Genomic DNA, 55899 nt, shown 5'->3' with positions numbered 1-55899 from the left:
GGCTCGTCGACTACGAGCAGGCCACGCGCGACATGCTGGGCTGGGTGCGGGAACGTCAGGACGGCGTCGCGGGTGACCGGCTGTTCTTCCTCAGCCATCCGCCGGTGGTGACCTACGGGGCCCGGACATCTCCGGACGAGCTGCCGCCCGCGGCCGCCGCGCTGCCGTCGGTCCAGGTCGACCGCGGTGGGTTCGCGACCTACCACGGGCCGGGTCAGCTCGTCGGGTACCTGGTCATCGACGTCCGGTCGCGCGGCGTGGCCGACATCGTGCGCTGGCTGGAGGACGGTGTGATCGAGGCGCTGGCGAGCCTCGGGTTCGCCACGGTCCGCCGGGAAACCCCGAAGGGCGCGAGCAGCCTTGTCGGGGTGTGGACGCCCGATCACCGCAAGCTGGTGTCGATCGGGATGCGCATCCGCGGCGGGGTCACCAGCCACGGGTTCTCACTCAACATCGATCCCGACATGACCGCGTTCGACCAGTTCACCGTCTGCGGGCTGCAGGACGTCACCATGACGTCCCTGCGGGAAATGGCCGCGGAACAGGGAAAACCGGTGCCGTCCGACGCCGAGGTCCGGGACGCCGTCGCCGCCGTGTTCTGCTGATCTCAGCCCGCGAGGAACTCGATCACGGCGTCCCTTCCCGCGTGCCCGCGCTCGCGGTTCTGGATCGAGTGCGACTCGCCCTTCACCACGACGAGTTCGCCGCGCGGTGCGACGGCGGCCTCGTGCTCGGCCCATTCGAGCGGGGTCGACAGATCGCGATCCCCGTTCACCAGCAGGGTCGGGACGTCCGGCAGGTGACCGGCGGGATTCGACGTCGCGCGTTCCGCGGGCCAGGGCAGGCACAGCTGGACGAAGCCCTGCGTGACCGCGACCTGCGCGGTGTACGGCCAGGTCGCCCGCTCCGGCAGCCCGGCCTCGGTGCGGTCGAGCCGCGCCTGGCGCACCTCGACCGGGGTCGACGCCGAGCCCCAGGGAAAACGCAGGTCGGCGCACAACGTCCCGGCCTGGAGGCCGGAGCTGTACTCGGTCGGGTCGGCCTGGTTTCCGCGCGCCATCCTCGCCAGCAGCGCGTCCAGCCGCGCCGGGTCGCCCCCGCGCGCGGCGTGCACCGCGCCGACGATGTCCCCGCTGCCGGGCGGCATGCCGACCGGATTCGGGTTCCGGTAGGTCGGATCGACGAACTCGTAGGTGACCATGGCGTCGAAGATCCGGACGCCGTCCGCGACACCGCGTCGGCGCACGACCTGCGCGAGATCCTCGGCCGGGTCGAAACCGCAGGCCGGGGCTACCGAACAGGCGTCTCGCAGCACGCGGGCGTTCGCGCGCAGACCGGTCAGGTACAGCGAATCCGCCGCGGTCGCGTGGTGTGGCAGCACCGAATCCAGCACGAGCTTGCGGACGTGCCGCGGATGCGCGATCGAGTATCGCGCCGCGGTGAACGCCCCGTACGAGACGCCGTCGACCACCATCTTCGGCACACCGAGTGCCTGCCGCAGCAGGTCGAGGTCGGCCACCGTCTGGTCCGTCGAGTACAGCGGTGCCCGCTCGCCCAGCAGGTTCGCGCATTCGGCGACGGCTTCGCGGGTCGGCGTCGCGATGTTGGAGCTGCCCATCTGCGTCTGCAGGCCGGGACAGCGCAGCGCGCCGAACTCCCCGGTGCCGCGCTGGTCGAGCGTGACGAACCGGTAGTCCTTCGCGACCTCGGGCAGCCGCTGGTTCGCCAGCCGGTCGATCCACGCGACACCGCCCTGGCCGGGCCCGCCCACCAGGTAGAGCAGCACGCCCTTCGGCGCGGTGACGTTGTCCGCGGCCGCGACCTGGAGGTCGAGCGTGCCCGGCACCCGGCCGGTGTGATCGAGCGGCACGGTCAGCGTCGAGCAGGTGAACCCCGGCCTGCCGGGGCACGGGTGCGGGTTCGTCAGCCGCGGGCCCGCCTGTCCGGTGGCTGCGGCGGCGGAACCGCCGAGCGCGACGGTCAACACCAACGCGAATGCTGTGACCAGCGATGTCCTCCCCATACAGCCCAGTGTGCGAGACGGAGAAAGTGCGGACAACCGCTTTACGGTCATACTGGGGGCCATGGCGACAGCGCGGGTGCGGGCGTGGTGGGCCCATCGTCAGGGACTCGACGGCGGCCTGCGTGGCGTGGGGGCCGCCGAGGTGCTCGAACGCACCGGCTGGGCCCGCTCGGTCGGCGGCTCGGCGCCGTACCTGGGATTGTTCGCCCGCGCGCGGCTCGGCCGCGAGACCGTCGACGCCGAGGTCGCCCGGCTGGCGATCCACGAGCTCCCCGCGGCCCGCGGCTGTACGTACGTGCTGCCCTCGGCCGATTTCGCGGTCGGGCTGGCGGTCGGTTCGGGGGCACCGGAAGGCGAGCTGAAATCCGCCGAACGGCATCTCGGCGTCACGCGTGCCGAGGTCGAGCAGCTGTGCGCGGCGGTGATCGGGGCACTCGAGGCGGCGGACACGCCGCTGGACCCGGCGGCGCTCAAGACGGCGGCCGGGCCCGCGGTCCGCGACCTCGGCGAGGCCGGGCGCAAACGCGGAACGACGACGACGCTGCCGCTCGCGCTGGGACTCCTCCAGGCCAGGGGCGACATTCGCCGGGTGCCGGTCAACGGGCGGCTCGACCAGCAGCGCTACGGCTACGTCCGGTGGCACGCGGCGCCACTGTCCGATGTGGACATGGCGAGGGCGGAGCTCGCCCGCCGGTACTTCGCCTGGGCGGCGCCGGCCTCACTCAAACAGTTCCGCTGGTTTTCCGGGTTCACCGCGTCCGTCGCGAAGAAGGCCGTCGAGGCACTGGAACTCGTCCCGGTGGGCGACTCGGATCTACTGCTGCCCAAGGAACTCACGGACGAGTTTGCGGAGTTCACCGAGCCGGGCGAGCCACGGTACGCCCTGCTCGCCGGTATCGACGGCATCCACCTGCTGCACCGGGAAATGGGGCGGCTGCTCGAGCCGGCCGATGCCGCGCGAAGCGTGCCGGGCGGCCGGGGGACGCTCGGCGAGGAGGCGGATCCGCCGTGTCACCTGATCGTCGACCGCGGCCGGATCGCCGGGCTCTGGGAGTTCGATCCCGGCGCGGGCGAGATCGTCCACCAGTCGTTCGTCGGCGAGAACGACACGCTGCGGGAAGCCGTCGCGGAAACCGAGACGTTCGTCCGCGAAGAACTCGGTGACGCCAGGAGTTTCAGCCTCGACTCGGTGAAGAGCCGGGCGCCGCGGCTGGCGGCGCTGCGCGCCGGCTGAGCGTCACGGCCAGAGGCGTTCGCGCACCCACTCGTCGCCTTCGCGTCGGTACCGCAGCCGGACGTGCCGACGGTCGTGGCTGGCCTGCCAGAACTCGACCTCGTCCGGGGCGACCAGGTACCGCGTCCAGGTTTCCGGTGCGACGCCGGGGTTTTCCGCGACCCAGCGTTCCGCGTCACGGGCCGCGGCGGTCAGCTCCGCCGGATCAACCAGCACTTCCGACTGCCGTCCGATGAACGCTTCGACCCGCGAAGCGGGCGGGCGTGCGAGGAAGTCTTCGGCGGAAGCCTCCGGCGTCGCCGGGGTCACTGCGCCGCGCAGCCGGACCTGACGGCCCCGCCCCGGCCAGAAGAAGGTCAACGCCGCGTGCGGATGTTTGCGCAGCTGTAGGCCTTTCGGGCTCTCCGAACTGGTCGCGACCGCCCAGCCCTCGGCACCGACGTCCTTGAGGATCACCACCCGCGCGTCCGGCGTGCCGTCAGTGTCCACAGTGGACAACGTGACGGCGTGCGGTGCCAGCACGTGCTCGCCCGCCTCGTTCAGCCAGTCGACGAAGAGTTCGTGCGGGGCCGACGGCGCGGTTTCCGGGGCGAACACCGGGAGTTCGGCGGGAAAGGAAGCCCAGCCACGCAACGCGATCATGTCACTGACCGTACGGGCCGGGCGCCTGCGGCGGATATCCCGGTGCGGGGTAAGGGTAGTTCGGCGGCTGCGGTCCCTGCGGGCCCGCGGCGGGCGGCGGGCCGACCGGCGTCTGGTGCTGCCAGCCGGGCGGGGGCTGCTGCGGCACGGGCTGCTGCGGCACGGGCTGCTGCTGGACCGGCTGCTGCTGGGGTGCCTGCGCCTGCTGCCACTGCACCTGCTGGTACACCTCGGCGGGCTGGGGGAAGCAGAACGTCAGCTTCGCGTTGACCGAGCCCTGCACCGCGGCGCCCCAGAGCTTCCCGCCCACCCAGGCGTACATCTGGCCAGCGGACACGTCGACCGCGACCATCCGGGTCTCGCCGCCGAACTGGTTGCCCGACTTCGCCGAAGCGGCCTGCGCCGCGTCGGGGTACACCCGCTGGCCGATCAGCCCGGCGATCACCACCGACGCCGCCGTCCAGCCGACGGTGCCCATGACGTTCGCCCGCGCGTGCTGGGTGGCCCGGCCGGTGAAGTCGTACAACGCGGCCGCGGTGATCTCCGGGACCGCCGCGGCGACCACGGCGTAGTTCATCGTGGACAGCATGACCGACTCGGTGAACAGGCCGACGACGGCGGTCGCCGGCCCGATCTGCACCGAGTTCAGCCTGCCGCCGCTGCGTTGGATGCGCTCGGCCACCGCACCGAGGTACTGCTCAGGGGTGAGCACGACCGGACCTCCCTCACCGAGGACGCTGGGAAGGTCATCGTCCCACGCCGGGTGGCGGGGGTGTGCTCAGCTCGCGGTTTTCGACCCGCGCGGGGATCCGTGGTTCACTGAACGCGCCATGCGCCGATTCGTACTTCTCGCGCCCGCCCTGGCCGTGTTCGCCGGGTGCTCCGCGCCTGCCCAGCCCGCACCGTCCCCCAGCGGCCAGCCGTCCGCTCCGGCCAGCGCCGCCGCGCCCGCGCTGCCCCCGGATCCCGAGCCGGGGGAGACCGGGACCTGCCCGTACCTGAAGACCGACTTCGTCGCCGACGCCAACGGGCAGAAGGTGTCGAAGGTCCGGCTCTCCGCCGATGCGCCGCATCCGGCCTGCTTCTACTACGGCCTGGACGGGAAACTCCAGCTCACCGCCAGGGTGTACGTCGGGGAGCCCGCGGTGGCGACCGCGCTGGTGAACAAGGCGGCGCCGGTCGACACGTCCAATCCGGCGGACGAGCCCAGCGGCTGGAAGGGCGGCTACCAGCCCACCGGCGACGGTGGCGCGGTGTACGCGGTGGCCAAGGGAAACTCGGCGGTCATCGTGACCACCAACCAGAAACAGAGCGTGAAAGCGCGCACAGTGACGACGAAGGCTATCGCGACGCTGAAGCTCTGAGTAGTGGCCTCCACACGGGGGAGCGAAGTTGATCTTGTATTACCCTGTGCAGCAGCGCAGGCATTCGCCGAAACGCGCACCAGAGCACCGGGTACCTCCGCCCTTGGCGTGGTGTCCGGGCGGGGCATCATCCGCATCGCGACTCGACAAAAGGACAAGATTCATGGCTGACACCCTCAAGGAAATCCTGCTCGACTCCAGCCGTCGCCCGGCTGTCGTGACCGACTTCGAGACCCTCGTCGACAGCGAGGTCTCGGACAAGGGTGGCGTTTCGGGTGCCGTCGTGAAGACCGGTTTCGCGGCCGTCAAGAAGATCAAGCCGGGCATCGTTCCCTCCGCCGTCGACAGCCTGCTCGACGAGTTCGCCGACGCGCTGGAGCCGTTCTACGGCGACTTCAAGGCCAAGGGCGGGAACGACTTCGGCACCTACCTGGTCGGCCGCTCGGACGAGGCCTCCGACGCGCTGCTGAGCGTCACCGACGCGCGTGCGGAGCAGAGCAGCCGCGACGCGATCAAGAAGGTCTACGGCAAGCTGCGCCCGAACGGCAAGAAGAACGTCGAGGAGGCCCTTCCCCGCCTCGGCCAGCTGATCGACAAGCACGCTGCCACTGCCTGATCGGGGGCTGCCTGACCAAGGCAGTCGACACCGTTCGCAGTCACCACGAAGAGGCCCCCGGACGTGCCGGTCCGGGGGCCTCTCGCGTACCCAGTCAGTTCTTCTTCTCGGCGTTCGAGGGGCTCGGCGCCTTCCCGTTGGCCGACTGCGAGGACGGGGCCTTCGGGGCCGGAGTCGCGGGCTTCGCCTCGGCGGCGGGCTTCGGCGAGGCCGGCTTTTCGGCGGGCTTCGCGGGAGCTGGCGGCGTCACGCGCGGCGGCGCCGGAGCGACGGGCGGCTGCTGCTTCGAGCGCAGCGCGTACGCGGCGCCCGCGGCGACGACCCCCAGCCCGAGCACCCACGGCCACCGGCGGCGACGCCGGGTGCCCTTGAGACCCTCCGAAGCCTCGACCACGGCCGCCTTGAAGTCCTTCTTCGCGGCCTTGAAGTCCTTCTTGCCCTTGCGCTTCGACTCACCGGCGGACTTGGCGGCCTTGATCGCCGCCCGCTTGACCTTGCGGCCCGGCTTGCGCAGCTCCTTCAGCCTCGCCAGCGCTTCTTCGCGGGCTTCCTGGGCCTTCTTCTTGAGTTCCTTGCGCGAAAGTCCGGTCTCTTTCGCCAACTTCTTGCGTGCGCGGCGGCTCTGCTTCACGAGCTCGCGGGCGCCCTCAGTGACGACCTCCTTCACAGCAGGCTCACTCACCGCTTGTGCGGCCCGGGTCATGACCTTCACCTCATCAATCGTTCTGAATCTGCTTTGTTGCCCGTAACCTATCGTGCCCCTTTTTCCCGCATCGTGCCGCAGATGGCACGATGAAGCTCGTGACTGAAAGCAACGGATCCCTCGATGGTGGCGCGCTCAAGGCCACACTGCACACCAACCAGGGTGACATCCACCTGAACCTGCTGCCCGACCACGCGCCCAAGACGGTCGCGAACTTCGTCGGTCTCGCCGAGGGCACGAAGGACTACACCCAGCCCAACGCCAAGGGCGAGGCGTCCGGCCCCTTCTACGACGGCTCGATCTTCCACCGGGTCATCGACGGCTTCATGCTCCAGGGCGGCGACCCGACTGGCACCGGCCGCGGCGGCCCCGGCTACAAGTTCGGCGACGAGTTCCACCCGGAGCTGCAGTTCTCCAAGCCGTACCTGCTCGCGATGGCGAACGCCGGGCCGGGCACCAACGGCTCGCAGTTCTTCATCACCGTGGCCAACACGCCGCACCTGAACTTCAAGCACACGATCTTCGGCGAGGTGGCCGACCAGGCCTCGCGTGCCGTGGTCGACAAGATCGCGCACACCGCGACCGGGCCTGCGGACAAGCCGCTCGAAGACGTCGTGATCGAGCGGGTCAGCATCCAGCGCTGAGCTGAACCGGAGGGTTTTCGGTAGGTTGGTTCCTGTTGTGAACCAACCACCGAACCCAGCCGTCCAGCCACAGGCCGCGCTGCCCGGATGCTGGTGGCATCCGAATCGCCCCACCGGGCTGCGCTGCGTGCGCTGTGAACGTCCGGCCTGCCCCGACTGCCTGCGTGAGGCGGCGGTCGGCTTCCAGTGCACCGACTGCGTCCACACCGGTCGCCAGGAGCAACGCCGTCAGCACCGGGAGTACCAGGAGATCCAGCCCGGGACGCGCACGATCGCGGGCGCGCGCCTCGGCCGCACCTCGGTCGTCGTCCCGGTGCTCATCGCGGTCAACCTGCTGGTCTACCTGGTCACCGTGATGCAGGCGAAGAGCCTGACCGGCAACGGGGCGGCCGAGGTGTCCCAGGCCGGGGTGCTGTGGACACAGGCCACCCTCGGCGGCGGCGAGTGGTGGCGGATCTTCACCTCGGGATTCCTGCACGACGGGCCGCTGCACATCCTGGCGAACATGTTCTCGCTGTGGATGGTCGGCCGCACGCTCGAGCTGGTGTTCGGGAAGACCCGGTTCCTCGCGCTCTACTTCGTCTCGATGCTCGGCGGCTCCACCGCCGTGCTGCTCTTCGACGACGTCGACAAGGGCACTCTGGGCGCCTCGGGTGCCCTGTTCGGCCTGATCGGCGCCTACGCGGTCATCGTGGTCAAGCAGCGGCTGAACCCGACCTGGCTGCTCATCACGCTGGCGCTCAACGCCTACATCACCTTCGGCGTCGCGCACATTTCGATCCTCGGCCACGCCGGCGGCCTGGTCGTCGGCGCGCTCGTGACGGTGGCGATCCTGTACGCGCCGGAAACCAACCAGGCGCGGTGGCAGGCCGCCGGGATCGCGATCGTCGTGCTCGCGCTGCTCGGGCTCCTGGTGTACCGCGACACCCAGATCGCGTCCATGAGCTGCCACTTCGTCCAGATCGGCGGCCAGCCGCGCTACGCCTGCCTGCCGTTGAGCTAGTCCTGCGCGCGGAGGTCGTCGAGCGCTTCGGCGACGTCACGCGGGTCGGTGCCGAGGTCGAGCCTGCCCAGCACGTACAGCTCGTCCTCGTGCTCGATCTCCAGCGTGAGGCCGTCGCGTCCGAGCCGCCGCGTCGTCCGCAGCCGGTAGGTCGTCCCCTCCCACGGCAGCCGGTGAGTACCGCCGAAGGTGCGGACGCGCAGCCCCTCGGCGTCGGCGACCAGCCGGGGCCGGGCCACCGAGGAGTGCACGGCGTAGGCCCCGACCGCGATCGTGGCGAGCGCGAACAACAGCAGGCCCGAGCCGTCGCCGGTCAGCACGTTCACCACCGCGCCGACCACGAGCAGCGCGGTGACGAGCCAGGCCCCTACCACAAGACCGGACTGGGGAGCCCACGAGGTGGAGTAGTTATCCACAGGAGTTATCCACACTGGGGACTAGTCACACCGGTGTAATTCGGTGTCAAGCCGCCATCCGGGGCAACTGTCACCGCCAGCGCATCGTCATGAGCAGACCGGCGATCATCAGCACGAAGCCGATCGCGAAGTTGTAGTTGCCGAGGTCGCTCATGAAGGGGATCTTCGGCCCGGCGATGTAGTTCACGATCAGCCAGACCAGGCCGATCACCATCAGACCGAACATCACGATCTTGTAGAACAGGTTCGACGGACCCGCGGCCTTGACCTTCACCGGGGTACGGCGATCGGCGGGCGGGGTGTACGCCGTCTTCTTGCGGACCTTGGACTTCGGCATCGGTTCCTCGCGTGCTGTCGGGCTCTCCTGGTGGCGATGTCCCGCTCTTCGGGGTGCGCAACCAGCGCCACGTGCACACGTTAACGTAAACGACCGCATCTGAGCACCGGGCTGGAGCGGTCGGATTCCCGGACTGTGACAATAGCGTCACCGACCGGTACGACGCAGGGCAGGTTTCGGCGTACGCCGGAGAGGAGCTTGTGTGGCCACGCACGAGGGGCCGGGCGACCGGCGGCAGTACTCCGGCGATCCGTATCGGCCTCGTGCGCGCCCCGGCCAGGGCGGTGAGCGGCCCCGGCCGCCGATGTCGCGTCAGCAGCCCGGCGGCCAGCCCCCGCGCCGTCCCCGTCCCCCTGGCGACCGCCCCACCGGAGAGCGGCCGCGTCCGCCCGTCGACCGGCGTCGCTACACCGGCCCGGACCTCTCCAACGAGGAGACCGTCATCTTCGAGGCCGTCGGGAAAACGGGCACCGCGACGAAGAGCAAGGACAAACCACCCCTGCCGCCGCTGGGCAAGGGCGGCGTCGCGGTCCGGACCGTCGGCGAGCTGCTCATCACCGCGGGCCTGGTGGTGCTGCTGTTCATGGTCTACGAGCTGTACGTGACGGACCTGTTCTCCGCGGAGAAGCAGGCCGCGGCGTCCAACACGCTCGACGGTGACTGGGCCAAGGAACGCACCACGCACGCCGGGCCCGCCGACGGCGAGGCGTTCGCGCGCATCCACATCCCGACCTTCGGCGCCGACTTCAACTTCACCATCCAGGAGGGCACCAGCGACGCCGCCCTGGAGGTCGGGCCCGGGCACTACAAGGGCACCGCGATGCCGGGCGAGCGGGGCAACTTCGCCATCGCCGGGCACCGCGTCGGCAAGGGCGCGCCGTTCAACGACCTCGACAGCCTCACCTCGTGCGATCAGGTCGTCATCGAGACCCAGACCGACTTCTTCGTCTACAAGGTCCTCCCGTACGACGACGAAATGGCGAACTGGGAATCCGGCAAGGGTGCCGACCCGAAGTGCAAGGGCGTCTCGACGCTGCGCAAGCCGGGCGAACCCGGCGGCGGACCGTACAGCAAGACCTTCGGCCGCAAGGTCGTCCTGCCCAGCCAGGGCGACGCGGTCAACCCGGTGCCGTTCGTGCGCCCGGACAAGCTGCCGGACGCCTCGAACACCGTCCAGCTGCTCACGCTGACCACCTGCCATCCGCAGTTCTCCGCGCGCGAGCGGCTCATCATCACCTCGGTCCTCACCCAGCAGGTGCCGAAGACCCAGGTCAAGGACTACACCGACCTCATGAAGAAACTCGGGGGCCGCTGATGTACGGCTGGATCTGGCGGCATCTGCCCGGGCCGTTCGCGGTCAAGCTGACGATCGCGGTGGTGCTCCTGCTCGGGATCGTCGCGCTGCTCATGTTCGTCGTGTTCCCCTGGGTCGAACCGCGCCTGTGGTTCAACAACGTCTCGGTCCAGTAACCCCGCGGTTCGGCGTCTTCCTGGTCTCCGGGCGGTTTCCCGGCCAGGTGGACGGCGACGTGCTGCGGCGGTCGGTGGCGGCGGCGGAGGCCGCCGAGCGGGCAGGCTTCGACGACGTCTGGTTCGCCGAGCACCACTTCATGCCCTACGGCGTGTGCCCGTCGGCGCTCACGCTCGCGGCCCACGTGCTGGGCCGGACGTCGCGTGTCGAGGTCGGCACCGCGGTGAGCGTCCTGTCCACCACGCATCCGGTCGCGCTGGCCGAGCAGTGGGCGATGCTCGACGCGGTCTCCGGCGGGCGGCTGTGGCTCGGCGTCGGGCGCGGGGGGCCGTGGCAGGACCTGGAGGTCTTCGGGACCGGGCTCGACCGCTTCGAGACCGGGTTCGCCGAATCGCTCGACCTGCTGCTCGCCGCCGCGACCCGCGAGACCGTGCGCGCGGACGGCGCGCGGTTCGCGTTCCGGGAGGTGCCGATGACACCGCGGCCGGAGCGTCGCCCGAAGATCGTCGTGGCCTGTGGCGGCGCGGACTCCGCCGCTGTCCGGCTGGCCGGGGAACGCGGATTGCCGCTGCTGCTCGGCATGCACCACGGGGACGAGCAGAAGGCCGCGACGGTGGCGGCGTACGGAGGGGCCGAGGCCGGTCACGTGTCCACGGTGGTGTGCCAGGTGGGGGAGGACGCGCGAGAAGCCGTCCGTGCCGCGCTTCCCGGCTGGCTGAAGGACGGGTTCGCCGCGCACGTGCGCTTCGACGGGCAGCCGGCGAAGACCCGCGATCCGGACGAGTACACCGATCACCTGTGCGCGATTCACCCCGTCGGCGACGCCGCGTACTGCGTGGATCGGCTGCGGACGAGCCTCCGGCGCACCGGCGTCTCCCACGTGATCATGTTCGTGGAGGCGTCCGGTACGCCGGAGGGTACGTACGAGAACATCGCGCGGATCGGCGCCGAGGTGCTGCCCGCGTTACGCGCGGCGCACTAGCAGTCGCGCAGCTCCGGGCTCTGGTTGAGCAGCTGGCCGCGCGGCGAGACGAACGCGCGGTAGCGGTCACTGTCTACTTCGGACGTTTTGAACACGGCCACCCGGTGGCAGTTCTGGAACGCCAGCTTGACGCCGAAGTGCCGTTCCAGGCCGCCGCGGATGGCGTCCGAAGCCAGCGCGCGCAGCAGCTGACCGCGTTCGGCCTCGCTCGGCGGCGGGGTCTCGTTGTCGGCGAACCCGTCCACGGCGCCGTCGGCCTCGGCGATGACGCCGGTGATGACCTCCCAGGCGTACGGCAGGGAATCCCGGACACAGGCGACGAACTCGGCGTCGGTGACCTCCCCGCGTTCGGCCTTCTCGAGCAGCGTGGGCGACACATCCAGAGACATCGAACCTCCAAGGTGAACTGGGCCGTACTCCTGGCTACTCGCCCCCGGCCTCGGCCACAAGAGAAAACGATCATCATCACCACTTTGGCGGAGACCCCGGTCACTCCCAGCGAAACACCTTCACCGCCAGCGCGGTGCCGACGACGGCGAAGGCCGCCAGCACCGCCAGCTGTAGCGGCTGTACCCCGGTGCCGACCCACGCGTCCTGCAACGGCTGCGCGCCCGGCGGGATGTAGTCGCTGATCCGCTGGAGCACGCGCGGCAGCAGGGGGCGCGGCAGGTAGACGCCGCCGAAGAACATGATCGGGAAGAACGCGAGCAGCGCGATGACGTTGGCGCTTTTGCTGGTCCTGGCGATCGCCCCGGCGATCAGGCCGAGCGCGAACACCGAGACGATGCCGAGCAGCAGGGTGACCGCGAACGTGACGGGGTGGCGCGGCATCGGGACGTCGAACACCGCGCTCGACACCACCATCGTCACCGCGATGCCGGCGACCGCGACCGCGGCGTGCACCACCAGCTGCGCGCCGAGCAGGTTCGCCGGATGCGCCGGGGTGGTGGACAGGCGGCGCAGGACGCCCTGCTCACGATAGGTCGCGACGGCCGCCGGAATCGCTTGCAGGGCGAGCATCGCGATGCTCATGACGATGACCGAGGGTACCCAGAGTTCGATGAACCGGTGCCCGCCGGTGGCTTCGCTCGGTTTCGACATGCTGGGGATGAAGCCGACGCCGAGGAGGATCCCGGCGGGCAACAGCGTCCCGAACACCGCCCAGACCGGCGTGCGGAGGAAGAGTTTCGCCTCGGTGGCGGTGATCTTGGCGAAGGTGTGCATGACGTTCTCCTGCTCAGTCGCGCCCGGTGAGGGTCACGAACGCGTCGTCCAAAGTGGATTTACTCGTGGTGGCGCGGAGTTCGGACGGGGTGCCGGTGGCGACGACGCGTCCGGTGTCGAAGATCGCGACGCGGTCGCACAGCCGCTCGGCTTCGTCCATGAAGTGGGTGACGAGCAGGACGGTGACGCCGGCGTCGCGCACCCGCTCGACCAGCTGCCAGGTGTCGCGCCGCGCGTGCGGGTCCAGGCCGGTGGTCAGCTCGTCGAGGACCGCGACCTCGGGGTTGCCGATCAGCGCGAGCGCGATCGAGACCCGCTGTTTCTGGCCTCCGGAAAGCTTTCCGAAGTAGCTGTCCGCGTGTTCGGTGAGCGCGAGCCGGTCGAGCAGGACCTCGACGTCGGCGGGGCTCGGGTAGAAGGACGCGAACAGCTCCAGCGCTTCGCGGACCTTCAGTTTCGCGGGCAGGGTGCTTTCCTGGAGCTGCGAGCCGAGCCGTTGCCGTAGCGCGTCACGCTGTTTCACCGGGTCCAGCCCGAGCACGCGGATGGTGCCGGAGTCGGCGGTACGCAGCCCCTGGAGGCATTCGACGGTGGTGGTCTTCCCGGCGCCGTTGGTGCCGAGGATGCCGAAGATCTCGCCGCGGTCGACGGTGAACGAGACGCCGTCGACCGCGACCCGGGAGCCGTAGCGCTTGGTGAGGTCGGTGACTTCGATGAGTGGCATGCGGACCACGCTATTTTCGCGCGTCGGTTCGCAGAATGACGCTGAATCCCCAGCTCAGGTGGGGTTTTGCTGAACCGGGGGTGGGGCTGGGCCCACCCCGTCACGGGGCCTGCTCCCCCTGTGCGGCCGAGGTCCGATCGGCGAGACTGAGCGCATGGTCCAGTACCCGCGCTCGGTCGGCCGCGCCTTCGCGCTGGCTGGGTTCGGAGTGCTGAGCTGGGTCGACGTGCTGGCCGAGCTGCTCGCCTTCGGCCTGCTGTGCACGGGCCTGATCTTCTTCCTCGGTCCGGCGTTGCTCTGGGCTCGTCGGCGGTCGGCGAAGACCAGGGAACTGGTCGCGCGCTGGTGCGGCGCCGAAATCCCGTCGCCGTATCGGCCGGAGCCGCCGGAACCGGAGCCGGAACGCGACGGCTGGTACCGCGAGGGCAACCAGCTCTACAAACACGCGTGGTGGTTGCGCTGGATGCGCCGATTCCACTGGGCCACCGACGATCCGGCCACCCGGCGCGAACTCGGCTGGCAGCTGCTGAACCCGCTGGTCGCGCTCGCGCTTCCGGTGATGGTGCTGCTCTGCGGGCCGCGGGCGCTGCGCTGGTACGGCGAATGGACCCGGCACTGGCTCGGGCCGCGGGCGGCTGGGCCGCCGGACATCGGCGCCACGCGGCGTGTGCTGCGCTGGGTCAGCGGACGGCTCGAGTCGCTCGGGCACCAGATGGGGCTGCTGGTGCTGGCGGTCGTCCAGCTGGGGTTCACGGTCTGGCCGATCGTGCTGCTCATCGGCGCGTATCCGGTGGCGGCACCGATCGTGCTGCTGTCGCGGACCGTCACGAACACACTGCGCCGGGAGGCGGGGAACTGGACCGGCGTCCGGATCGACCGGCCCTACCTGCCCGCGCCGTCGCTCCCGGTGCCGCGGCCGGACGGGTTGTTCCAGGTCGGCAAGCAACTCTACGAAGAACCATGGGAGCCGGTCCGGCTCGCGCGGATGCGCTGGGTCACGCGTGACCGCGCGACCTGGCGCGACCTCGCGAGCGGCCTGCTGAATGTGCCGGTCTTCTTCCTGCTGATGATCCCATCGGTCTCGGTGACCTTCTGGGGTTTTCTCGGCCTCCAAGCGCTCTGGATCTGGCGGCCGATCGCGCAGGGCACGAACTCGGTGTGGAGCACGGACTGGTTCACCATGATCGGCCTGCCCTCGGCGACGACCACCCTCGACGCGCTGAAGCTGACCCCGGTCGCGCTGGCGTTCATGATCGGTGGCCTGATCCCGGCGACCTGGCTGGCACGGCAGCAGGCCCGCTTCGCCCGGCTGCTGCTCGCCCCGACCGAGGCTTCGCGGCTCGCCCTGCGCGTCGCGCGGCTGAAGGAGACTCGCACCGAAGCCTCGGTGGCGCAGGCGGCGGAGCTGCGCCGGATCGAACGGGACCTGCACGACGGTGTCCAGGCCAGGCTGGTCGCGATGGGGATGAAGCTCGGCGCGGTCGAGGCGTTGATCGACACCGACCCGGGGCAGGCGAAGAAGCTGGCGGCCGAGGTGCGGGCGGCTTCGTCGGAGACGCTGACCGAACTGCGGCTGCTCGTGCGCGGGATTCATCCTCCCGTGCTGTCCGAGCGGGGCCTGGTGGACGCGGTGCGCGCGCTCGCGCTGGACAGCCCGCTGGACACCGAGGTCACCGGCTCGTTGCCCGGGCGGCTGGAACAGCCCGAGGAGGCGTGCGCGTACTTCGCGGTGTCCGAACTGCTGGGCAACGCGGCGAAGCATGGCGAGGCAGCGACGGTGTCGATCGCGCTGGAGCACCTCGACGGCTTACTGCGGATCGTCGTCACCGATGACGGGAAGGGCGGCGCGGAGCCCGCCCGCGGGACGGGGATTCGCGGGATCGAGCGCAGGCTGGGCGCGTTCGACGGTAGGTTCTGCTTGACCAGTCCCATCGGCGGACCGACGAAGGCGACCGTGGAGATCCCGTGCCGGCTCGACCCAGAACCGTCGTAGCGGAGGACCAGTACCTGCTGCGTGACGGACTCACGCACCTGCTCGCGGCGCACGGATTCGACGTCGTCGCCGCGGTCGGCTCCGGGCCGGAGCTGGACGCGGCACTGCGTGCGCACCGGCCCGACGTGTCCATTGTGGACGTACGAATGCCGCCGACCAACACCGACGAGGGCCTCCAGGTCGCCCTCGCCGTCCGGCGCGATATCCCCGGACTGCCGATTCTCGTGCTCTCCCAGCACGTCGAGCAGCTGTACGCGCGTGAGCTGCTCGCCGACGGCGTCGGCGCGATCGGCTACCTGCTCAAGGACCGGGTGTTCAACGCCGAACAGTTCGTCGACGCGGTGCGCCGGGTCGCCAGCGGCGGCACGGTGATGGACCCGGAGGTGATCGCGAAGCTGGTGGCGGGCAACAGCCGTGACCCGCTTGCCGCGCTCACGCCGCGAGAGCGCGAAGTGCTGTCGTTGATGGCCGAAGGCTGTTCCAACGCCGCGATCGCGGCGCGGCTGCACTTCAGTGAGGGCGCGGTCGGCAAGCACACCGCGAACATCTTCGCGAAGCTCGGCATCGTCGCCTCCGACGACACCAACCGCAGGGTGCTCGCCGTCCTCGCCTACCTCGGCGCCGGGGTGACCTAGCGGCCGAGCAGGATCAGCTCGTGGGCGCCCGCGTCTACGTCCACGACGGTTTCGACCTGCCAGGTCTTCCGGTCGACGACCGACATGGTCGTGCCCGCGTTGACGTAGACGTGGTCCGCGTCCGAAGCGATGCCCAGCGGGGCCGCGCCCACCGGGATTTCCCTGGCGACGATTTGCCCGCTTTCGGGATCGGTCACGCTTATCGATCCGTCCTGGGGCCTGTCGTAGTCCCACTGCCGGAAATGCGAAACCACGACGAGCCCGTCGTCCAGCGCGTGCACGTTGTGCGGATTGCCGGGCAGGGTGACGGCGCGGATTTCGGTGTCCGTTTCGGTGTCGATGACGAACAGCAGCGGCTCGTCGCGGTCGGCGGCGTAGAGGATCGAACCATCGGCGTTGAGTTCGAGGTCCTCCGAGCCGGTACGGGTCGGAATTCGTTTCAGCGGACGGCGTTCGACGAGGTCCAATACCGAAACGAACGCGCGCTCCTTGTTGCCGGTGTACGCCTTCGCCGACGTCGCGGCGAGCCAGTGCGGGCCGGGGACGCCGATCGGGATGTGGCCGGCGGGCTCGAACGTGTCGAGGTTCAGGGTGAGCAGGCAGCCGCCGTGCGATTCGCAGACCACGTGCAGTTCGTCGCCCTGCACGGAAAGGTCGTGCGGCCCGGCGTACGGCGAGATGTCGACGACCCTGGTGATCGTCCAGGTGGCCGGATCGACGACGACGATTTCCTCGCCATGGTCGCCGTGTTCGTTGTACCAACCGTCGCGATAGGTGATCGTGGCGTAAATCAGTTCGCGCTTCGTGTCGAAAGCGCACACGTGTGGCTGGGACGGGGTTTTGACGCGGGCGATCAGCTCGAATTCGTCGTCGAGCGCGGTGACCGTCGAGGCGCCTTGATGACAGCTGATGAACATGGAATTCACGCTAAGCTCAGGCCAGAGGTGCGTCCAGGGCACATTTGACAACTCAAAGTTGCACGAGGTGGAACAGTGGATCTGAACCTGCTGACCGCTTTCGACGCGTTGCTGCGCGAGGGCAGCGTGACCGGCGCGGCCGAGCGGCTCGGACTGTCCAAGCCCGCGATGAGCCGGGCGCTGGGCAGGCTGCGGCGCGTGCTGCGGGATCCGGTGCTGACCAGGGCCGGCCGTGGCATGGTGCTCAGTCCGCTCGCGCTGGAGCTGGCACCGCGCGTCCACACGCTCGTCGAGGAGGCCACCTCGTTGCTTGGCACCGGCCATGCCGTCGAACTGTCCACTTTAGAGCGTACGTTCGCGGTGCGCGCCAACGAAACGCTCACCGCGCTGCTCGGCGGAGCGCTGCTCGGGATGATCGGAAAGGAGGCCCCCTCGGTGCGGCTGCGGTTCGTCGCCGAGGGCGAGGAGGACGTGCGGTCGCTGCGGGACGGTGCGGTCGACCTGGACATCGGCGTCATCGACGAGACCGGGCCGGAGATCCACGTCGAGCCGCTGTTCCACGACGACGTCGCGTTCGCGGTCCGGCCGGGCCATCCGCTCACCCGCGGCCAGGTCACCGGGAAACGGCTGGCGGAGTTCCCGCACATCTCGATCTCCCGGCGGGGCCGGACCGGTGAGCATGGGGCGACGGTCGTGGCGGTCGTCCCGGCCGCGCCCGCGGCGATCTACCTGCTGCGGGACTCCGACGCCGTCGCCCTGATGTCCCGGCGGTTCGCCGGGCAGGCCGGACTCGCGATCGTGGAGCCGCCGCGGCGGATTCCGGCGCTGCCGATCTCGCTCGCGTGGCACCCTCGGCTCGACGCGGACCCGGCGCACCGCTGGCTGCGTGCCTGCGTGCGCCGGGTCTGTCGTGAGCTTTCGTGAGCGTTCAGGAACGAGAAACGCGCAGCATCTCGTCGCGCTCCACGACCTTGATGCGCTCGCGGCCGTGTGGGGTGCCGAGATCCTTTTCGTAGGTGTCGAGCTTGCCCCAGCCTTCCCAGGTGGTGAAGGCGATCCCGCGTGCGGCGAGGAACCCGAGGATCGCGTCGGGGGACGTGTGCTGCGGCTCGGGGAGCGTGTCGGCGTCGGCCAGCAGGCTCGCGATGGTCTCCGCCGCGTCGCCCTTGGTGTGCCCGATCAGGCCGACCGGGCCGCGCTTGATCCAGCCGGTGACGTAGACGCCGGGCACCTGGTTCTCGTCCAGGTCCAGCACGCGCCCCGCCTGGTTCGGCACCACGCCGTCGACGTGGTCGAACGGGACCTCGGGCAGATGCGAGGACAGGTAGCCGACCGCGCGGTACACCGCCTGGACGCCCCAGTCGTGGAACTCGCCGGTGCCGCGGACGTTCCCGTCCCCGGTCAGCTCGGTGCGCTCGGTGCGCAGGCCGACGACCTTGCCGTCCTCGCCGAGGATCTCGGTGGGCGAGTGGAAGAAGTGCAGGTGCAGCCGCTTCGGCCGGTCTCCCTGGTCCCGGATCGCCCACTCCTGGAGCGTCTTGACCACCATGTCGATCTGCTTCGACTCGCGCAGCGCGGCGATGCTGCCCTCGTCGAACTCGATGTCCTCGGGGTACACGATGACCTCGACGTTCGGCGAGTGGTCGAGCTCGCGCAGCTCCAGCGGCGTGAACTTCGCCTGGGCGGGGCCGCGCCTGCCGAACACGTGCACGTCGGTGACCGGGCTGGCCTTGAGCCCCTGGTGGACGTTGTCCGGGATCTCGGTGGTGAGCAGTTCGTCTGCGGTCTTCGCCAGGATGCGCGCGACGTCGAGAGCGACGTTCCCGACGCCGAGCACCGCCACGCTCGTCGCGGTCAGCGGCCAGGTGCGGGGGACGTCGGGGTGACCGTCGTACCAGGACACGAAGTCGGCGGCGCCGTGGCTGCCGTCGAGGTCGATGCCCGGGATGTCGAGCGGCCGGTCGGCGGTCGCGCCGGTGGCGAAGATGACCGCGTCGTAGAACTCGCGCAGCTCGTCGAGCTTGATGTCGGTGCCGTAGTCGACGTTGCCCAGCAGCCGGATGTTCGGCTTGTCGAGCACCTTGTGCAGCGCGGTGACGATGCCCTTGATGCGCGGGTGATCCGGCGCGACGCCGTAGCGGATCAGCCCGAACGGCGCCGGCATGCGCTCGAAGATGTCGACGGACACGTCGGCGTCCGACTTGTCGAGGATGTCGGCGGCGTAGATCCCGGCGGGACCGGCACCGACCACGGCTACACGAAGAGAACGGCTCACCCTTCGAGCGTAAGTTAGGCTAGCCTAATTTTTAATGTGATCTGGCGTACGGTCCACCAGTTGGGAACGGTTAAGCTGGGCCCATGCGTGTACTCGTGGTCGACAACTACGACAGCTTCGTCTACAACCTCGTGCAGTACCTGGCGCAGCTCGGCGCCGACTGCACGGTGTGGCGCAACGACGTCGTCGACCTCGACAAGATCACCGACTTCGACGCCGTGCTCGTCTCGCCCGGCCCCGGCACGCCGGAACGCGCTGGTCAGAGCATGGACGTCATCCGCAGGTGCGCCGAGACGCGGACCCCGATGCTCGGCGTCTGCCTCGGGCACCAGGCACTCGGCGTCGTGTTCGGCGCGACCGTCGACCGCGCGCCCGAGCTGCTGCACGGCAAGACGAGCCGGGTCCGGCATCGCGGCGTCGGCGTGCTCGCCGACCTGCCCGAGGAGTTCACCGCCACGCGGTACCACTCGCTGACCGTGCTGCCCGACACGATCCCGGACGAGGTTTTCGAGGTCACCGGGAGCACCGAGTCCGGGATCGTGATGGGCATGCGGCACCGCGAGCTGCCGCTGGAAGGCGTCCAGTTCCACCCGGAATCCGTGCTCACCGAGGGCGGGCATCGGATGCTGGCGAACTGGATGGCCTCGGCGGGACACCCGGTCCCGGCGGCCACGGTGGACGAACTCGAACGCGCGACGAAGGCCCTCCAGAAGGCCGCCGTCGCGTGACGTGCCTGTGTGGCTAGCTCAACGCGTGGGCTGAACCGGGATGGTCGGCAGGAGATCCGCTATGTCGGTGTGTAGTTCGGCGAGGCCGTGGTCGAAGGTGACAAGGCGGCCGCCATGCTCTCGGGTGAGCTGCGCGAGGTAGGAGTCGGTTACCTGCCGATGACCGAGTACCCCGTTCAAGGGCACCTCGCTGTAGCTGATCGAGTCCGGCCAGAACTCATGGCGCTCGCTGCCCTTTACCGCGTTGAGAACAGCCTGAGCGGTGTCTGCGGTCTGCCCCTCTCGGATCAGCAGCCGCACCAGGCTTCCTTCGGTGCTGGGGCAGGTGGCGAAGCCGTCGTCGGAACTGGTGAACCACTCCTCGGCCGCGGCGTGGTGCACGTGATCGGCGACCACAAGGGCGATGAGTACGTTCGCGTCGAGCAACGTCGTCACTGATCATCCTCAAGTGAGCGCACGTCTTCCGTGGTGATGATCTTGCCGAGGCTTACGACTGGCAGTCCCGTCTTTGAGCTTCGTGACGGCTCGGATGGCTTGCCCTGCCCCAGGCCGCGACGCACAAGCTCGGCCACGACTTCGCTGAGTGAACGTGAGGTGTCGCGCGCGATCGACAGCGCCTGGCGGTGCAGGTCGGCTGGGAGGTCGACGGTCGTTCTCATCTTCTCATCGTAGCATCTCTGCATCATGATGCAGAGATGCAGAGATGCTCTGTGAGGTTCGCGCCGGAGAAGGCGGAGCTCGGGTAAGACTGGTGGCGTGACGGCAGAACTGATCCGCCTGGAGGGGGTCGGCAAGCGGTACGGACGAGGCGAACCGGTGCTGGAGGGCGTCGACCTGGTCGTGCCGCCGGGCCGGGTCATCGGCATCCTCGGCACGAACGGCTCCGGCAAGTCCACGCTGCTGCGGATCCTCGCGGCGCTTTCGCGGGAGAGCGAGGGCCGGGTCGTCGGGCGGCCCCGGGTGGGCTACCTGCCGGATCGGTTCCCCGCCGGGCAGCGGATGAGCGCGCGGGCCTACCTCCGGCACATGGCGCGCATCCACGGGCTGGCCGACCTGTCCGCGATCGATCCGCTGCTCGCGCGGCTCGCGCTGGTCGGCGGGCCGCGTTCGCCGTTGCGGACGTTGTCGAAGGGCAACGCGCAGAAGGTCGGTCTCGCCCAGGCGGTGCTCGTCGATCCCGAGCTGCTGATCCTCGACGAACCCTGGTCCGGATTGGACGTCGAGGCGCACGCCGTGCTCGGTGAGCTCGTCGCGGAGACGAAGGAACGGGGCGCCGGCGTCGTGTTCACCGACCATCGCGCGCCGGTGGTGCACGAGCACGCGGACGAGGTCTTCCGGATCGACCACGGCAGGCTGTCCGCCGTGTCGTCCACAGTGGACACATCGCCGGCCGTCCGGATGGTGTTGCACGGGACGGGCGGCGACCTGTCCGCGGAGCCGGGTGTGCGCGAGGTCGTCGCCGAGGGGGCGGGGGTGGTGCTGACGGTCGAGGCCGGGAACGCGGACGCCGTGTTGTTGTGCGCGCTCAACGGCGGCTGGTCGGTGCGGGAGGTGGCGCCGTGCTCGCGATGACGCGCTACTACCTGGCGTTGCTGGCCCATTCGCAGCGGTACCTGCCCGCCGTGCTGGCCTACCTCGCGGTCAACGTCATCCTGTACTCCGACCCGCGATCGCCGCTGATCCCGCAGTACGGCGTCAGCGCGGGCGCGCTGCTCGTCGTGTCCTGCTGGCTGACCATCGCCACGCTGGACATCGAGGACCCGGTACAGCGGCTGATCACCTTCAGCCACGCCCGTCGGCTGCGCGCGGTGCTCGGCGGTGCGGTGCTGGCGGTACTCGGTTGTGCGCTGGTGCTGGGCTGCGTGTCGGTGGTGTGGTCGGCGATCAAGTCCGGCCACGGTCCGCTGCCCGTGCTCGGGCTGGGACTCGCCGCGCACCTGATCTGCGCGGTGTTCGGGATCGCGATCGGCCTGCCGTGCTCCCGGCTGCTCGTGCCGCGGGTCGGCTGGTCCGTGCTGGCCGCCGTGCTCGTGCTCGCCGCGGTGCTGCTGCTGAAGTGGCTGCCGCTGGCCAATCCGCTGCTGCGCGCGATGACCAACGACCACCCGCTCACCGGGCCGCTCGTCCTGGCGGTGGTGCTGGCCCTCGTCGCGATCTTCGCGAGCGGTACCGCCGTGGGCTACCTGCTACGCCGACGCGCCTGAGCGAAAAGGCGCGGTCATCGCGGGAGAAGTCCGTGAATGCCACATTGAGGGATTCAGAGTCCCTCAATGTGGCATTCACGGACCTTGGCGACGCCCAGCGAACGGTGTCAGGCGCGCTTGAAGCTGTGAATCACGTACTTGGTGTTCGGACCATGGCGCCGGCCACCACGGCCACGCTCGCGACGGCTCGGGCGGCGATGCGCTGTACTCGCGTCATGTCAAGTCCTCCTCGTTCGGGACGGCCTCCCCAGGCGGCCGTCGGTCGTACCTTAGAGACCGATTCGCCCGTTTGCTCGGAAAACAGCCGAATCGGTGAACCGAACGGACCAACGGAAACGGGCCCGCACGGAAAGCCGTGCGGGCCCGTTTCCGGACTTCAAGCCGTCAGGGCCTGCCAGGGGGGAACAATCCCGACGACGTCGAACTCGACGACGTCGGGTTACCGCCGCTGTTGTCCGCGACGAAGATCGTGACCGTCGCCGTCTTGCCGATCTGCGTCCCGCTCTGCGGGTTGGACTTCACGATCGTGCCGGGATCGCCCTTGCCGGTGCGGTCCGTCTGCTGGTTGAAGGTGCCCTTCCAGCCCTTGGACTGCAACAGCGAGCGGGCCGAGTCCGGGGTCTGCCCGGTCAGGTCCGGCAGGGTGATCTGCTGCTGCGAGCCGTCCGACACGAACAGCGTGATGGTGGTGTTCGGCGGCACCGAACCGCTCGCGCTCTGGCTGAGGACCTCACCCTCCGGCTTGTCCGAAGGCTGATCCACCCGCTTGACCGTGAAGCCGGAGCCCTTGAGCGCCGCGGCGGCCGAGGAGTACTGCTGGCCGGTGTAGTCCGCGACCTGCTTGTTCCCCTGTGCCTTCCCGACCACGATGTCCACCGAAGAGCCCTGCGCCAACGGGGAGCCCGCGAGCGGGGTCTGCGACAGCACCGTCCCGGCCTGGCTCGGGTCGCTGACCTCCTGCTCGGTCGTCTTACCGAGCTGGAGTTTCTTGTTGGTCAGCTCCTTCACCGCGTCCGCGGTGGTCTTGCCCTTGAGGTCCGGCACGCTGATGTCGCCGGGCTTCGCACCCACGGTCAGGGTGATCTGCTGGCCGACCGGGACGTTCTGTCCCTCGGCGGGATCCACCTTGATGACCTTGCCGATGTCGTCGGCGGTGCAGCTCAGGCCGCCGTCCGTGACCTGACCGGTGCAGGGGACCTGCTTGTCGGCACCGATGTTGTTGAACCCACTCTCCCGCAGCTTGGTCTTGGCGACCTCCACCTGCTGGTGCAGGATCTGCGGGACGGCCTTGGACTCCGCCTTGTAGTTGAACACGCCGAGCAGCGCCATGACCGCCAACACCGCGGCGATGACGAACACCGCCGCGCCGATCGCCAGCCAGATCCGGCGCCGCCGCTTGGCCTTCGGGTCCTCCTCCGGCTCGGCGTAGTCGTCGTACGCCGGCGCCCGCCGGTCGGTGTCCATGACCTGGGTGCGCTCGTCCTCGGACATGACCATCGGCGCCGCCGGCCGCTGCCCGGACAGCGCGCGCACCAGGTCCGAGCGCATCTCGGCGGCGGACTGGTAGCGGTTCGCCGGGCCCTTCGCCAGCGCCTTGAGCACGATCGCGTCCAGCTCCGGCGACACCGCCGGGTTCACCGACGACGGCGGGTTCGGGTCCTCCCGGACGTGCTGGTAGGCGACCGCGACCGGGGAGTCACCGGTGAACGGCGGCTCGCCGGTGACCAGTTCGTACAGCACACAGCCCGCGGCGTAGACGTCCGAACGGGCGTCGACCGACTCGCCGCGCGCCTGCTCCGGCGACAGGTACTGCGCCGTGCCGATCACCGCGGCCGTCTGGGTCATCGCGGACTGGCCGTCGTGCATCGCGCGGGCGATGCCGAAGTCCATGACCTTGACGGCGCCGTTCTTGGTGATCATGACGTTCGCCGGCTTGACGTCGCGGTGCACGATGCCGTGCCGGTGCGAGAAGTCCAGCGCGGCGCAGACGTCGGCCATGACCTCCATCGCGCGCTTCTGCGACAGCGGGCCCTCGGTCTTGACGATGTCCCGCAGCGTCCGGCCCTCGACGTACTCCATCACGATGTACGGCAGCGGCCCGAACTCGGTGTTCGCCTCGCCGGTGTCGTAGACCGCGACGATCGCCGGGTGGTTCAGCGCGGCGGCGTTCTGCGCCTCCCTGCGGAAACGCTCCAGGAACTGCGGGTCACGGGCCAGGTCGGCACGCAGGATCTTGATCGCGACTTCCCGGCCGAGCCGCACGTCGTGGCCGTGATGGACCTCGGACATGCCTCCGTAGCCGAGCGTGTCGCCCAGCTCGTACCGGTTGGAGAGCAGTCTGGGTGTGCTCATCTCTGGGTGCCTGTCCATTCCGTCCAAGATGTGGTCATGATGCCTTGCCGGCTGTCGTTTTCGCGCGACCCCGATGTCGTGCGGCCCGGCGCTCTGCCGTACGGGACCGCGGGGTCCATGCTCGGCGCGAGCGAGTGCGCGGGGGAGTGCCCGTCCGGAACCGGTTCATTCGTCTCCACGTTCCGCGGCGGGGCACCGTTGCCCGCGCCGACGAGCTTCATGGTGACCAGCGCGCCCGCCACGAGGACGGCGAGGATGATCACCGCGAGCAGCACCCACCAGCCCCACTGGCTCCGGCGCCGGGGTACCGGCGGGGCGACCGGGTGCATGGCCGGGCGAGACGGCGGACCGATCGCGACCATCGGGTTGGGTGGAGACATCGGGGCAGGTGGCACGTGCGGCACCGGCGGCTGGTTCGCCGGATACGACGCCTGGACCAGCCCCGACGGCGTCGGCAGCGGGTGACCGGCGCGGACGGCGGCGACCGCGTTCGCGAACTCGCCACCCGCCGAATAACGCTGACGGGGGTCCTTGACGAGCGTCGCTTCGATCACCGCCCGCGCTCCCGGCGGCACGTCCGGCGGCAGCGGCGGTGGGAGGTCGCGGATGTGCATCATCGCCACGGTCACCGCGTTTTCGGACAGGAACGGCCGGTGCCCGGCGAGGCATTCGTAGCCGCACACGGCGAGCGAATAGACGTCGCTGGCAGGCTCGGCGACGTGCCCGAGCGCCTGTTCGGGTGCGATGTAGTGGGCGGTGCCCATGACCATCCCGGACCGGGTCACCGGCGCCGCGTCGGCGGCCTTCGCGACTCCGAAGTCGGTGATCTTGACCTGCCCGTTCGGGGTCACCAGGATGTTTCCCGGTTTGACGTCGCGGTGCACCAGGCCCTGTTCGTGCGCGGCCTGCAGCGCGTTGCCCGCCTGCTCCAGGATGTCCAGCGTGTAGTCCGCCGACAGCCGCCCGTGCTTGGCGAGCAGGCCTGCCAGGGGGTCGCCCTCGACCAGCTCCATGACCAGGTAGGCGATGGACAGCTCGTCCCCGGTGCCCTGCTCGCCCGCGATCGTCTCGCCGTAGTCGTGCACCGCGGCGATGCCGGGGTGGTTCAGCGAGGCCGTCATCCTGGCTTCGGTGCGGAAGCGGTGCAGGAACTCCGCGTCACCGGAGAGTTCCGCCTTGAGCACCTTCACCGCGACCGTCCGGTCGAGCCGGGTGTCACTGGCCTGCCAGACCTCGCCCATCCCGCCGACGGCGATCCGGTTCGTCAGCTTGTACCGCTCGGCCAGCAGCTGACCCGAGGACAGCATCCGCTATCCACCCCCGAGCTTGGCGTTGATCGCGGCGCGGCCGATCTCGGCGGCGACCGAACCACCGGTCGCGGCCAGCCCGCGGTTACCGCCGCTCTCGACGATGACGGCGACGGCGATCTGCGGGTCGTTGGCCGGCGCGAACGCGGTGTACCAGGCGTGCGGCGGGGTCTGCTTCGGGTTGACGCCGTGCTCGGCGGTACCGGTCTTGGACGCGATCTGGATCTTCGGGTTCTTGCCGCCGCCCTTGGTGTTGTCCTCCGACGCGAGCATCATGTCCTTGAGGATCGCGTTGTTCTCGCTGGACATCACCGGCGTGCCGGTCAGCTCCTTCGGCGTGTAGTCCTCGATCGTGGACAGGTCGGGCGCCAGCACCGACTGCACCAGCTGCGGCGTCATCGCCATCCCGCCGTTGCCGATCGTCGCCGCCATCATGGCGTCCTGCAGCGGGGTGAGCCGGACGTCGCGCTGCCCGATGCCGCTCTGGTACAGCGCGGCCTGCGAGTCCAGCGGTCCCAGCGTCGAGCCAACGACCTTCATCGGCACGGTCAGGTTGTTCTGCCCGATGCCGTAGTTCGCCGCGGTCTTGTTCAGCCTGTCCTTGCCCAGCTCACCGGACAGCTGCGCGAACGGCACGTTGCACGAGTAGGCGAGCGCGTCCTTGAACGTGCTGCCGGGGCACACCCCGCCCGCGTAGTTCTCCAGCTTGACGTCGTTGGTGCCGGGGAGCGTGGTGTTCGGCGAGGTGTCGATCTTGTCGGTCGGCTTCTTGCCGGCCTCCAGCGCGGCCGCCGCGACGACCAGCTTGAACGTCGAACCCGGCGGGTAGTACTCCTGGATCGCCCGGTTCAGCATCGGGTTCTTGTCGTCCTTGACGAACGAGTTCCACGCGGCGATCTGGTCCTTGCCGCTGTGCGTGGCGAGCTTGTTCGGGTCGTAGGACGGCGTCGACACCATGGCCAGGATGCGGCCGGTCTTCGGCTCCAGCGCGACCACCGAGCCGGTGTAGCCATGCTTGGCCATCCCGTCGTAGGCGGCCTTCTGCACCGCCGGGTCGATGGTCAGCCGCACGTTGCCGCCACGCGGGTCCCGGCCGGTGACCATGTCCGACAGCCGCCGCACGAACAGCCGGGGATCCGAGCCGTTGAGCACCTCGTCCTCGGCGCGTTCCAGCCCGCCCGATCCGTAGTTGATCGAGTAGTAGCCGGTGACCGGCGCGTACATCGGACCGTCGGCGTAGGTACGGGTGAACTTGTACTTGTCGTTCGACTTCTCGACCTTCGCCAGCACGGTGCCGTTCGGGGACACGATCTGGCCGCGTTCACGGGCGTACTCGTCGTAGAGCACCCGCTGGTTACGCGGGTTGGTGCGGTAGTCGTCGGCCTTGACCACCTGGATGTAGGTCGCGTTCGCCAGCAGCAGCACCACCATCACCAGCATCGCGATGCCGACCTTGCGCATCGGGGTGTTCACTGCGTCCTCCCGTCACCGGCGGCGGGCGGGCGCTGCACCATCACGGTGTGCGCCTCGGCCAGCGGGGCCTGCTGTTGCTGCGGCTTCGGCCGCGCGGCCGGCCTGCGGGCCGCGTCGGAGATCCGGAGCAACAGGGCGATCAGGATGTAGTTGGCGAGCAGCGAAGAACCGCCCTTGGACAGGAACGGCGCGGTGATACCGGTCTCCGGGATGAGTTTCGTGACGCCGCCGACGACGACGAAGATCTGCATGACGATGGTGAAGGCGAGCCCGCAGCCCAGCAGCTTGCCGAAGGTGTCCCGCACGGCCAGCGCGTTGCGCATCCCGCGCATCGCGACCAGCAGGTACAGCATCAGCACCGCGGCGAGCCCGATGAAGCCGAGTTCCTCGCCGATGCCCGCGGTGATGAAGTCGGTGTTCGCCTCGGGCACGATGTCGGGCCGCCCCGCGCCGAGTCCGGTGCCGCCGATCCCGCCGGTCCCGAGCCCGAACAGGCTCTGGACCATCTGGTAGCCCTTGTTGTCGATGTCGGCGAACGGGTCGATCCAGTTCTCCACCCGGACCCGGACGTGGCTGAACAGGTTGTAGGCGATCACGCAGCCCACCGCGAAGAAGGTCAGCCCGACGACCACCCAGATGGCCCGTTCGGTGGCCACGTAGATCATCACCAGCACGATGCCGAACAGCAGCAGCGCCGCGCCCAGCTCCTTCTCGAAGGCGAACACGCCCATGCAGACGATCGCGGCGATCAGCAGCGGGCCGAGGTCGCGGGCGCGCGGCAGCTCGATGCCGACGATCTTCTTGCCCGCCACCATGAACAGGTCGCGCTTGGACACCAGGAACGACGCGAAGAAGATGATCAGCAGGATCTTCGCGAACTCGCCGGGCTGGATCGAGAAGCCGGGCAGCCGGATCCACACCTTCGCGCCGTTGGCCTCGGAAATGCTCGCGGGCAGCAGGGCGGGCAGGATCAGCGCGATGATGCCGACCAGACCCGCGGTGTAGCCGTACCGGGTCAGCGTGCGGTGGTCGTTGACCACGACCAGCACGATCACGAACAGCACCAGCGAGACGACGGTGAACAGCACCTGGTTGGCCACCGCGGAGCTGTAGGTGTCGCCCGCTTCGGTCGCGCGGTCCTCGTACGCCAGGTCGAGCCGGTGGATCATCACCAGGCCGATGCCGTTGAGCAGTGCGACACACGGCAGGATCACCGGGTCCGCGTACGGTGCCCAGCGGCGGACGGCGAGGTGGGCACCGGTCAGGATGCCGAGATAGGAGAGGCCGAGCCACAGGATCGAAAGGGTGAGTTCCTGCTCCTGGTTCGCCTCGACGATCACCAGCGCGAGCGTGACGATGACCGCCGCGAACCCCAGCAACAGCAACTCGGTGTTGCGCCGGGACGGCAGATCGCGGGGCGGGTTGGTCTGGAACTGGGCGGACACGTCGGCCAGCGGCTGCTGACTCATCAGTTACCGCCTCCCGTCGTCGGTGCCGTACTCGGCGTCGAGCAGTCCCTCCCCGCTGGCTGGTTCGCCGACGACGAGGGGGGCGCGGACTCACCCGGCGGCTGGGACGACGGGGTCGGCGTGGTGCTCGGCTGACCCGGCGTGACGGGCTTGCAGTCGTTGAGCCGCTTCTGACGCTGCAGGAAGTCGTCGATGTACTTGCGGGCGTCGTCGAGGCTTTCCTTCTTGACGCCGTTCTTGACCGCGATCCGCGCCGCCTCCTGCAACTGCGGAACACGCAGCTTCGCCGTGCAGACCTGCCCCGGCGGGCAGGAGCCCTGCTCGTAGGAGTGCAGCTGGATGCCGAGGATGCTCCCGGGAACGCCGCGGAAGATCACGACCTCCTCGTCCGCTCCCTCGCCGACGTAGTACTGACTCAGCACGAAGTACCGGGTCGCGATCGCGGCCGCGGCCAGCACGATCAGCACCACCAGCGAACCGATCAGCCAGCGAAATCGTTTCCGGCGCTTGGCCTTCGGATCCTCCTGAGGCTGCGGGAGCTCCGGTCTCGGCTGCGGTGGCGGCTGTGTCAGCGCCCTGGCCCGCGCGGCGGGCGAGTCGCCCTGATGCCGCTCGTCGCTGCCGTCCCCGGCGGCGCCGCCGACGATCGGGGCGTCCTCGCCGAAGTCGACGTCGACCACGTCCGCGATGATCACGGTGACGTTGTCCGTACCACCGCCCTTGAGCGCGAGCTCGATCATCCGGTCCGCGCACTCCTGCGGATCGGCGATCTGCACCGCCTCGGCCAGCGTCTCGTCGCTGACCATGCCGGACAGCCCGTCCGAGCAGATCAGGTACCGGTCGCCGGCGCGGGCCTCCCGCACGGTCAGGCTCGGCTCCACCTCGTGCCCGGTCAACGCCTTGAGCAGCAGCGAACGCTGCGGGTGGACCGCGGCCTCCTCCGGGGTGATCCGGCCCTGTTCGAGCAGCTCGTTGACGAAGCTGTCGTCCCGGGTGATCTGGGTGAACTGCCCGCCCCGCAACAGGTACGCGCGCGAGTCACCGACGTGCACCAGACCCAGCCGGGTCCCGGCGAACAGCACGGCGGTCAGCGTCGTGCCCATCCCGTCGAGGTCGGGGTCCTGCGAGACCAGTTCGGCGATCGCGCCGTTGCCGGTGGCCACCGCGTCGCGTAGCTGCGCGAGCAGGTCGTCGCCGGGTTCGTCGTCATCGAGCGGGGCGAGCGAGGCGATGACGACCTTGCTGGCCACCTCACCGGCGGCGTGCCCGCCCATACCGTCGGCGAGTGCGAGAAGGCGGGGCCCGGCATAGACGGAGTCCTGGTTGCTCGAACGCACCAGGCCCCGGTCACTGCGGGCCGCGTAGCGGAGGACGAGAGTCATGGGCGAAGCTCGATCACCGTCTTGCCGATCCGGATGGGGACTCCGAGCGGGACCCGGAGGGGTGCAGTGACCTTAGCCCGGTCGAGATAGGTCCCGTTGGTCGAGCCCAGATCTTCCACGTACCAGTCCTCCCCGCGCTGCACGATCCGGGCATGCCGGGTCGAGGCGTAGTCATCGTCGAGCACGAGCGTCGAGTCGTCGGCACGGCCGATCAGGATCGGCCTGCCGTCGAGCGCGATCCTGGTCCCGGCCAGCGCACCATGGGTCACCAGCAGCTGCTGGGGCGCCTTGCTGCTGCGTGGTTTCTTCTTGTTGTCCTTGTTGCGACGGAAGCTCGGCACCTGTACCCGGAGCCCCGACGCCGCGTACAGGTCCGACCGCACGATCCGCAATGCCGCGAACACGAAAAGCCAGAGCAGCACGAGAAAGCCCACCCTGGTGAGTTGAACGACCAGCTCTGGCACTTGTTGTGTCCGCTCCCGACTCTGCACGCAGCCCGCGACGCCGGTTCGCCGCAGTACGCCCGCAAGGGCAATTCTGCACCGAACCTACTCAGCGCCTGCCGCTCAGCCCTGGGTTCGGAACACGAGGGACGAGTGACCGACGCGGATGACGTCGCCGTCGGCGAGCTGCCACGTCTGCACCGGGGTGCCGTTCACCGTGGTGCCGTTGGTCGACCCGATGTCGGCGAGCGTCGCGCTCTGCCCGTCCCAGGTGATCTCCAGGTGCCGCCGCGAAACCCCGGTGTCCGGGAGCCGGAAGTCGGCGTCCTGACCCCGGCCGACCACGTTCCCGCCCTGCTTGAGTGAGTACGTCCGGTTCGACCCGTCGTCCAGCTGCAGGCTCGCCGCCAGCTGCCGCGCACCGCCGCCGCCGTAACCGCCGCCCTGCTGCGCGTACGGGTCACCCGCGGGCTGGCCGTACCCCTGCTGCTGGCCGTACTGGTCGTAGCCGCCCTGCTGGCCGCCGTACTGGTCGTAGCCGGGCTGCTGCTGGCCGCCGTAACCCTGGTCGTAACCGCCGCCCTGCTGCCCGTAACCCTGGTCGTACCCGGGCTGCTGCTGGCCGCCGTACTGGTCGTAACCAGGCTGCTGCTGACCGCCGTAGCCCTGGTCATAACCGGGCTGCTGGCCGCCATAGCCCTGGTCGTAGCCGGGCTGCTGCTGGCCGCCGTAGCCCTGGTCGTAGCCGGGCTGCTGCGGCTGCCCGTAACCCTGGCCCTGGTCGTAGCCGCCCTGCTGGCCATAGCCCTGGTCGTACCCGGGCTGTTGCTGGCCACCCTGCTGTCCGTAGCCGTACTGGCCGTGCTGCTGCTGGCCGTACGGGTCACCCTTGTCGTATTGGCCTTGGCCGTAGCCGGGGGGCTGGCTCATTGCTGGGTCTCCTGCGTTGCTGGGTAGTGCCGACCGTGACGAACCAGCGGCGTCAGAGGGCCTGACGTCGGGATCGACGGACGAACGGGTCTTGAACTGTCCAGTATGCAGCGCCTCGTTGCGCTCGAGTGACACGACGACGTCACCATAGGTGTCCCAGCCGTGCTCGGCGAGATGTTCCGCCACAGCCCTGGCCAGCGCACTGGTGACTCGCTGCTCGTCTCCGGCCATGCGCTCGTGATCAGCCGACCCCAACGACACGATGTAGTGATTCGGGGCGAGCTGCCGACCGCCTGCCAGCTCACGAACGTTCTCCTCGCTCTCTCGCTCAAGCGCAACCGCCACTTCCTGAGTGACGACATTGCCACCGAACATGCGCGCGAAGGTATTACCCACCAGGTTCTCGAGGCGCCTGTCAAAGCGCTCAACGCGGCCCACCGGGCAAAACCTCCTCACACGTGTGCTTCCGCATCGATCCTATCCGGGTAAGCGCGACTGGACACGGCCCCCGGTGAAACCCGTTCAAACCCCCTGCTAAGCTGTACGAGCTGTCAAAGTGACTCGCGCGAGTGGCGGAATGGCAGACGCGCACGGTTCAGGTCCGTGTGTCCGAAAGGACGTGAGGGTTCAACTCCCTCCTCGCGCACGCTGTTCAGGGCCCCCGGCTTCGCCGGGGGCCCTTTCCCGTTGTCCTTATCCCTCCCGGGGGCCGAGCCCCCGGACCCCCACGGTGCGGTCGCTCCCGAACCAGCGTGGGGGCGTTCGGCCTCGGGCCTGGCGGCCCTGGCCTTCGGGAGAAGCGAGACCGCGTGGCTTCGGCTTCGGGCCTGGCGGCCCTGGCCTTGGTGAGATTCCGTGGCTGCGTGGTTTCGGCGTTGGGCCTGGCGGCCCTTGCCTTCGGGAGGGTTGCGTGGCGGTTTGCCCGTTCGGCTTGGGTTCTTGCCTTCTCGGGGCGAACTGCGCGTCGATTTTCGTGACGCCTAGACCTGAATCGTCACCTCGCCGAGGACGGGGCCGAACCACTCGACGAGCACCACGACGCCAGGTCGTCGCCGAGCTGAGTGGCCGGGCGGACTGGCCGAGTGCCTTCGACTCCTGACCACAAGGCGATCGAGTGGGTCTCCGGAGCGCGGCCCGTGCGCGGTGTGGCCTTTGTCATGGAGGTCGAGGGCTTCGAGCAGGCGGCCGTCGGGCCGGTTCAGGGGTGTGACGGACCGTGATCGTGCGGTAGCGTGGGCCGCGCCGGGAGGGGGTGCCAGGGGTGACGGATCACCGCAATTCGTTCGACGGCGAGGCACGGATCGTCGTCCAGGCACACACCATCTACGGCGGCCTGAGTTTCGGTGCGCCGGACGAACCGAAGACCGTGGCCCGGCAGAACGAAGTGCCCGCGAGGTACTACACGAACAACGAGGTCCAGCTCCTGGAACTGGACCGTGTACTGGCCGGCCGGAAACCGGACAGGCCCTGCTTGGCGATCATTCGCGGTACCCCGGGAAGCGGGCGTACCGAGCTGACTCGGGAGTGGATTCATCGGCATCGTGCCGAGTTTCCCGACGGCGACTTTTCGGCTCCACTCGGTCGTATGTCGGTCAAGGACGTCCTTGCCGGGCTGCTTCGCGGTGCGGGGTTCGCCGACGGAAGGCTTCCGGCAACGGTTGAGGGTCTCTCGGCGATGTGGCGCGACTGGAGCAACGGCAGGCAACTCGCGCTCGTCATCGATGACGCGTTGTCCGAGGCACAGGTCAAACCGCTGCTGCCGGGGCCGGGGCCGTCAGTGGTACTGGTGATCGAGGCGAGTGGGCTCGGCGGGTTGCGGGTGCGGCACGGCGCCGCGCTCGTCACGCTCGAACCGCTCGGCCCGGAAACCTCCCGGGTGCTGCTGGCACAGATCGCGGGCGAGGAACGGCTCGGCGGGGACCCGGAGGCGGTCGACGAGCTGGTCGCGATGTGCGACGGTTCGGTCGCCGCGCTCAACGTGGTCGGGTCGATGTTCGCCGAGAACGAGAACTGGAAGCCCGCTCGGCTGCTGCGCAATCTCGAACGTCGTGGTGGCGTCGTAGGAGCGTTGCCGCAGGACGCGGTGTTCGATCTCGCCTTCGATCGGCTCTCGCCCGTTGTCCAGCGGTGCTACCTCGCGCTTGGCGTGCATCCCGGTGGTGACATGTCGAGCGCCGCGCTCGCCGCGGTGCTCGGTGAGGAGACTGACGAGTACGTCGAGCAGCTTTTGCGGATGCGGCTGGCGCAGGAAACTCGGGAGGAACGGTACCTCGTTTCCGGGCTGGTCAAGGACCACGCCAAGAGCAAGGCGGCCGATGACGGGCTGCTGCGCGAGATCGTGGCCTGGTACGCCTGGCGCGGGTGGGAGGCGCAGGCGCTGGTCCAGAAACGGGACTGGACAAAGCAGATCTGGCCGGATCGTCCGGAGAGCGCGCTTCGGTGGTCTCCGGACGAGGCCACGGAGTGGCTGCTGACGGAGCGGGTGAACCTCGTCGAGGCGGCGAAGGCGGCGCATCGGCTGGGCGCGCACGAGGACGTCGTCCGGCTGTGCCTCGCGCTGTGGCCGATCCATCTGCGGCGGGGCTACGCGGCCGAGATGGCGGAGGTCAACCGGCTCGGCTTCGAGTCGGCGGTGGTCTGGTCGAACGACCTCGCGGCCACGGTGCTCGCGGTACAGCGAGCTTTCGCCGCGCTCGAAAGCCGTGCCTGGGACGACGCACTGTCCTTATTGGACGCTGCGGGTGCACACGCGGCGAACGTGGTTTCACGTGAAGCCGACGCCACGATCGTCGAGACGCGGGGTCTGGTCCTGTTGGGCAAGGGCCTGGTCACGGAAGCGCGGGCGGAATTCCGGCGGAACCTGGAGCTGGCCGAGGAGTTCGGAGGTGAGCGGCGGCAAGCGCTCGCGCGGTTCCACCTGGCGAAGACCGAGGAACCGGACACGGCGCTGGCACTGCTCGACCAGGCCGCCAAGGTGCTGGACGCGGAACCGGTGAACCGCGCGAAGGTCGCGCTCTGGCGGGGTAAGAAGCTCCGCGAACTTGGTGACCACGCGCGGGCTGCCGAAATCCTCGGCGAACTGGCCGCGCACGCCGGGCATCGGGAGCGGGCGGAGGCGAGTGAGGCGTTGGCGGATCTCGCGCTGGACCGCGACGACGTCGAGGCGGCTCGCGTGCATCTCAAGGACGCCTTGAACATCTACGCACTGCGGGGGTTCACCGAAGAAGCAGTCGACGTCAAGAATCGGCTGGACGGATTGTCCTGATCTTCGCGGTGTGCACTTGCCCGGCGAGTTCGACACGCAGTTCGGGTGGGGGCTCGGCGTCCCACGCGGCGAGCAGGGAGACGAAGCCGTCCGGAACGTCGTCGGCGAGCAGTTCGACCACCAGCCCGCTCGCGCTCACGGCCAGCCAGGACGAAGCCGTCGCCGGGGTCGCGACCCATCGGCAGCCGGGCAGCGCGCGCAGCGTCGTTCCGGCCCAGTGCACCGGATCGGTGCGGGCGTTGCCGATGACGACGTCGGCGAGTTCCAGCGAGCCGGCACCGGGTTCGTCGGCGTAGACGACGAGGTGGGCGTCGTCGGCACGGGGCGGCGTCGCGGTCGGATAGCGGGACAGCACACCGGACAGGGTGGTCGCGGTGGACTCGACGGTGACCCGGACCGACAGCGCCGACGGGGTGACCGCGGGAAGCGAAGGCCGGGGCAGCGCGAGAAAAGTGGCCGGTCGTGGGGGTTGCGGAAGGTCCATGCCCTGGTAGAGCAGGGCGCGCAGGGTGTCCGCGGACTTGCCGGGCAGGGAGGTCGCCAGGTCGGTGATCTCGGTGTAACGAGGTGGGTCGTGCTCGGCGATCGTCTGTTCCAGTTGCGGAAGCGGATCGGCGTCCATGGTGAAGTGCGGGGCGGCGCGAAGCAGCCGGGCGATCGGGGAATCCGGATCGACGGTGTCTTCGGGGGCCTCTGCGAGCAGGATCGGGGTGCCGAGGCAGGCGGAGTAGAACGTCACCGAGCCGTGATCGCCGATCGTCAGGTCCGCGGCCACGAGTGCGGACAGCCAGGCGTCTTCGGCGGGCAGGACGTGCACGCCCGCGTTCCGGCAGTCGGCGAGCCACATTTCCAGCTGCCACCGGGAATGGCCCTGGCCGATGTTCGGGTGCAGGGCCAGGACGAGCCGGTAGGAATCCAGCGGAAGCCGTTCGGCGAGTTTCCGTGGCAGCTCGGGGCTCCGGCCGAACAACGATTTTTCGCCCCAGGTGGACGAAAGGAAAATCAGCCGCTGGGCGGGCCTGGCACCGAAGGTCTGGCGGTGGTTTTCCCGGAGGGCGAGCGCGGACTGAAGCCGGTCGAGACAGGGATCGCCTGCCACGACAGCGCGTTCGACGGCCTCGGGACAGGACTGGCGTAGCCGGTCGAGCTGTTCGTCATGGGAGAGGACGACGTGCCTGGCGACCGGGACACCGTTGTGCAGCAGCCACGGTGACGACAACCCGAAAACCGGTTTCCGGTTTCCGGTTTCCGGTTTCCGGTTTCCGGTTTCCGGTTTCCGGTTTCCGGTTTCCGGTTTCCGGTTTCCGGTTTCCAAGAATTTATTGTAGCCCATTCCGTGCGGAATGACCGTCAATGGCGCGCTCAGTTCGTGCAGGTCGCCGCCCCAGCTCGCGGCGATCGCCCAGTCGAAGGGCAGGCGTACCGCCTCCGCCCAGGGCAGGACGGTGACGCCGCGGCTGCGAAGGTACTCCTCGGTCCCCGCGGTGAAGGCGCTCGATCCCGGGCAGGTGAAGACGGTCTGGATCCGGTGGTCGGTGGCGTACAGCGCGATGACGTCGAACAGCCGGGTCGCTGCGGTGATGTTGTGCACGACGGCGAGCACGGTGCGTTCGGTGCGCACGGTCCGCCAGCGCGGGGTGAGCGCGGTCGGCAGGGACGGGGTGGGCACGAAGGGCGATGCTACCCAGTGGAAGCGGGCGAGGTCAGAAGCTCACGTTGCCGTGTATGTCACCTGCCTGCAGCACCTTGCCGCTGACGTTGCCGGAGACCTGGTTGGTGACGCCGCCGGATTCCGCGTGCTGCTGGACGTTGACGCGCTCCCACTCCGCGCGGAGTTCCTCGGCGAATTCCTTGTCGGCGCTTTCGGCGGCTTCGAGCCGCTCGGCGAGTGCCGTGACGGTCTCGGGCTTGTCGGCGTCGGCTGCTTCCAGCGCGGCGACAGCCTTCTTGTCACCGGAGAACTTCTTCTTGACGAGGTCGACGAGACCGGTGGCGGCCTTGGTCGCGAGGGCTGTCGCGACCGCCATCAGGATGGGCTCGGGCATCGGCTCTCCTCGGGGTGGCGGTGGGCGGTGGTGGCCGCACTACCCAAGGTAGCCGATACCCGAGCCGGTGCGGCCCGAATCAGCCGATGTGGCTGGTGATCCAGTCCGCGATCAGGTCCACCCGCGCCGCCGTCTCCAGTCCCGAGTGCGGGCAGTCGGGCCCGTTGCTCTCGACGGCGACGAGCTGGCCGCCCGCGCCGGAGGGCAGGAAGTACGGCGCGCCGGAGTCGTAGGCGCAGGCGCTGGTGGTGTTGGCGGGGCTGACCCCGTGCACACCGACGGTGGTGGGCCAGACCTGGCCGACCTCGACCACGCCCTGCTGGAGTTTGGTGGAGGGCTTGGGATTCACGGCGGTCAGGCTGCCCCAGCCGGCAAGGGTGAGCCGCTGCCCGGCGGCCGGGATCGCCCGGTTCACGGTGAGCGGGGTGATGCCGGTGACCGGCTGGTCGAGTTCGGCCAGCGCGACGTCGTTGGGGCCGGCCTGGAGGACCTGGGTGACCTTGCGGGTCTCACCTGGCTTGGCCGTCTGGTCGGACGTGCCGAGGGTGGCCGTGGTCGGGTACGGGACGGGGCCCGCGACGCGGTTGTGGTTGACGTCGTGGAAGCAGTGCCCGGTGGTGAGAACCCATTTCGGGGCGACGAGCGAGCCCGAGCAGACGCTGCCGTAGGTACCCCCGCCGGGCTGCGGGACACCGGTCAGCGTCAGCTTCGCGGCGAATTCGTACTGGCCCTGCGGTACGTCCGACCCGTTGGCCACCGCCGCGGCGGGCGAGGCTGTCGCCAGCCCGGCGGTGGCGCACCCCAGTGCGAGAATCCCGGCGGAAAAAACAGCGCGAACGCGCACTCGATCCCCTTCGACACGGCATCGGCCCGGTCGGCCGATGATCGGCTTCCGAGGCTACGACGGCGTGCCGCGCGGGGTAAGTTCCTGTTCGGGTGACACTGGGTGATGAATGCTGACTCTCAGCTCACGCCGACGAGGTCGACGACGAAGATCAGTGTCTCGTTCGGCTTGATGACGCCGCCGGCGCCGCGTTCGCCGTAGGCCAACTGCGGCGGGATGACCAGCTTGCGACGGCCGCCGACCTTCATTCCGGTGACACCCTGGTCCCAGCCGGGGATGACCTGTCCGATGCCGAGGGTGAACTGCAGTGCTTCGCCGCGGTCCCAGGACGCGTCGAACTGCTCGCCGGTCGAATACGAAACGCCGACGTAGTGCACGTTCACATTCGAGTTGGCGGCGGCGACCGGGCCGTCGCCAACGGTGAGGTCGGTGACCTGAAGCTCCGCGGGCGGTGGGCCGTCCGGGCGGTCGATCTGGGGCTTTTCCAACGTCATGGGGGTCACCGTACCTACGGCGTGTGAGCTGCGCCGAACGGAGTACAACGTCCGGCTGAACCCGGGTGAGTAGAACGCGAATCGTCTTCACAATTCTTGTACCCGTCGGTAGCGTGCTCTCCGTCACTCCACGAAGACGGGAGTCCGGGGCATGCGACGACGCATCCGCACCTTGACCGTATCCGCGCTGGTGGGCCTGCTCGCGGGTCTGACACAGGTCACCGCGAGCGCCGCCCCGCCGCCCGTCGCACCGGCTCTTCCCGGGAACGACTACTGCGCCGGACAGTGCGGGGACATCCTGCCGCCGGGACAGAACGGTAACGCCACGCTCGCGGACATCCTGGCGCACAAGACGCTGGGGACCCGGCCGGCGCACGCCGCCGATCAGCTCGGGAAGTACGCGAACCTCGCGTCCGGCTACAAAGGACTGACCACCGGCACGATCAACCAGTTCTTCAACGACTCGTCCTTCGGGGTGCCCGCCGACCAGGTGGAAAGCGTCGTCAAACCCCGTGAGGACGTCACGATCACCCGGGACAAGGCCGCCGGCGTTCCGCACATCCAGGGCACCACGCGCGCGGGCACCGAGTTCGGCGCGGGGTACGCGGCCGGGCAGGACCGGTTGTGGCTCATGGACATCATGCGCCGGGTCGGCCGCGGCCAGCTGACCCCGTACGCGGGTGGCGCGCCCGCGAACCGGCAGCTGGAGCAGGGCTTCTTCGCCGGGGCGCCCTACACCGAGGCCGAACTGCAGCAGCAGATCGAGCGAGTCGCGAACGCCGGGCCGCGGGGCAAACAGGGGCTCGCCGACGCGCAGGCCTACCTCGACGGGATCAACAAGTACATCACCGACTCCCACAACGGCCGCTACTTCCCCGGCGAGTACGTGCTGACCGGCCACATCGACGCGATCACCAACGCCGGGAAGATCGAACCGTTCAAGCTGACCGACATGGTGGTGCTCGCCGCGCTCGTCGGCGCCCAGTTCGGCGGCGGTGGCGGTGGCGAGGTGCAGAACGCCATCGCGAAGCTCGCGCTGCAGGAGAAGTACGGACTCGAACAGGGCGAGAAGATCTGGAAGAGCTTGCGGTCCGAGGACGACCCCGAGGCCGTCAGGACGCTGCACGACGGCCAGACCTTCCCCTACGCCAACACCCCGGCGAACCCGCAGGGCGCGGCGATCCCGGACAAGGGTTCGGTGACCTCCCAGCAACTCGTGTTCGACCCGACCGGCTCGGCGGCGAACGCGAACGCGGCGAAGGCCAAGGTCCCGGCACCCCAGGACCAGGAGTCCGCGCGCGGCATCTTCGACGGCGGTGTCCTCCCGGGGAACATGCTCAGCGAGAAGCACGGGATGTCGAACGCGCTCGTGGTGTCCGGCGCCAAGACCGAGAGCGGGCACCCGGTGGCGGTGTTCGGCCCGCAGACCGGGTACTTCGCCCCGCAGTTGCTGATGCTCGAAGAACTGCAGGGGCCGGGGATCAGCGCGCGCGGTGCCTCGTTCGCCGGGATCAGCCTGTACGTGCTGCTCGGCCGCGGCCAGGACTACTCGTGGAGCGCCACGACCTCGGCACAGGACATCATCGACACCTACGCGCTCGAACTGTGCGACCCGAGCGGCGGCACGCCGACCAAGGACTCGAACTACTACCGCTACCAGGGCCGGTGCCTCCCGATGGACACCGTGGAGCGCAAGAACGCCTGGACGCCGACGGTCGCCGACGGCACCCCGGCCGGTTCCTACACCCTGCGCAGCTACCGCACAAAGTACGGCCCCGTGACGCACCGCGCGACGGTCGGCGGCAAACCGGTCGCGTACGCCGCGCTGCGCTCGACCTACTTCCACGAGGTCGATTCGCTCATCGGGTTCCAGGAGTTCAACGACCCGGACGCGATCCACTCCGCGCAGGACTTCCAGCGCGCCGCGAACGACGTCGGGTTCACCTTCAACTGGTTCTACGCCGACTCGAAGGACACCGCGTACTTCAACTCCGGCGCGAACCCGGTCCGTAAGTCCACTGTGGACCCGTCGATGCCGGTGTGGGGCGACCGGGGCTTCGACTGGCAGGGCTGGAACCCGGACGGGAACCTCGCCCAGTACACGCCAGCGGCGCAGCATCCGCAGGCGGTCAACCAGGACTACTTCATCAGCTGGAACAACGCGCAGGCCAAGGGCTACGCCGCCGCGGGCGCGGACAAGTCGGCGGTGCACCGAGGCGACCTGCTCGACGCGCGGGTCAAGAAGCTGATCTCCAGCGGTACCAAGGTCACCAGGGTGAACCTGACCCAGGCGATGGCGGAGGCGGCGCTCGCCGATCTCCGCGCGGAGAAGGTGCTTCCGCTGCTGCTGCAGGTGCTCGACAAGAGCCCGGTGTCCGGCCCGGCCGCGGACGCCGAAGCGAAGTTGAAGGCGTGGCTGGCCAACGGCGGGCTGCGCTCGGAAACCACGCCCGGCAGCAAGACCTATGCGGACGCCGACGCGATCCGGATCATGGACGCGTGGTGGCCGCTGCTGGTCATGGGCGAGTTCAAGCCGAGCATGGGTGACGCGTTCAAGCCGATGACCGACGTCCTCAAGATCAACGAAAGCCCGTCCGGGTTCCAGAACGAGGAGCCGGGCAAGCACGTCGGCCAGCCGCACCAGGGGTCCTCGTACCAGGCGGGCTGGTGGGGTTACGTCAGCAAGGACCTCCGGAGCGTGCTCGGCCAGCCGGTCGCGGGCCCGCTGGGCGCGAAGTTCTGTGGTGGCGGCGAGGTCGCCGCGTGCCGCCAGATGCTGGTCGACTCGCTGACCCAGGCGGCCGCGCAGCCCGCGAACACCGTGTACCCGGGCGACGGCGACTGCAAGGCGGGCGACCAGTGGTGCGCCGACTCGATCATCCAGCGTCCGCTCGGCGGCATCACCCACGACAAGATCAGCACCCAGAACCGGCCCACCTTCCAGCAGGTGGTCGAGTACCCGGCGCGTCGGGGCGACAACGTCGCCGATCTCGCCGTCCGCAAACCGGTCAGCGCCACGAGCCACGAAACCGGGTTCTACAACTCCCCGCCCGGCAACGCCGTGGACGGCAACCCGTCGACGCGGTGGGCGAGCGACTGGAACGACACCCAGTCGATCACCGTCGACCTCGGGTCGGTGCAGCGGGTGGCGCGGGCAATCCTGCGCTGGGAGGCCGCCTACGGCAAGGCGTACAAGATCCAGCTGTCCGACGACGGGACCACCTGGCGCGACGCCGTCGTGGTGACCAACGGGAAGGGCGGGACGGACAACCTCGCGTTCGCCGCGTCCGACGCGCGGTACGTCCGGATGAACGGCGTCCAGCGCGGCACGAAGTACGGCTATTCGCTGTACGAGTTCGAGATCTATGCACACTGAAACTCTGCTCATTGAAAAGCTTGGGGAGAAACAACGATGTTTCGCAAGAGATTCGCCGCCGTCGCGCTCGCGGCGATCGCCGCCGCGGCCGTACCGGGAGTGGCCTCGGCCGCGTCGGCAGGCTACCGGCACTACGTGTCGCTCGGTGACTCCTACACCTCGGCGCCACTGGTCCCGTGGATGCGGCTCGACCCGCTGACCTGCTTCCGCTCGACGAACAACTACCCGTCCTGGCTGGCCGCGAACCTGAAGGTCGCCAAGCACACGGACGTCAGCTGTGGTGGCGCGGACACCACGAACATGACGAAGCCGCAGAGCATTCCACTGTGGACGGCCGCGCCGCAGTTCGACGCGCTGAAGCCGGACACCGACCTGGTGTCGGTCGGGATCGGCGGCAACGACTTCGGCGTGTTCGGCACGCTCGTCGGCGAATGTCCGAAGGTGACCGCGTCGAACCCGACCGGTACGCCGTGCCGCGACAAGTACACCGTCGACGGCGTCGACACCATCAAGGCCAAGCTGACCGCCACCCAGGCGCGGGTCACCGAGGTGCTCCGCGGCGTCCACCAGCGCTCCCCGAAGGCGAAGGTGCTGCTCGTCGGCTACCCGAGGATCGCCCCGGCGGCCGGTTACTGCCCGGACATCCTGCCCTTCGCCGACGGCGACGTGCGCTGGGTCGACGGCGTCGAGCGGGCACTGAACAAGGCGCTGGCGAACGCGGCGAAGACCGACGGCCGGACGACCTACATCGACACCTACGGCCCGTCACTCGGCCACGACGCCTGCGCGACCGGTGGCGCGGCGTGGATCCAGGGCAAGGACCTCGACCTCTTCGCCGCGGCGCCGTATCACCCGAACAAGGCGGGCGAGACCGGCATCGCGAGCATCATCGCGAACCAGCTCGCGGAGAAGAAGTCGCTGGACAGGGCGCCGTCGACCGCCGGAGTCCCGGTGGTGGACCCGAAGGTGGCCGGGGACTTTGTGACGAAGTCGGGCGTGCTCACGCACTAACCCCCGGATAGCGTGACCGGCATGAACGACTGGTCACCTCGCACCCTGGCGATCGCGGCCGGGCGCCCGCACGGGCCCGGCGAGCCGCTGAACACGCCGATCGTGCCCGCGAGCTCGTTCGGCGCGGGCGGCGAGTTCACCTACGCCCGGTCGGAGGGCACGCCCACCTGGGTGGCCTTCGAAGAGGCCGTCGGCGCGCTCGAAGGCGGGCACGCGACGGCGTTCGCCTCGGGCGTCGCGACGCTGTCCGCGGTGCTGGACCTGCTGCCGGTCGGCGCGCGGGTCGCCGTGCCCACGTTCAGCTACGCGGTGACCCGCGGGGTGCTCGCGCACGCGCAGCGGCTCGGGAGGCTGACCGTCACCGAGTTGGAGCCGACCGACACCGCCGCGTGGGTCGAGGAGGCCGCGCGGGCGGATCTGGTGTGGCTGGAGTCGCCGACCAACCCGACGCTGGACGTCATGGAGATCGCCACCATCGCCGCGGCCACGCGCGGGCGGGTCGTCGTGGACAACACGTTCGCGACGCCGCTGGTGCAGCGGCCGCTGACCATGGGCGCGGACATCGTCGTGCACAGCGCGACGAAGCTGATCGGCGGGCACAGCGATCTGCTGCTCGGGGTCACCGTCGCGGCGGACGAGGACCTCGCGCGCGAACTGCGGGACGCGCGGACCAGGGTCGGTTCCACACCGGGCACGCTCGAAGCGTGGCTGGCGCTGCGCGGGCTGCGGACGATGCCGGTGCGGCTGCGGGAGCAGTCGGCCACCGCCGCGCTGCTCGCCGAGCGGCTGGCCGGGCATCCCGCCGTGACGCGGGTGCGTTATCCGGGCAGCGGCATGATGCTCGCCTTCGAGCTGCCGGACGCCGAGGCCGCCGACCGGGTCTGCGCGTCGGTGCGGCTCATCCGCGCGGCGACGAGCCTGGGCGGGGTGGAGAGCCTCATCGAGCGGCGGGCCTGGCTCGCCGGTGAGGAACGCGTGCCGCCGGGCCTGCTCCGCTTCAGCGTCGGGCTGGAGGATCCCGAAGATCTCTGGCAGGACCTCGTGGCCGCGCTCGAAGGTCCGTGAATGCCACATTGAGGGATTCAGAGTCCCTCAATGTGGCATTCACGGACCGGCGACTGGGCCTCAGCCGACACCCGCCGCGGGGTACGGGAACGTGGCGGGTGCTGTCGCGTCGGGACAGACCCAGCGGCGCATGCCGGCGTCGCACACGGCGTAGCCCCAGTTGATCAGCCGGTCCTGGAGGAGTTCCGGCATCCTGGTCAGCCGGGTCGGCGTCTCGGCGAGCACGCGCGTCCGTTCCGCGGGCGCGGGCAACGTGTCCGGCAGCTCGAAGTTCGTGATGTCGCTGTAGCTGCCCCAGTACGTCCCGGCGAAGTCCTTGTCCACATAGGACTTCAGCAGGGAGCCGGTGCGCAGTTCGCGAACCTGGTTGTCGGCCACGTCGAGCACCCGCTTCAGCTGCACCGGCCAGCTCCGCCCGACGTTGCCGACGTAGGGCATGCGCTTGCCGGCGTCACTCACCAGCACCGTCGCGCATTCGCCGCCGACCGGATCGAGGCCGAGGTTGTCGTACATGCCGGCGTCGCCGAGCACGATCTTGCGCTTCCCGGCCTCCGCCAGCGGATTCGGGATCACCACCGGGGAGAGCACCGGCGGGAACGCCGAGGACGCGGCGACCGCGGTCGCGAGTGGCAGCTTCCCGTGCGCGCCGTGCTGCCGGAAGAACCACCAGAGCGTGCCGTCCTGCATGTTGGTCGCGGTGAACACGAAGTTCGGGCCGTCCGGGCTGAGCTCGTCGAGGCGGCAGTCCCCGAACAGATGCCGGGCGTACGCGCGGGCCAGCTGCTCGCCGACGCTGCGCCAGGGGATCGCCATCGCGGTCAGCACCACCGGGAGGTCGAGCTTGGTCCGCGCGAGCTTCCGGACCGTCCGCACGAACTCGGTGTCGAGGTTTTCCGCGACGCCGTCGGTGAAACGGAGCCGGTGCCAGGCGTGTGCCAGTACGCCGGCGGCGATCGAGCCGCCGGAAACGCTGGACACCGTGGTGAGTTTCGACAGCCAGCCGAGTTCGTTGAGCCGCCACAACGCCCCGGTGTGGAACAGCATCGCGCGGTATCCGCCGCCCGAAAGGGCGAGTCCGACACCCTGTCGCCGGAACGTGTTCGTATCCATGGCATCCCCCCGTGCGCCGGATTGTAGGGGGAGTCGCAGGGACCCCGGGCGCTGTTACCCGGAGTGGATTGTCCGCCGGACGGCGCAGGCGGATCAATCCAGCAGCGGAGTGAGCAGCCGGTGATCCTCCGTGGGCACGTACTCGGCGTAGTTGTCGTACAGCGCGTGCTTGACCAGCTGGGCGGCGAGGCCGCCGTCCGCGTCGCGGATCGCTTCGAGGACGTCGGCGTGATGCGTCAGCCAGGACCGCATCAGCGAGGTCCGGTTCCGCGCGTGCGCCAGTTTGTCCTCGATGAGTTCGAGGACGACGCCGCGCACGACCTCGCTGCTGATCACCAGCAGCGGATTCCCCGACGCCCGCGCGATGATCTCGTGGAACGCGACGTCGGCGCGGCTGAACTCGGGGAATCCCGCCTCGGCGCCCGTGCGCATCGCGGTGAGCGCGGTGTCCAGCTCGGCCAGGTCGTCCTCGGTGCGCAGCTGGGCGGCGAGCAGATGCGCCGAACCGTCGAGCGTCATCCGGAACTGCAGCAGCTCCGCGAGCCCGAGGTGTTCGGCGCGGGCGAGCCGCTGCATCGAGCGCTGCAACGCGGCCGGGGACGCGGCCAGCACCTCCGGCCCGCGCGGGTCGCCCGGCCGGGAGCGGATCATCTCCGCCGCCTGCAACACCCGGAGCGCCTCACGCACGGTCGAGCGGCCGACGCCGAACTGCGTCATCAGCTCGCGCTCGCTGGGCAGCCGTTCCCCCGGTTTCAGCCGCCCGCTGAACACCGCCTCCTCGATCTGCTCGACGACGCGTTCGTAGGCACGGACCGGGGCGACCGGCTCGAATCTCATCCCGCTGTACCCCCTTGACCACCGCGTCCTGCGGTGCGAAGGTTACTGGTCAGACCAGTGTACCGCCAGGAACGGCACGGTGGAGGGCGTATGAAGAGCCGACTGCCCGCCGCGGCGCTCGCGCTGCTGCTGGTGACGTCCGGCTGCTCGGCGGGCTCCACCGCGAGCGTGTCCGGCGGGCCGGACACGCTGTCCGTCGGGTTCACCGCCGAGCCCGCGAACTTCGACTTCACCACCAGCGACGGCGCCGCGATCCCGCAGGCGCTGCTCTACAACGTCTACGAAGGTCTGGTGAAGCTCGACTCGGAGAGCCGGATCGTCCCGCTGCTGGCCGAGTCGTGGACGATCAGCCCGGACCGGAAGACCTACGACTTCAAATTGCGCACGGGCGTGAAGTTCGGCAACGGCGCGGAGTTCACCGCGGACGACGTCAGGTTCTCGCTGATGCGGGTGAAAACGGCGTGGACGATCTCCGTGAAGTCCACAATGGACGTTGTGGACCACGTCGACGTGGTGGCGCCGGATCACGCGCGGGTGGTGCTGGGCAAGCCGAGCAACGGGTGGCTGTTCGGCCTCACCAGCCGGATCGGCGCGATGTTCAGCCGCACCGGTGTCGGCGACCTGGCGAACAGGCCGATCGGCACCGGGCCCTACGTCGTGGCCTCCCGCAAGCGCGGCGATTCCGTCGTGCTTCGGGCGAATCCGGCCTACTGGGGCCGGAAACCGGCGTACCGGACCGTGGTGCTCAAGTACATCAAGGACCCGACCGCGCTCAACAACGCCCTGCTGTCCAACGGCATCGACGTCATTTCGGCGATCACCGCGCCGGACTCGATCCCGCAGTTCACCGGTGACGACCGGTTCACCGTCGTGCAGGGCAGCACGAACAGCGAGGTCACGATGGCGATGAACAACGCGCGTGCCCCGCTGAACGACGTGCGGGTGCGGCGGGCGCTGATGTCCGCGATCGATCGCAGGGCGCTGCTCGACACCGCCTGGGGTGGTCGCGGCACGCTGATCGGCAGTATGGTCCCGCCGACCGACCCCTGGTACGAGGACCTTTCGGGGTACTACCCGTTCGATCCGGCGAAGGCGAAGTCCCTGCTCGCCGAGGCGGGTGTGACGAACCTGAGCCTGCGCCTGCGGATCCCGAACCTGCCCTACGCGACCTCGGCCGCGCAGGTCGTCGCCTCGCAACTGGCCGACGTCGGCGTGCGCGTGACCATCGAGCCGCTCGACTTCCCCGCGGTGTGGCTCAAGCAGGTCTTCACCGACCACGACTACGACCTGTCGATCATCCAGCACGTCGAGGCGCGCGACATCGCGACGTTCGGGAAGCCGAAGTACTACTGGGGATACGACAATAAGGACGTCCAGCGGTTACTGGCCGAGGCGGACAGCGGGACGCCGGACCAGCAGGTCGCGGACATGCGCCAGGTCGCGAAGCGGCTCACCGAGGACGCCGCGGCGGACTGGCTTTTCCTGTTCCCCAACATCATCGTGGCGAAGTCGAAGGTGACCGGGTTCGTGCGCAACCAGGTCAGCGAGTCCTTCGACCTCACCGGACTGGCGCCGCGATGAGCGTCAAGGTGCTGCGACGCCTCGCGATCCTGCTGGTCAGCGTGTTCGCGGCGTCCATCGTGGTCTTTCTCTTCATGGCCGTGTTGCCCGGCGATCCGGCGCAGGTCGCGCTCGGTGTCAACGCGACGCCGGAGCTGATCGCGAAGACCCGCGCGGAGTTCGGCATCGACCGGCCGCTGGTCACGCAGTACTTCGACTGGATCGGTGGCGTCCTGCGCGGCGACTTCGGCCGCTCCTACGTCACGCGCGAAGCGATCGGCCCGCAACTGCTCGACCGGCTCGGCGTGACGTTGTGGCTGGTCGGTGCCGGAATGCTGATCGCGGTCGTGCTCGCGATACCGCTCGGGACGTTCGCCGCGGTGCGGCACCGGAAGCCGTCCGGCGCCGGGGTGTCCGGGCTGGCCCAGCTCGGCGTCGCCATCCCCGCGTTCCTCGCCGGGATCATTCTCGTGCAGATCTTCGCGGTGCGGCTGCGCTGGCTGCCCTCGGGCGGTTGGACGCCGCCGGACCAGGACTTCGGCGACTTCCTGCGCGGCCTCGTACTGCCGGCGTTGTCGCTCGGGCTGGTGCAGGGCGCGGTCGTGACGCGCTACGTCCGCTCGGCCGTGCTCGACACGCTGGGGCAGGACTACCTGCGCACCGCGCGGTCGAAGGGGCTGCGGCCGGGGCAGGCGCTGTACCGGCACGGGCTGCGCAACGCCGCCGTCCCGGTGGTCACCGTGCTGGGCCTGCAACTCGCGACGCTGCTGATCGGCGCGGTCGTGGTCGAGCGGGTGTTCGTCCTGCCCGGCCTCGGCAGCATGTTGCTCGACGCGGTTTCGGCGCGGGATCTGCTGACCGTGCAGGGGATCGTGCTGGTGCTGGTGGTGGGTGTGCTGCTGGTGAACTTCGTGGTCGACGTGCTGTACACGGTGCTCGACCCGAGATTGCGGGGTTCGTGATGGCTGCCCGTCCCCGCAACACCGGACTGGTCGTCGGGCTGGTGCTCGTCGGGCTGGTCGTGCTCGCGGCGCTGGTGTCGTTCCTGTGGACGCCGCACGATCCGGTCAAGGTCGACGCGGCGCACCGGTTGCTCGGGCCCGGCGGGGCGAACCTGTTCGGTACCGACAAGTTCGGCCGCGACGTGGTCAGCCAGCTCATGGTCGGCGCCCGTACCACGCTGTACGTCGGCGTGGTCGCGGTCGGCATCGCGGCGGTGATCGGTACCCCGCTCGGCATTCTCGCCGCGATGACGCCGCGGTGGCTCGGCGAGTTCGTCATGCGGGTCAACGACCTCGTGCTCGCGTTCCCCGCGCTGCTGCTGGCGATCATGTTCGGCGCGGTGTTCGGCGCGGACACGCTCACCGCGATGGTCGCGATCGGCATCGCGACCATCCCGTCCTTCGCGCGGATCGCGCGGTCCGGCGCGTTGCAGATCCTGAGCAGCGAGTTCGTGCTGGCGGCGCGCTCGGCGGGCCGGTCACGGCTGACCATCGCCGTCCGGCACGTGGTCCCGAACATCTCCGGGCTGCTGATCGTGCAGGCGTCGGTGTCGTTCGCGATCGCCGTGCTCGCCGAGGCCGCGCTGTCGTTCCTCGGGTTCGGCACCCGGCCGCCGACGCCGTCGTGGGGCCGGATGCTCCAGGAGTCGCAGGAGCTGCTGACGTCCTACCCGCGACTCGCGCTCGTCCCCGGCCTCGCGATCGCGGTGGCCGTCCTCGGGTTCAACCTGCTCGGCGACGGCCTGCGCGACCGCCTCGATCCCCGATTGGCGGCCCGGCTATGAGCGAGGTCAAAGCCTCTGAAGGCCACCTTGAGGGCACTCAAGTCCCTCAAGGTGGCCTTCAGAGGCCACCGATGCTGGAGGTGCGGGGGCTGGGGATACGTGACCTCGTGCGGGACGTGTCGTTCGAGATCGGGGCGGGGGAGCGGGTCGGGCTGATCGGCGAGTCCGGGTCGGGGAAGTCGCTGACGGCGTTGTCGGTCATGGGCCTGCTGCCCGAGGAGCTGACCGCGTCGGGCTCGATCCGGCTCGACGGCCGCGAGCTGCTCGGAGTGTCCGAAAAGGACATGTCGCGGCTGCGCGGCAACGAGCTGGCGATGGTGTTCCAGGAGCCGATGACCGCGCTCAACCCGGCGATGCGCGTCGGCAGGCAGGTCGCCGAGCCGATCCGGATCCACGGCACGCACCGGGAACCGCGTAAAGCGGCCGAAGAACTGCTCGACTCCGTCGGGCTGCCCGGGACGTCGCGCGCGTACCCGCACCAGCTCTCCGGTGGCCAGCGGCAGCGTGTCGTGCTGGCCATCGCGCTGGCGAACAACCCGAAGCTGCTCATCTGCGACGAGCCGACCACCGCGCTCGACGTCACCGTCCAGGCGCAGATCCTCGGCCTGATCCGGACGCGGCTCGCCGAGCGGAGCGCGCTGCTGTTCATCACGCACGACCTCGCCGTGGTCGCGGAGGTGTGCGAACGCGTGCTGGTGATGCTGGACGGCGAGCTCGTCGAAGCCGGTACCACGCGCGAAGTCCTGACGGCGCCGAAGCACGAGTACACCCGCGAGCTGCTGGCCGCGTCGGATCTGGAGGCCCGCCGATGACGCCGATCATCGAGGTCGAGGGGCTGGAGCGCCGATACGCCCGGCGCGACGTCCACGCGCTGCGCGGGGTGTCCTTCGCCGTCGAGGCCGGGCAGCGGTTCGGGATCGTCGGCGAGTCCGGGTCCGGGAAGTCCACTTTGGTCAGACTGCTCGCCGCGCTCGACCGGCCGACGGCGGGCTCGGTGACGTTCCGGGGTACGCGCGTCGACACGCTGCCGGAGCGCAGGCTCGGCTTCCTGCGGTCGGAACTGCAGATCGTGTTCCAGGACCCGATGGGCTCGCTCGATCCGCGCATGCGTGTCCGCGACATCGTGGCCGAGCCGCTCGGCCGCGCGTCCGGACGGCGCGAGCGCGTCATCGAGATGCTCGCCGCGGTCGGGCTGCCCGCCGACGCGGCGGAGCGGTACCCGCACCAGTTCTCCGGCGGGCAGCGCCAGCGGATCTCGATCGCTCGTGCGCTGGCTCCGAACCCGAGCGTGCTCATCGCGGACGAACCGGTCAGCGCGCTGGACGTGTCGGTGCGTGCCCAGATCCTCGACCTGCTCGCTTCGCTGGTGGACACGTTCTCGCTGACGCTGGTGTTCGTCTCGCACGACCTCGGCGTGGTGCGGCACGTGTGCGATCGCGTCGCGGTGATGCGGCGCGGCGAGATCGTCGAGCTGGGCGATGTCGACCAGGTCTACGACGCGCCCCGGCACGAATACACCCGGGAACTGCTCGCGGCCGCGCCCAGCCTGCGTGCCGCCCTCGCCCGGCTGAGCGAAGGGAACGAGGGTGACTGACTACCCGGACGGCCTGCCGATCGGCGGCGCTTGGGTGTCCACAGTAGACACCACGCCGGTGGTTTTCCCGTACGACGGCAGCGTCGTCGGTCAGGCCCCGGTCGGGTCGCCGGAGCTGGCGCGCCGGGCGATCGACGAAGCGGTCGCGGTCGCCCGCGAGGTGGCCGCGCTGCCTTCGCGGACCCGGCGCGCGATCCTCAACGACGTCGCCGCCGCGCTGGAGGCCCGCCGCGAAGAGTTCGAGCGGCTGCTGGTCCTGGAGACCGGAAAACCGCTGGTGGACTGCCGGGTCGAGGTCGCGCGCACGATCGTCACCTGGCAGGCCGCGGCCGAGGAGGTCTCGCGGCTGCACGGCGAGACCGTGCCGCTCGACCTGCTGCCCTCGGGGGACGGGCTGGTCGGGTTCTGGAAGCGCAAGCCGATCGGTGTCGTGGTCGGGATCGCCGGGTTCAACTACCCGCTGCTGCTGGCGTCGCACAAGATCGCGCCCGCCATCGCCGCCGGCTGCCCGGTCGTGGTGAAACCCGCGCCGCAGACGCCGCTGGCCACGTTGTGGCTGGTCCATCTGGTCCGCTCGGTGACGGAGATTCCGGCGATGGTCCAGCTGGTCACCGGGGACGCGGCGGTCGGTTCGGCGCTGGTCACCGACCGGCGGATCGGCGCGGTCTCGTTCACCGGCTCGGCCGCGGTCGGGCACCGGATCGCCCGCGACGCCGCACCGACGAAGACGTTGCTGGAACTGGGATCCAACGCCGCGCTCGTCGTCGCCGAGGACGCCGATCTCGACGCCGCGGCGGACGCGGTGGTGCGTGGCGGGTTCTACGCCTCCGGGCAGGCGTGCATCTCGGTACAGCGGCTGCTGGTGGTGGACGCGGTCGCGGCGGAGTTCACCGAACGAGTGTTAGCCCGGCTCGGCGAGGTCGTCGTCGGCGATCCGCGAGACGAGAAGACGCGGGTCTCGGCGCTGATCGACGAACGATCCACCCGCCGTGTCCTGGACTGGGTCGACAAAGCGACATCGGCGGGTGCGCGGCTGCTCGCGGGTGGTGGCACGGACGGTCCGGTCATCCGTCCGACCGTGCTCGCCGACGTGCCCGACGGCGTCGACTGCTGGGACGAGGAGATCTTCGGTCCGGTCGTCTGCCTGCGCACGGTGTCCGACGTGGACAGTGCGTTCGCCGCGGTCAACGCGTCGCGCTACGGCCTGCACGCGAGCGTGTTCAGCCGCTCGCTGCGCACCGCGTTCCGGGCGCTGGACGAGCTGGAGGTGGGCGGCGTCGTGGTCAACGAGGTGCCCGGCTTCCGGTCCGACACCATGCCCTACGGCGGGGTCAAGGACTCCGGGATCGGCCGGGAGGGGCCGCGGTTCGCGGTCGAGGAACTGACGGTGACGAGGATGGCGGTGCTGCGCCCATGACGTCCGTGAACTACGAGAAGCTCTTCCGGCTCGACGGGAAGCGCGCGGTCGTGCTCGGTGGTGGCAGCGGGATCGGCCGGGAATCCGCGCGGGCGCTGGCCGCGCACGGCGCGTCGGTGATCTGCGCGGACCGGGATGTCGCCGCCGCGCGCGAGACGGATGTCGGCGAGCCGTACGAGATCGACATCCTCGCGCCGGGCGCGATTTCGCGTGCCGTGTCCGATCTCGGCGAGGTCGACATCGTCGTCCTGACCGCCGCGACCAACGTACGCAAACGTTTGCTCGACTACACCCGTGCGGAGTTCGACCGGGTGATCGCGCTGAACCTCGGCGCGACCTTCGACGTCGTGCGAGCGTTCGGCGCCGGTATGGTCGAGCGCGGGCGGGGCAGCGTCATCGGGTTCTCGTCGATTCGCGGGACCACCGTCGAGCCCGGTCAGGGGCCCTACGCGGCCACGAAGGCCGGGCTGGTCCAGCTGTTCCGCACGGCTGCCGCGGAGTTCGGCCCGGCCGGGGTGCGGGTCAACGCGATCGCACCCGGCGTCGTCGAAACCCCGCTGACCACGCAGATCAAGGCGAACCCGGAGTGGTACGACGCCTACGCGGCCAAGGGCGCGCTGGGCCGCTGGGCGCGTCCGGACGAACTCGCCGGCGCCGTGGTCTACCTGGCCTCGGACGCGTCGAGCTTCGTGACCGGGTCCGTGCTCGCCGTGGACGGTGGCTGGACCGCCGTCGACGGCCGCTTCACCCCACCTGCCTGATGTTCCGTGGGGGCCTCCCCGAGGGACTCCAGGTCCCTCAAGGAGGCCCCCACGGACCGACGTTGAGGAGGAACGCCATGCCCGAGTTGGCCGATCTGACCGCCGTCGAGCTGGTGACCGCGTACCGCGAGGGCACGCTCTCGCCGGTCGAAGTCACCGAGAACGTCCTCGCCCGCATCGAGGCGCGCGAGCCCGAACTGCACGCGCTCTACGCTTACGACCCGGCAGGCGCGCGGGAGGACGCGAAGGCGTCCGAGGCGCGCTGGCAGGCGAGGGAGCCGCTGGGCCCGATCGACGGCGTCCCGTTGACGCTCAAGGAGAACATCGCCACGCGGGGCACCCCCGTCCCGCTCGGCACCGCCGCCACCGAGCTGGCCCCGGCCACCGCGGACGCCCCGGCCGCCGCCCGGGTCCGCGAATCCGGCGGTGTCCTGCTGGCGAAGACGACCATGCCGGACTACGGCATGCTGACCTCGGGCCTGTCGAGCTTCCACACCGCGTCGCGCAACCCGTGGGACCCGTCACGCACCCCGGGTGGCTCCAGCGCGGGCGCGGGCTCCGCGGCCGCCGCCGGGTACGGCCCGCTGCACGTGGGCACCGACATCGGCGGTTCGATCCGGCTGCCCGCCGGCTGGTGCGGACTGGCCGGGCTCAAGCCGAGCTTCGGCCGCGTCCCGGTGGACCCGCCGTTCCTCGGCCGTGTCGCCGGGCCGATGACCCGCACGGTGGCCGACGCCGCGCTGCTGATGAGCGTGTTGTCCGCCCCCGACCCGCGCGACCACCTGTGCCTCCCGCCCGCCGACCTCGACTGGTCCACTGTGGACGCTTCGGTCCGCGGCCTGCGCGTCGGCCTCCACCTCGATCCCGGCGCCGGTCTCCCGGTCGAGCCGGAGATCACCGCCGCCGTCACCGAGGCCGCGCGCCTGTTCGAGGCCGCGGGAGCCGTGGTGGAACCGGTGGCCGCGTTCACCACCCAGGAAATGCTCGCCGGTCTCGACCGCTTCTGGCGCGTCCGGTCCTGGTCCGACCTGACCGCGCTGCCCGCCGAGCGTCGCGCGAAGGTCCTGCCCTACATCGCCGCGTGGGCCGAGGGCGGCGCCGAAGTGTCCGGTGTGGACACCTACCGCGCCTTCGCCCAGATGGACGCGGTGAGCGTCGCCGCCCTGCGCGCGACCGCCCCGTTCGACCTGGTGCTCTCCCCGACCAGCCCGGTCGGCCCGCCGCCCGCCGACTGGGCCTCGCCCACCAACGACCCGGCCCGCGCGCTGGAGCACATCGCGTTCACCGTGCCGTACAACATGTCCGGCCAGCCCGCGCTCGCCGTCAACTGCGGCTATACCGCCGACGGCCTGCCCATCGGCCTGCAGATCACCGGCCCCCGTTTCGCCGACGTCGCCGTGCTGCGCGCAGGCGCCGCCTTCGAACTCCTCCGCCCGGCCCAACATCCCTGGCCGTGACCGGCTAGCGTCGTTCGATCTCGTTCAGCCACGCGGCGAAGTGAGGGCACCGTTCTTTGAGCCGATCGACGCCGAGTTCGGTGATGGCGATCGGTCCGTCGATGGTCTTGGCGTAGTCGGTGCAGTACTGGGCCAGCCGTTTGGACGGAGCTGTCTTCGGGCCGTCGTTCACGAGCTCCGCCCCGCCCGCCGCGGTCGAGTCCTGGCGTAGCCGCGCGGCGAGGGTCTCGTCGCCGCGCAGCTCGCCCAGCTGATCCGCCGCCGCGAAAACCCAGGTCTCGAGTTCGTGGAGCACGAGATGCGGGAGGAACCGCCGGTCGCCGACAGCTTCGCTGATCGCCTTTTCGACGTGCTCGACAGCGACTCTTGCCGAACCGGCAGGGCGGCTGTCCATCCCCGGCGCGGTGTCCGGGAATCCGTAGTAGTCGAAGAGCGTGGTCAGCAGAACCAGGCTCTTTTGCCCCAGCAGTTCCTTGATCTCCCGGGCGAGCTTCGGCCAGGACGACACGCCACCTCGGTGAGTGACGGAAGTCGTCTGGGTTCGGACGATCGAAAAGGTGACGGTCCAGCCGCGCTGCCGAAGATGATCCAGTAGGAGGTCTCGCGCGACCGTGAGTTCCGTCTGCCCTTCGAGGAGCAGGTGGAGGCGGCGTTCAGCCATCGAGGACGCTGCCCGTCGAGCCGGGCTGACCGCCGATCAGGTTCTTCTCCCACAACTCGCCGAGCGAGTACGCCTCCAGCCAGGAACGCAGTGTTTCCGGATCGGGGCGGTTGAACTCGGAGTTCCCGTTTCGTTGTTCGACCACGATCAGGTCCTCGATGGTGAACTGGTTCATCAAGGTGACCGACTGCGTCGCGAGCAGGACCTGGCTGCGCTTCGAGGCCTGACGCAGCATGTCCGCCAGCAGCACGATGGCGTAGGGGTGCAAGCCCAACTCGGGCTCATCGAGTACAACGAGCCCGGGTAGCCGCGGTTGCAGGAGCAGTGTCGTGAGGCAGATGAAGCGCAATGTCCCGTCCGACAGTTGGTTGGCCGAGAACACCCGGTCGAAGTCTCGGTGCTTCCACCTCAACCTGACCCGGTCACTGCCGAACTCGTCTGCCAGGACGAAGTCACGAAAGAACGGAGCGGCCAGTCGGACGGCTCCGGTGATGCGTCGGTATGCGGCCCTGTCCTCTACACGATTGCTGACTTTCAGGCGTAGCAGCACCGCCGCGAGATTCTCCGCGTCATCGCGCAAGGCAAGGTTGTCGCCGGTGGGGACTTGCCGCTTTACTGGTGCGTCGGCGCCGGTGTTGTCGAAATGGTAGACCCGGCATCCCTTGACGAAGCCAACGAACTGTCGAGCGGGAGCATCACCATACGGTCCCGGTCCGTGAAGAGAAGACAGCTCGGATTCTTTGTGCCCTCGCCCTAAAGATTCCTGGTCGATGCCATCTCCAGTGAAGCCGATGCTCTCTGCAGCGAAGATGAACTTGTCTCCCGCTGATTGCCTGAGAAGGGCGTGGTATCGCGACGTTTCGGTGGTCACCGCCAGTCGGATCTGAGACGTGGTGGCGTTCAGCAGTGCCGAGGCACCACCGTTGAGCCCGACGTAGAGCCCGAGTTCGCCGTCGACCATCCGGCCCAACAGCTCGAAAACCCGGATGAGGTTGCTCTTCCCGGCACCGTTCGCGCCGACCAGGATGTTGAGGTCGCGCAGCTCGACGCGCGCCGATCGGATCGAGGTGAAACCCTCGATCTCGATCGACGTCAGCCGCTGGTCAGCCATAGGGCTCACCTTAC

Annotated in this window: 55 protein-coding genes and 1 tRNA gene (1 of these 56 running past the window's edge); 28 read left to right on the top strand and 28 right to left on the bottom strand. The window is 69.5% G+C overall.

Translation table 11 applies throughout. From position 1 onward, the window contains the following. A protein-coding gene (lipB, locus tag ABD987_RS37120) for a lipoyl(octanoyl) transferase LipB (protein ID WP_345405527.1) crosses the window boundary here: on the top strand, positions 1 to 605 show its 3' portion. It extends 31 nt beyond the left edge of the window; only the last 605 of its 636 coding nucleotides appear in the window; the start codon falls outside the window, past its left edge; the stop codon is at positions 603 to 605. A 2-nt stretch (positions 606 to 607) separates the two neighbouring features. On the opposite strand, the gene ABD987_RS37115 is transcribed toward lipB, so the two are convergent. Continuing rightward, positions 608 to 2023 carry an alpha/beta hydrolase gene (locus ABD987_RS37115; RefSeq protein ID WP_345405524.1) on the bottom strand — a complete coding sequence of 472 codons (1416 nt, stop codon included), beginning with the start codon at positions 2021 to 2023 and terminating at the stop codon, positions 608 to 610. Positions 2024 to 2084: 61 nt separating this feature from the next. Between ABD987_RS37115 and ABD987_RS37110 the strand changes: the two genes are divergently transcribed. After that, entirely contained in the window at positions 2085 to 3257 is a 1173-nt protein-coding gene (locus ABD987_RS37110) for a DNA glycosylase AlkZ-like family protein (RefSeq protein ID WP_345405521.1), read from the top strand. A 3-nt stretch (positions 3258 to 3260) separates the two neighbouring features. Here the strand turns inward: ABD987_RS37110 and ABD987_RS37105 are convergent, their stop codons facing one another. Beyond that, complete coding sequence (locus ABD987_RS37105; RefSeq protein ID WP_345405519.1) at positions 3261 to 3899, bottom strand: pyridoxine/pyridoxamine 5'-phosphate oxidase; 639 nt, start codon at positions 3897 to 3899, stop codon at positions 3261 to 3263. 1 nt (position 3900) lies between these two features. Next, positions 3901 to 4611: a hypothetical protein gene (locus tag ABD987_RS37100; protein ID WP_345405516.1), complete on the bottom strand. Its 711-nt coding sequence runs from the start codon at positions 4609 to 4611 to the stop codon at positions 3901 to 3903. A gap of 118 nt (positions 4612 to 4729) precedes the next feature. Between ABD987_RS37100 and ABD987_RS37095 the strand changes: the two genes are divergently transcribed. Further along, the gene (locus ABD987_RS37095; RefSeq protein WP_345405513.1) at positions 4730 to 5263 is read left to right on the top strand and encodes a DUF2020 domain-containing protein; all 534 of its coding nucleotides are present in this window, start codon (positions 4730 to 4732) and stop codon (positions 5261 to 5263) included. 163 nt (positions 5264 to 5426) lie between these two features. Continuing rightward, entirely contained in the window at positions 5427 to 5879 is a 453-nt protein-coding gene (locus ABD987_RS37090) for a DUF6918 family protein (RefSeq protein ID WP_345405510.1), read from the top strand. 94 nt (positions 5880 to 5973) lie between these two features. Here the strand turns inward: ABD987_RS37090 and ABD987_RS37085 are convergent, their stop codons facing one another. Further along, a complete protein-coding gene (locus ABD987_RS37085; protein WP_345405507.1) occupies positions 5974 to 6582 on the bottom strand; it encodes a hypothetical protein in 609 nt (202 codons plus the stop codon). 89 nt (positions 6583 to 6671) lie between these two features. On the opposite strand from ABD987_RS37085, the gene ABD987_RS37080 reads away from it, so the two are divergent. Both ABD987_RS37080 and ABD987_RS37075 read left to right on the top strand, forming a co-directional pair. Beyond that, complete coding sequence (locus ABD987_RS37080; RefSeq protein WP_345405504.1) at positions 6672 to 7226, top strand: peptidylprolyl isomerase; 555 nt, start codon at positions 6672 to 6674, stop codon at positions 7224 to 7226. Between the two features lie 37 nt (positions 7227 to 7263). Further along, positions 7264 to 8229 carry a rhomboid family intramembrane serine protease gene (locus ABD987_RS37075; RefSeq protein ID WP_345405501.1) on the top strand — a complete coding sequence of 322 codons (966 nt, stop codon included), beginning with the start codon at positions 7264 to 7266 and terminating at the stop codon, positions 8227 to 8229. Here ABD987_RS37075 and ABD987_RS37070 read toward each other — a convergent pair. Both ABD987_RS37070 and crgA read right to left on the bottom strand, forming a co-directional pair. After that, a complete protein-coding gene (locus tag ABD987_RS37070; RefSeq protein ID WP_345405498.1) occupies positions 8226 to 8645 on the bottom strand; it encodes a PH domain-containing protein in 420 nt (139 codons plus the stop codon). The genes ABD987_RS37075 and ABD987_RS37070 overlap by 4 nt on opposite strands. Positions 8646 to 8715: 70 nt before the next feature. Beyond that, a complete protein-coding gene (gene crgA / locus ABD987_RS37065) occupies positions 8716 to 8982 on the bottom strand; it encodes a cell division protein CrgA (protein ID WP_345405495.1) in 267 nt (88 codons plus the stop codon). A 202-nt stretch (positions 8983 to 9184) separates the two neighbouring features. On the opposite strand from crgA, the gene ABD987_RS37060 reads away from it, so the two are divergent. The 3 genes from ABD987_RS37060 to ABD987_RS37050 are packed head-to-tail and all read left to right on the top strand — an operon-like array spanning position 9185 to position 11435. Then, positions 9185 to 10297, top strand: coding sequence for a class E sortase (locus tag ABD987_RS37060; protein WP_378214244.1), 1113 nt, complete (start codon positions 9185 to 9187; stop codon positions 10295 to 10297). Continuing rightward, positions 10297 to 10452 carry a hypothetical protein gene (locus ABD987_RS37055; protein WP_345405492.1) on the top strand — a complete coding sequence of 52 codons (156 nt, stop codon included), beginning with the start codon at positions 10297 to 10299 and terminating at the stop codon, positions 10450 to 10452. The genes ABD987_RS37060 and ABD987_RS37055 overlap by 1 nt, the downstream gene beginning before the upstream one ends. Continuing rightward, positions 10425 to 11435 (top strand): LLM class flavin-dependent oxidoreductase, encoded by a 1011-nt coding sequence (locus ABD987_RS37050; RefSeq protein ID WP_345405489.1) that lies wholly within the window; start codon positions 10425 to 10427, stop codon positions 11433 to 11435. The genes ABD987_RS37055 and ABD987_RS37050 overlap by 28 nt, the downstream gene beginning before the upstream one ends. Here the strand turns inward: ABD987_RS37050 and ABD987_RS37045 are convergent. The 3 genes from ABD987_RS37045 to ABD987_RS37035 form a co-directional block, all read right to left on the bottom strand. Continuing rightward, positions 11432 to 11824, bottom strand: coding sequence for an SCO5389 family protein (locus tag ABD987_RS37045; protein ID WP_345405486.1), 393 nt, complete (start codon positions 11822 to 11824; stop codon positions 11432 to 11434). The genes ABD987_RS37050 and ABD987_RS37045 overlap by 4 nt on opposite strands. 100 nt (positions 11825 to 11924) lie before the next feature. Beyond that, positions 11925 to 12659 carry an ABC transporter permease gene (locus ABD987_RS37040; RefSeq protein WP_345405483.1) on the bottom strand — a complete coding sequence of 245 codons (735 nt, stop codon included), beginning with the start codon at positions 12657 to 12659 and terminating at the stop codon, positions 11925 to 11927. Positions 12660 to 12672: 13 nt separating this feature from the next. Then, positions 12673 to 13383 (bottom strand): ABC transporter ATP-binding protein, encoded by a 711-nt coding sequence (locus ABD987_RS37035; RefSeq protein ID WP_345405480.1) that lies wholly within the window; start codon positions 13381 to 13383, stop codon positions 12673 to 12675. Positions 13384 to 13537: 154 nt separating this feature from the next. Between ABD987_RS37035 and ABD987_RS37030 the strand changes: the two genes are divergently transcribed. Together ABD987_RS37030 and ABD987_RS37025 are read left to right on the top strand one after the other, a co-directional pair. Next, a complete protein-coding gene (locus ABD987_RS37030; protein ID WP_345405477.1) occupies positions 13538 to 15376 on the top strand; it encodes a sensor histidine kinase in 1839 nt (612 codons plus the stop codon). Continuing rightward, entirely contained in the window at positions 15349 to 16011 is a 663-nt protein-coding gene (locus ABD987_RS37025) for a response regulator (RefSeq protein ID WP_345405474.1), read from the top strand. The genes ABD987_RS37030 and ABD987_RS37025 overlap by 28 nt, the downstream gene beginning before the upstream one ends. On the opposite strand, the gene ABD987_RS37020 is transcribed toward ABD987_RS37025, so the two are convergent. Then, positions 16008 to 16928 (bottom strand): YncE family protein, encoded by a 921-nt coding sequence (locus ABD987_RS37020; protein ID WP_345405471.1) that lies wholly within the window; start codon positions 16926 to 16928, stop codon positions 16008 to 16010. The two genes, ABD987_RS37025 and ABD987_RS37020, sit on opposite strands and share 4 nt — an antisense overlap. A 75-nt stretch (positions 16929 to 17003) precedes the next feature. On the opposite strand from ABD987_RS37020, the gene ABD987_RS37015 reads away from it, so the two are divergent. Then, a complete protein-coding gene (locus ABD987_RS37015; protein WP_345405468.1) occupies positions 17004 to 17852 on the top strand; it encodes a LysR family transcriptional regulator in 849 nt (282 codons plus the stop codon). 4 nt (positions 17853 to 17856) lie between these two features. On the opposite strand, the gene ABD987_RS37010 is transcribed toward ABD987_RS37015, so the two are convergent. Next, positions 17857 to 19203, bottom strand: a complete 1347-nt coding sequence (locus tag ABD987_RS37010) for an FAD-dependent oxidoreductase (protein WP_345405465.1) — start codon at positions 19201 to 19203, stop codon at positions 17857 to 17859. 83 nt (positions 19204 to 19286) lie between these two features. Here ABD987_RS37010 and ABD987_RS37005 point away from each other — a divergent pair, with 83 nt between their 5' ends. Beyond that, positions 19287 to 19931 (top strand): aminodeoxychorismate/anthranilate synthase component II, encoded by a 645-nt coding sequence (locus tag ABD987_RS37005; protein ID WP_345405462.1) that lies wholly within the window; start codon positions 19287 to 19289, stop codon positions 19929 to 19931. 18 nt (positions 19932 to 19949) lie between these two features. Here ABD987_RS37005 and ABD987_RS37000 read toward each other — a convergent pair whose 3' ends face one another. Then, complete coding sequence (locus tag ABD987_RS37000; RefSeq protein ID WP_345405459.1) at positions 19950 to 20366, bottom strand: TA system VapC family ribonuclease toxin; 417 nt, start codon at positions 20364 to 20366, stop codon at positions 19950 to 19952. Next, complete coding sequence (locus ABD987_RS36995) at positions 20363 to 20590, bottom strand: antitoxin (protein WP_345405456.1); 228 nt, start codon at positions 20588 to 20590, stop codon at positions 20363 to 20365. The genes ABD987_RS37000 and ABD987_RS36995 overlap by 4 nt, the downstream gene beginning before the upstream one ends. A gap of 109 nt (positions 20591 to 20699) precedes the next feature. Here ABD987_RS36995 and ABD987_RS36990 point away from each other — a divergent pair, with 109 nt between their 5' ends. Further along, a complete protein-coding gene (locus tag ABD987_RS36990; RefSeq protein ID WP_345405745.1) occupies positions 20700 to 21503 on the top strand; it encodes an ABC transporter ATP-binding protein in 804 nt (267 codons plus the stop codon). Further along, complete coding sequence (locus tag ABD987_RS36985; RefSeq protein ID WP_345405454.1) at positions 21491 to 22135, top strand: hypothetical protein; 645 nt, start codon at positions 21491 to 21493, stop codon at positions 22133 to 22135. The genes ABD987_RS36990 and ABD987_RS36985 overlap by 13 nt, the downstream gene beginning before the upstream one ends. 384 nt (positions 22136 to 22519) lie before the next feature. Here ABD987_RS36985 and pknB read toward each other — a convergent pair whose 3' ends face one another. The 7 genes from pknB to ABD987_RS36950 all read right to left on the bottom strand — a co-directional run bounded on the left by pknB (position 22520) and on the right by ABD987_RS36950 (position 31929). Continuing rightward, complete coding sequence (gene pknB, locus ABD987_RS36980) at positions 22520 to 24487, bottom strand: Stk1 family PASTA domain-containing Ser/Thr kinase (protein ID WP_345405452.1); 1968 nt, start codon at positions 24485 to 24487, stop codon at positions 22520 to 22522. Beyond that, positions 24484 to 25794, bottom strand: a complete 1311-nt coding sequence (locus tag ABD987_RS36975) for a serine/threonine-protein kinase (protein WP_345405450.1) — start codon at positions 25792 to 25794, stop codon at positions 24484 to 24486. The genes pknB and ABD987_RS36975 overlap by 4 nt, the downstream gene beginning before the upstream one ends. 3 nt (positions 25795 to 25797) lie before the next feature. Further along, positions 25798 to 27267, bottom strand: coding sequence for a peptidoglycan D,D-transpeptidase FtsI family protein (locus ABD987_RS36970; RefSeq protein ID WP_345405448.1), 1470 nt, complete (start codon positions 27265 to 27267; stop codon positions 25798 to 25800). Then, positions 27264 to 28736 carry an FtsW/RodA/SpoVE family cell cycle protein gene (locus tag ABD987_RS36965; protein ID WP_345405445.1) on the bottom strand — a complete coding sequence of 491 codons (1473 nt, stop codon included), beginning with the start codon at positions 28734 to 28736 and terminating at the stop codon, positions 27264 to 27266. Before ABD987_RS36965 ends, ABD987_RS36970 begins: the two co-directional genes overlap by 4 nt. Further along, complete coding sequence (locus ABD987_RS36960) at positions 28736 to 30118, bottom strand: PP2C family protein-serine/threonine phosphatase (RefSeq protein WP_345405442.1); 1383 nt, start codon at positions 30116 to 30118, stop codon at positions 28736 to 28738. Before ABD987_RS36960 ends, ABD987_RS36965 begins: the two co-directional genes overlap by 1 nt. After that, entirely contained in the window at positions 30115 to 30582 is a 468-nt protein-coding gene (locus ABD987_RS36955) for an FHA domain-containing protein FhaB/FipA (RefSeq protein ID WP_345405439.1), read from the bottom strand. The genes ABD987_RS36960 and ABD987_RS36955 overlap by 4 nt, the downstream gene beginning before the upstream one ends. 102 nt (positions 30583 to 30684) lie before the next feature. Then, entirely contained in the window at positions 30685 to 31929 is a 1245-nt protein-coding gene (locus ABD987_RS36950; RefSeq protein ID WP_345405436.1) for an FHA domain-containing protein, read from the bottom strand. Between the two features lie 125 nt (positions 31930 to 32054). On the opposite strand from ABD987_RS36950, the gene ABD987_RS36945 reads away from it, so the two are divergent. Beyond that, positions 32055 to 32137: transfer RNA gene (locus ABD987_RS36945), tRNA-Leu, on the top strand. Between the two features lie 615 nt (positions 32138 to 32752). After that, positions 32753 to 34756 carry a hypothetical protein gene (locus ABD987_RS36940; protein ID WP_345405433.1) on the top strand — a complete coding sequence of 668 codons (2004 nt, stop codon included), beginning with the start codon at positions 32753 to 32755 and terminating at the stop codon, positions 34754 to 34756. On the opposite strand, the gene ABD987_RS36935 is transcribed toward ABD987_RS36940, so the two are convergent. The 4 genes from ABD987_RS36935 to ABD987_RS36920 form a co-directional block, all read right to left on the bottom strand. Continuing rightward, complete coding sequence (locus tag ABD987_RS36935; RefSeq protein ID WP_345405430.1) at positions 34728 to 36425, bottom strand: hypothetical protein; 1698 nt, start codon at positions 36423 to 36425, stop codon at positions 34728 to 34730. The two genes, ABD987_RS36940 and ABD987_RS36935, sit on opposite strands and share 29 nt — an antisense overlap. A 34-nt stretch (positions 36426 to 36459) precedes the next feature. After that, entirely contained in the window at positions 36460 to 36801 is a 342-nt protein-coding gene (locus ABD987_RS36930; protein ID WP_345405427.1) for a hypothetical protein, read from the bottom strand. Positions 36802 to 36880: 79 nt separating this feature from the next. Continuing rightward, on the bottom strand, positions 36881 to 37645 hold the full coding sequence (locus ABD987_RS36925) for a S1 family peptidase (protein WP_345405424.1): 765 nt from the start codon (positions 37643 to 37645) through the stop codon (positions 36881 to 36883). A gap of 119 nt (positions 37646 to 37764) precedes the next feature. Next, positions 37765 to 38139, bottom strand: a complete 375-nt coding sequence (locus ABD987_RS36920; protein WP_345405421.1) for an FKBP-type peptidyl-prolyl cis-trans isomerase — start codon at positions 38137 to 38139, stop codon at positions 37765 to 37767. Positions 38140 to 38290: 151 nt separating this feature from the next. On the opposite strand from ABD987_RS36920, the gene ABD987_RS36915 reads away from it, so the two are divergent. The 3 genes from ABD987_RS36915 to ABD987_RS36905 are packed head-to-tail and all read left to right on the top strand — an operon-like array spanning position 38291 to position 43591. Next, positions 38291 to 41515 (top strand): penicillin acylase family protein, encoded by a 3225-nt coding sequence (locus ABD987_RS36915; protein ID WP_345405418.1) that lies wholly within the window; start codon positions 38291 to 38293, stop codon positions 41513 to 41515. 36 nt (positions 41516 to 41551) lie between these two features. Continuing rightward, complete coding sequence (locus tag ABD987_RS36910; RefSeq protein WP_345405415.1) at positions 41552 to 42526, top strand: SGNH/GDSL hydrolase family protein; 975 nt, start codon at positions 41552 to 41554, stop codon at positions 42524 to 42526. Positions 42527 to 42547: 21 nt separating this feature from the next. Then, positions 42548 to 43591: a trans-sulfuration enzyme family protein gene (locus ABD987_RS36905; protein WP_345405412.1), complete on the top strand. Its 1044-nt coding sequence runs from the start codon at positions 42548 to 42550 to the stop codon at positions 43589 to 43591. A 60-nt stretch (positions 43592 to 43651) separates the two neighbouring features. Here the strand turns inward: ABD987_RS36905 and ABD987_RS36900 are convergent, their stop codons facing one another. Together ABD987_RS36900 and ABD987_RS36895 are read right to left on the bottom strand one after the other, a co-directional pair. Next, positions 43652 to 44701, bottom strand: a complete 1050-nt coding sequence (locus ABD987_RS36900) for a patatin-like phospholipase family protein (protein WP_345405409.1) — start codon at positions 44699 to 44701, stop codon at positions 43652 to 43654. A 93-nt stretch (positions 44702 to 44794) separates the two neighbouring features. Then, positions 44795 to 45538 carry a FadR/GntR family transcriptional regulator gene (locus tag ABD987_RS36895; protein WP_345405406.1) on the bottom strand — a complete coding sequence of 248 codons (744 nt, stop codon included), beginning with the start codon at positions 45536 to 45538 and terminating at the stop codon, positions 44795 to 44797. A gap of 90 nt (positions 45539 to 45628) precedes the next feature. On the opposite strand from ABD987_RS36895, the gene ABD987_RS36890 reads away from it, so the two are divergent. The 8 genes from ABD987_RS36890 (at position 45629) to ABD987_RS36855 (ending at position 54113) form a co-directional block, all read left to right on the top strand. Continuing rightward, positions 45629 to 47119, top strand: coding sequence for an ABC transporter substrate-binding protein (locus ABD987_RS36890; RefSeq protein ID WP_345405403.1), 1491 nt, complete (start codon positions 45629 to 45631; stop codon positions 47117 to 47119). Beyond that, complete coding sequence (locus ABD987_RS36885) at positions 47116 to 48060, top strand: ABC transporter permease (protein WP_345405400.1); 945 nt, start codon at positions 47116 to 47118, stop codon at positions 48058 to 48060. The genes ABD987_RS36890 and ABD987_RS36885 overlap by 4 nt, the downstream gene beginning before the upstream one ends. Beyond that, the gene (locus tag ABD987_RS36880; RefSeq protein ID WP_345405397.1) at positions 48060 to 48884 is read left to right on the top strand and encodes an ABC transporter permease; all 825 of its coding nucleotides are present in this window, start codon (positions 48060 to 48062) and stop codon (positions 48882 to 48884) included. The genes ABD987_RS36885 and ABD987_RS36880 overlap by 1 nt, the downstream gene beginning before the upstream one ends. A gap of 71 nt (positions 48885 to 48955) precedes the next feature. After that, positions 48956 to 49696, top strand: coding sequence for an ABC transporter ATP-binding protein (locus ABD987_RS36875; protein ID WP_345405394.1), 741 nt, complete (start codon positions 48956 to 48958; stop codon positions 49694 to 49696). Then, the gene (locus ABD987_RS36870) at positions 49693 to 50478 is read left to right on the top strand and encodes an ATP-binding cassette domain-containing protein (RefSeq protein WP_345405391.1); all 786 of its coding nucleotides are present in this window, start codon (positions 49693 to 49695) and stop codon (positions 50476 to 50478) included. Before ABD987_RS36875 ends, ABD987_RS36870 begins: the two co-directional genes overlap by 4 nt. Next, positions 50471 to 51895 (top strand): aldehyde dehydrogenase family protein, encoded by a 1425-nt coding sequence (locus ABD987_RS36865; RefSeq protein ID WP_345405388.1) that lies wholly within the window; start codon positions 50471 to 50473, stop codon positions 51893 to 51895. The genes ABD987_RS36870 and ABD987_RS36865 overlap by 8 nt, the downstream gene beginning before the upstream one ends. Before the next feature lie 5 nt (positions 51896 to 51900). Further along, positions 51901 to 52656: an SDR family NAD(P)-dependent oxidoreductase gene (locus ABD987_RS36860; RefSeq protein ID WP_345405742.1), complete on the top strand. Its 756-nt coding sequence runs from the start codon at positions 51901 to 51903 to the stop codon at positions 52654 to 52656. A 77-nt stretch (positions 52657 to 52733) separates the two neighbouring features. Beyond that, positions 52734 to 54113: an amidase gene (locus ABD987_RS36855; protein WP_345405385.1), complete on the top strand. Its 1380-nt coding sequence runs from the start codon at positions 52734 to 52736 to the stop codon at positions 54111 to 54113. A gap of 4 nt (positions 54114 to 54117) precedes the next feature. Here the strand turns inward: ABD987_RS36855 and ABD987_RS36850 are convergent, their stop codons facing one another. Together ABD987_RS36850 and ABD987_RS36845 are read right to left on the bottom strand one after the other, a co-directional pair. Continuing rightward, positions 54118 to 54774, bottom strand: coding sequence for a DUF4276 family protein (locus tag ABD987_RS36850; protein WP_345405382.1), 657 nt, complete (start codon positions 54772 to 54774; stop codon positions 54118 to 54120). After that, positions 54767 to 55885, bottom strand: a complete 1119-nt coding sequence (locus ABD987_RS36845; RefSeq protein ID WP_345405379.1) for an AAA family ATPase — start codon at positions 55883 to 55885, stop codon at positions 54767 to 54769. Before ABD987_RS36845 ends, ABD987_RS36850 begins: the two co-directional genes overlap by 8 nt. Positions 55886 to 55899: the final 14 nt, after the last annotated feature.

The sequence above is a fragment of the Amycolatopsis samaneae genome (genome assembly GCF_039541975.1).
GTDB lineage: Bacteria > Actinomycetota > Actinomycetes > Mycobacteriales > Pseudonocardiaceae > Amycolatopsis > Amycolatopsis samaneae.
This window is presented reverse-complemented; position numbering and strand designations above follow the sequence as displayed.

Coding starts and splice junctions, on each gene's coding strand:
- ABD987_RS37020 (WP_345405471.1), bottom strand. CDS start 16,928: ATGTTCATCAGCTGTCATCAAGGCGCCTCGACGGTCACCGCGCTCGAC.
- ABD987_RS36880 (WP_345405397.1), top strand. CDS start 48,060: ATGGCTGCCCGTCCCCGCAACACCGGACTGGTCGTCGGGCTGGTGCTC.
- ABD987_RS36900 (WP_345405409.1), bottom strand. CDS start 44,701: ATGGATACGAACACGTTCCGGCGACAGGGTGTCGGACTCGCCCTTTCG.
- ABD987_RS36995 (WP_345405456.1), bottom strand. CDS start 20,590: ATGAGAACGACCGTCGACCTCCCAGCCGACCTGCACCGCCAGGCGCTG.
- ABD987_RS37030 (WP_345405477.1), top strand. CDS start 13,538: ATGGTCCAGTACCCGCGCTCGGTCGGCCGCGCCTTCGCGCTGGCTGGG.
- ABD987_RS36960 (WP_345405442.1), bottom strand. CDS start 30,118: ATGACTCTCGTCCTCCGCTACGCGGCCCGCAGTGACCGGGGCCTGGTG.
- ABD987_RS36895 (WP_345405406.1), bottom strand. CDS start 45,538: ATGAGATTCGAGCCGGTCGCCCCGGTCCGTGCCTACGAACGCGTCGTC.
- pknB (WP_345405452.1), bottom strand. CDS start 24,487: ATGAGCACACCCAGACTGCTCTCCAACCGGTACGAGCTGGGCGACACG.
- ABD987_RS37115 (WP_345405524.1), bottom strand. CDS start 2,023: ATGGGGAGGACATCGCTGGTCACAGCATTCGCGTTGGTGTTGACCGTC.
- ABD987_RS36905 (WP_345405412.1), top strand. CDS start 42,548: ATGAACGACTGGTCACCTCGCACCCTGGCGATCGCGGCCGGGCGCCCG.
- ABD987_RS37085 (WP_345405507.1), bottom strand. CDS start 6,582: ATGACCCGGGCCGCACAAGCGGTGAGTGAGCCTGCTGTGAAGGAGGTC.
- ABD987_RS36870 (WP_345405391.1), top strand. CDS start 49,693: ATGACGCCGATCATCGAGGTCGAGGGGCTGGAGCGCCGATACGCCCGG.
- ABD987_RS36975 (WP_345405450.1), bottom strand. CDS start 25,794: ATGCTGTCCTCGGGTCAGCTGCTGGCCGAGCGGTACAAGCTGACGAAC.
- ABD987_RS37095 (WP_345405513.1), top strand. CDS start 4,730: ATGCGCCGATTCGTACTTCTCGCGCCCGCCCTGGCCGTGTTCGCCGGG.
- ABD987_RS36850 (WP_345405382.1), bottom strand. CDS start 54,774: ATGGCTGAACGCCGCCTCCACCTGCTCCTCGAAGGGCAGACGGAACTC.
- ABD987_RS36910 (WP_345405415.1), top strand. CDS start 41,552: ATGTTTCGCAAGAGATTCGCCGCCGTCGCGCTCGCGGCGATCGCCGCC.
- ABD987_RS37045 (WP_345405486.1), bottom strand. CDS start 11,824: ATGTCTCTGGATGTGTCGCCCACGCTGCTCGAGAAGGCCGAACGCGGG.
- ABD987_RS36920 (WP_345405421.1), bottom strand. CDS start 38,139: ATGACGTTGGAAAAGCCCCAGATCGACCGCCCGGACGGCCCACCGCCC.
- ABD987_RS37080 (WP_345405504.1), top strand. CDS start 6,672: ATGAAGCTCGTGACTGAAAGCAACGGATCCCTCGATGGTGGCGCGCTC.
- ABD987_RS36855 (WP_345405385.1), top strand. CDS start 52,734: ATGCCCGAGTTGGCCGATCTGACCGCCGTCGAGCTGGTGACCGCGTAC.
- ABD987_RS37090 (WP_345405510.1), top strand. CDS start 5,427: ATGGCTGACACCCTCAAGGAAATCCTGCTCGACTCCAGCCGTCGCCCG.
- ABD987_RS36885 (WP_345405400.1), top strand. CDS start 47,116: ATGAGCGTCAAGGTGCTGCGACGCCTCGCGATCCTGCTGGTCAGCGTG.
- ABD987_RS37005 (WP_345405462.1), top strand. CDS start 19,287: ATGCGTGTACTCGTGGTCGACAACTACGACAGCTTCGTCTACAACCTC.
- ABD987_RS36915 (WP_345405418.1), top strand. CDS start 38,291: ATGCGACGACGCATCCGCACCTTGACCGTATCCGCGCTGGTGGGCCTG.
- ABD987_RS36965 (WP_345405445.1), bottom strand. CDS start 28,736: ATGAGTCAGCAGCCGCTGGCCGACGTGTCCGCCCAGTTCCAGACCAAC.
- ABD987_RS37055 (WP_345405492.1), top strand. CDS start 10,297: ATGTACGGCTGGATCTGGCGGCATCTGCCCGGGCCGTTCGCGGTCAAG.
- ABD987_RS37105 (WP_345405519.1), bottom strand. CDS start 3,899: ATGATCGCGTTGCGTGGCTGGGCTTCCTTTCCCGCCGAACTCCCGGTG.
- ABD987_RS37035 (WP_345405480.1), bottom strand. CDS start 13,383: ATGCCACTCATCGAAGTCACCGACCTCACCAAGCGCTACGGCTCCCGG.
- ABD987_RS36875 (WP_345405394.1), top strand. CDS start 48,956: ATGCTGGAGGTGCGGGGGCTGGGGATACGTGACCTCGTGCGGGACGTG.
- ABD987_RS36845 (WP_345405379.1), bottom strand. CDS start 55,885: ATGGCTGACCAGCGGCTGACGTCGATCGAGATCGAGGGTTTCACCTCG.
- crgA (WP_345405495.1), bottom strand. CDS start 8,982: ATGCCGAAGTCCAAGGTCCGCAAGAAGACGGCGTACACCCCGCCCGCC.
- ABD987_RS37110 (WP_345405521.1), top strand. CDS start 2,085: ATGGCGACAGCGCGGGTGCGGGCGTGGTGGGCCCATCGTCAGGGACTC.
- ABD987_RS36890 (WP_345405403.1), top strand. CDS start 45,629: ATGAAGAGCCGACTGCCCGCCGCGGCGCTCGCGCTGCTGCTGGTGACG.
- ABD987_RS37040 (WP_345405483.1), bottom strand. CDS start 12,659: ATGCACACCTTCGCCAAGATCACCGCCACCGAGGCGAAACTCTTCCTC.
- ABD987_RS36930 (WP_345405427.1), bottom strand. CDS start 36,801: ATGCCCGAGCCCATCCTGATGGCGGTCGCGACAGCCCTCGCGACCAAG.